Annotated in this window: 57 protein-coding genes (2 of these 57 cut by a window edge); 20 read left to right on the forward strand and 37 right to left on the reverse strand. The window is 41.0% G+C overall.

Annotated elements, in window-relative coordinates:
- Positions 1-799, reverse strand: partial view of a transglycosylase domain-containing protein gene (locus CCS02_RS13935; RefSeq protein ID WP_232617055.1) — the 5' end (the start) only. 1,379 nt of this gene lie to the left of the window's left edge; only the first 799 of its 2,178 coding nucleotides appear in the window; it begins with the start codon at positions 797-799; its stop codon lies off the left edge, out of view.
- Positions 800-1,208: 409 nt separating this feature from the next.
- On the opposite strand from CCS02_RS13935, the gene CCS02_RS13940 reads away from it, so the two are divergent.
- Positions 1,209-1,538, forward strand: a complete 330-nt coding sequence (locus CCS02_RS13940) for a Rieske (2Fe-2S) protein (RefSeq protein WP_072839604.1) — start codon at positions 1,209-1,211, stop codon at positions 1,536-1,538.
- Between the two features lie 111 nt (positions 1,539-1,649).
- Here the strand turns inward: CCS02_RS13940 and CCS02_RS13945 are convergent, their stop codons facing one another.
- Positions 1,650-2,099 carry a DUF2798 domain-containing protein gene (locus CCS02_RS13945; RefSeq protein ID WP_100636889.1) on the reverse strand — a complete coding sequence of 150 codons (450 nt, stop codon included), beginning with the start codon at positions 2,097-2,099 and terminating at the stop codon, positions 1,650-1,652.
- 102 nt (positions 2,100-2,201) lie between these two features.
- Between CCS02_RS13945 and CCS02_RS13950 the strand changes: the two genes are divergently transcribed.
- Complete coding sequence (locus CCS02_RS13950) at positions 2,202-2,648, forward strand: MarR family winged helix-turn-helix transcriptional regulator (protein WP_072839602.1); 447 nt, start codon at positions 2,202-2,204, stop codon at positions 2,646-2,648.
- Between the two features lie 12 nt (positions 2,649-2,660).
- Here CCS02_RS13950 and CCS02_RS13955 read toward each other — a convergent pair whose 3' ends face one another.
- Together CCS02_RS13955 and CCS02_RS13960 are read right to left on the reverse strand one after the other, a co-directional pair.
- Complete coding sequence (locus tag CCS02_RS13955) at positions 2,661-3,299, reverse strand: HD domain-containing protein (RefSeq protein WP_100185991.1); 639 nt, start codon at positions 3,297-3,299, stop codon at positions 2,661-2,663.
- 128 nt (positions 3,300-3,427) lie between these two features.
- A complete protein-coding gene (locus tag CCS02_RS13960) occupies positions 3,428-4,039 on the reverse strand; it encodes an OmpW family outer membrane protein (protein WP_100185990.1) in 612 nt (203 codons plus the stop codon).
- 315 nt (positions 4,040-4,354) lie between these two features.
- Between CCS02_RS13960 and CCS02_RS13965 the strand changes: the two genes are divergently transcribed.
- Positions 4,355-5,230 (forward strand): carboxylate/amino acid/amine transporter, encoded by an 876-nt coding sequence (locus CCS02_RS13965; RefSeq protein WP_100185989.1) that lies wholly within the window; start codon positions 4,355-4,357, stop codon positions 5,228-5,230.
- Between the two features lie 72 nt (positions 5,231-5,302).
- Here the strand turns inward: CCS02_RS13965 and CCS02_RS13970 are convergent, their stop codons facing one another.
- A complete protein-coding gene (locus CCS02_RS13970; RefSeq protein ID WP_100636890.1) occupies positions 5,303-6,043 on the reverse strand; it encodes a YccT family protein in 741 nt (246 codons plus the stop codon).
- Between the two features lie 251 nt (positions 6,044-6,294).
- On the opposite strand from CCS02_RS13970, the gene CCS02_RS13975 reads away from it, so the two are divergent.
- Entirely contained in the window at positions 6,295-7,332 is a 1,038-nt protein-coding gene (locus tag CCS02_RS13975; protein WP_100185987.1) for a GGDEF domain-containing protein, read from the forward strand.
- Between the two features lies 1 nt (position 7,333).
- Here CCS02_RS13975 and CCS02_RS13980 read toward each other — a convergent pair whose 3' ends face one another.
- The 5 genes from CCS02_RS13980 to CCS02_RS14000 form a co-directional block, all read right to left on the reverse strand.
- A complete protein-coding gene (locus CCS02_RS13980) occupies positions 7,334-7,762 on the reverse strand; it encodes a GNAT family N-acetyltransferase (protein WP_072839596.1) in 429 nt (142 codons plus the stop codon).
- A 30-nt stretch (positions 7,763-7,792) separates the two neighbouring features.
- Positions 7,793-8,272, reverse strand: a complete 480-nt coding sequence (locus CCS02_RS13985; RefSeq protein ID WP_072839595.1) for an MgtC/SapB family protein — start codon at positions 8,270-8,272, stop codon at positions 7,793-7,795.
- 209 nt (positions 8,273-8,481) lie between these two features.
- On the reverse strand, positions 8,482-8,781 hold the full coding sequence (locus tag CCS02_RS13990) for an AtuA-related protein (protein ID WP_072839594.1): 300 nt from the start codon (positions 8,779-8,781) through the stop codon (positions 8,482-8,484).
- A gap of 3 nt (positions 8,782-8,784) precedes the next feature.
- Positions 8,785-10,122: an acyclic terpene utilization AtuA family protein gene (locus CCS02_RS13995; RefSeq protein WP_100636891.1), complete on the reverse strand. Its 1,338-nt coding sequence runs from the start codon at positions 10,120-10,122 to the stop codon at positions 8,785-8,787.
- 97 nt (positions 10,123-10,219) lie between these two features.
- Positions 10,220-11,530 (reverse strand): CitMHS family transporter, encoded by a 1,311-nt coding sequence (locus CCS02_RS14000; protein WP_072839592.1) that lies wholly within the window; start codon positions 11,528-11,530, stop codon positions 10,220-10,222.
- A 318-nt stretch (positions 11,531-11,848) separates the two neighbouring features.
- On the opposite strand from CCS02_RS14000, the gene CCS02_RS14005 reads away from it, so the two are divergent.
- Complete coding sequence (locus tag CCS02_RS14005; protein WP_100636892.1) at positions 11,849-12,769, forward strand: LysR family transcriptional regulator; 921 nt, start codon at positions 11,849-11,851, stop codon at positions 12,767-12,769.
- A 78-nt stretch (positions 12,770-12,847) separates the two neighbouring features.
- Here the strand turns inward: CCS02_RS14005 and CCS02_RS14010 are convergent, their stop codons facing one another.
- From CCS02_RS14010 to CCS02_RS14030, 5 genes are all read right to left on the reverse strand, one after another.
- Positions 12,848-14,266 (reverse strand): esterase-like activity of phytase family protein, encoded by a 1,419-nt coding sequence (locus CCS02_RS14010; RefSeq protein ID WP_100636893.1) that lies wholly within the window; start codon positions 14,264-14,266, stop codon positions 12,848-12,850.
- 163 nt (positions 14,267-14,429) lie between these two features.
- Positions 14,430-14,693 (reverse strand): hypothetical protein, encoded by a 264-nt coding sequence (locus CCS02_RS14015; protein ID WP_100636894.1) that lies wholly within the window; start codon positions 14,691-14,693, stop codon positions 14,430-14,432.
- A gap of 134 nt (positions 14,694-14,827) precedes the next feature.
- On the reverse strand, positions 14,828-16,633 hold the full coding sequence (locus CCS02_RS14020; protein WP_100636895.1) for an ATP-binding protein: 1,806 nt from the start codon (positions 16,631-16,633) through the stop codon (positions 14,828-14,830).
- A gap of 167 nt (positions 16,634-16,800) precedes the next feature.
- Complete coding sequence (locus CCS02_RS14025) at positions 16,801-18,402, reverse strand: isocitrate lyase (RefSeq protein ID WP_072839586.1); 1,602 nt, start codon at positions 18,400-18,402, stop codon at positions 16,801-16,803.
- Positions 18,403-18,450: 48 nt separating this feature from the next.
- Complete coding sequence (locus CCS02_RS14030) at positions 18,451-20,652, reverse strand: malate synthase G (RefSeq protein ID WP_100636896.1); 2,202 nt, start codon at positions 20,650-20,652, stop codon at positions 18,451-18,453.
- A gap of 143 nt (positions 20,653-20,795) precedes the next feature.
- Here CCS02_RS14030 and CCS02_RS14035 point away from each other — a divergent pair, with 143 nt between their 5' ends.
- Positions 20,796-22,322, forward strand: a complete 1,527-nt coding sequence (locus CCS02_RS14035; RefSeq protein WP_100636897.1) for a DUF3612 domain-containing protein — start codon at positions 20,796-20,798, stop codon at positions 22,320-22,322.
- Positions 22,323-22,414: 92 nt separating this feature from the next.
- Here CCS02_RS14035 and CCS02_RS14040 read toward each other — a convergent pair whose 3' ends face one another.
- The 3 genes from CCS02_RS14040 to CCS02_RS14050 form a co-directional block, all read right to left on the reverse strand.
- Entirely contained in the window at positions 22,415-23,077 is a 663-nt protein-coding gene (locus CCS02_RS14040; RefSeq protein WP_100636898.1) for a hypothetical protein, read from the reverse strand.
- A gap of 375 nt (positions 23,078-23,452) precedes the next feature.
- Positions 23,453-23,707 (reverse strand): DeoR family transcriptional regulator, encoded by a 255-nt coding sequence (locus CCS02_RS14045; protein ID WP_100636899.1) that lies wholly within the window; start codon positions 23,705-23,707, stop codon positions 23,453-23,455.
- Between the two features lie 17 nt (positions 23,708-23,724).
- On the reverse strand, positions 23,725-24,891 hold the full coding sequence (locus CCS02_RS14050; protein ID WP_100636900.1) for an MFS transporter: 1,167 nt from the start codon (positions 24,889-24,891) through the stop codon (positions 23,725-23,727).
- A 133-nt stretch (positions 24,892-25,024) separates the two neighbouring features.
- Between CCS02_RS14050 and CCS02_RS14055 the strand changes: the two genes are divergently transcribed.
- Entirely contained in the window at positions 25,025-25,975 is a 951-nt protein-coding gene (locus tag CCS02_RS14055; protein WP_100636901.1) for an AraC family transcriptional regulator, read from the forward strand.
- A gap of 91 nt (positions 25,976-26,066) precedes the next feature.
- On the opposite strand, the gene CCS02_RS14060 is transcribed toward CCS02_RS14055, so the two are convergent.
- Positions 26,067-27,413, reverse strand: a complete 1,347-nt coding sequence (locus CCS02_RS14060; RefSeq protein ID WP_157808002.1) for an alpha/beta hydrolase family protein — start codon at positions 27,411-27,413, stop codon at positions 26,067-26,069.
- 238 nt (positions 27,414-27,651) lie between these two features.
- Here CCS02_RS14060 and CCS02_RS14065 point away from each other — a divergent pair, with 238 nt between their 5' ends.
- The gene (locus CCS02_RS14065; protein WP_100636902.1) at positions 27,652-28,713 is read left to right on the forward strand and encodes a LacI family DNA-binding transcriptional regulator; all 1,062 of its coding nucleotides are present in this window, start codon (positions 27,652-27,654) and stop codon (positions 28,711-28,713) included.
- A 63-nt stretch (positions 28,714-28,776) separates the two neighbouring features.
- On the opposite strand, the gene nudK is transcribed toward CCS02_RS14065, so the two are convergent.
- A complete protein-coding gene (nudK, locus tag CCS02_RS14070) occupies positions 28,777-29,358 on the reverse strand; it encodes a GDP-mannose pyrophosphatase NudK (protein ID WP_100185970.1) in 582 nt (193 codons plus the stop codon).
- 260 nt (positions 29,359-29,618) lie between these two features.
- Between nudK and CCS02_RS14075 the strand changes: the two genes are divergently transcribed.
- Positions 29,619-30,830 (forward strand): phosphoribosyltransferase family protein, encoded by a 1,212-nt coding sequence (locus CCS02_RS14075; protein ID WP_072839572.1) that lies wholly within the window; start codon positions 29,619-29,621, stop codon positions 30,828-30,830.
- An 87-nt stretch (positions 30,831-30,917) separates the two neighbouring features.
- Here CCS02_RS14075 and CCS02_RS14080 read toward each other — a convergent pair whose 3' ends face one another.
- The 4 genes from CCS02_RS14080 to CCS02_RS14095 form a co-directional block, all read right to left on the reverse strand.
- On the reverse strand, positions 30,918-31,502 hold the full coding sequence (locus CCS02_RS14080; RefSeq protein WP_100636903.1) for a hypothetical protein: 585 nt from the start codon (positions 31,500-31,502) through the stop codon (positions 30,918-30,920).
- A 187-nt stretch (positions 31,503-31,689) separates the two neighbouring features.
- The gene (locus CCS02_RS14085) at positions 31,690-31,953 is read right to left on the reverse strand and encodes a DksA/TraR family C4-type zinc finger protein (protein ID WP_100636904.1); all 264 of its coding nucleotides are present in this window, start codon (positions 31,951-31,953) and stop codon (positions 31,690-31,692) included.
- Positions 31,954-31,981: 28 nt separating this feature from the next.
- The gene (locus CCS02_RS14090) at positions 31,982-32,617 is read right to left on the reverse strand and encodes a LysE family translocator (protein ID WP_100636905.1); all 636 of its coding nucleotides are present in this window, start codon (positions 32,615-32,617) and stop codon (positions 31,982-31,984) included.
- A gap of 34 nt (positions 32,618-32,651) precedes the next feature.
- Positions 32,652-32,981 (reverse strand): DUF2834 domain-containing protein, encoded by a 330-nt coding sequence (locus CCS02_RS14095; RefSeq protein ID WP_100636906.1) that lies wholly within the window; start codon positions 32,979-32,981, stop codon positions 32,652-32,654.
- Positions 32,982-33,250: 269 nt separating this feature from the next.
- On the opposite strand from CCS02_RS14095, the gene CCS02_RS14100 reads away from it, so the two are divergent.
- Entirely contained in the window at positions 33,251-33,832 is a 582-nt protein-coding gene (locus CCS02_RS14100; RefSeq protein WP_100636907.1) for a HupE/UreJ family protein, read from the forward strand.
- 213 nt (positions 33,833-34,045) lie between these two features.
- A complete protein-coding gene (locus CCS02_RS14105) occupies positions 34,046-36,241 on the forward strand; it encodes a bifunctional diguanylate cyclase/phosphodiesterase (RefSeq protein ID WP_100636908.1) in 2,196 nt (731 codons plus the stop codon).
- A gap of 107 nt (positions 36,242-36,348) precedes the next feature.
- Here CCS02_RS14105 and CCS02_RS14110 read toward each other — a convergent pair whose 3' ends face one another.
- The 5 genes from CCS02_RS14110 to ectA form a co-directional block, all read right to left on the reverse strand.
- Positions 36,349-37,791: an aspartate kinase gene (locus CCS02_RS14110; RefSeq protein ID WP_072839565.1), complete on the reverse strand. Its 1,443-nt coding sequence runs from the start codon at positions 37,789-37,791 to the stop codon at positions 36,349-36,351.
- Positions 37,792-37,884: 93 nt separating this feature from the next.
- Complete coding sequence (thpD, locus tag CCS02_RS14115; protein ID WP_269800431.1) at positions 37,885-38,907, reverse strand: ectoine hydroxylase; 1,023 nt, start codon at positions 38,905-38,907, stop codon at positions 37,885-37,887.
- 63 nt (positions 38,908-38,970) lie between these two features.
- The gene (locus CCS02_RS14120; protein ID WP_012068875.1) at positions 38,971-39,360 is read right to left on the reverse strand and encodes an ectoine synthase; all 390 of its coding nucleotides are present in this window, start codon (positions 39,358-39,360) and stop codon (positions 38,971-38,973) included.
- A gap of 148 nt (positions 39,361-39,508) precedes the next feature.
- On the reverse strand, positions 39,509-40,822 hold the full coding sequence (gene ectB, locus CCS02_RS14125) for a diaminobutyrate--2-oxoglutarate transaminase (protein ID WP_100185963.1): 1,314 nt from the start codon (positions 40,820-40,822) through the stop codon (positions 39,509-39,511).
- Positions 40,823-40,974: 152 nt separating this feature from the next.
- Complete coding sequence (ectA, locus tag CCS02_RS14130) at positions 40,975-41,502, reverse strand: diaminobutyrate acetyltransferase (protein ID WP_232728885.1); 528 nt, start codon at positions 41,500-41,502, stop codon at positions 40,975-40,977.
- A 446-nt stretch (positions 41,503-41,948) separates the two neighbouring features.
- Between ectA and CCS02_RS14135 the strand changes: the two genes are divergently transcribed.
- Positions 41,949-43,307: a sodium-dependent transporter gene (locus CCS02_RS14135; RefSeq protein WP_100636910.1), complete on the forward strand. Its 1,359-nt coding sequence runs from the start codon at positions 41,949-41,951 to the stop codon at positions 43,305-43,307.
- 117 nt (positions 43,308-43,424) lie between these two features.
- Here CCS02_RS14135 and CCS02_RS14140 read toward each other — a convergent pair whose 3' ends face one another.
- Together CCS02_RS14140 and CCS02_RS14145 are read right to left on the reverse strand one after the other, a co-directional pair.
- Positions 43,425-43,664 (reverse strand): DUF2061 domain-containing protein, encoded by a 240-nt coding sequence (locus CCS02_RS14140; RefSeq protein ID WP_100636911.1) that lies wholly within the window; start codon positions 43,662-43,664, stop codon positions 43,425-43,427.
- Between the two features lie 95 nt (positions 43,665-43,759).
- Positions 43,760-44,686 carry a MerR family transcriptional regulator gene (locus tag CCS02_RS14145; protein ID WP_232728886.1) on the reverse strand — a complete coding sequence of 309 codons (927 nt, stop codon included), beginning with the start codon at positions 44,684-44,686 and terminating at the stop codon, positions 43,760-43,762.
- A gap of 187 nt (positions 44,687-44,873) precedes the next feature.
- Between CCS02_RS14145 and CCS02_RS14150 the strand changes: the two genes are divergently transcribed.
- The 4 genes from CCS02_RS14150 to CCS02_RS14165 all read left to right on the forward strand — a co-directional run bounded on the left by CCS02_RS14150 (position 44,874) and on the right by CCS02_RS14165 (position 48,968).
- Entirely contained in the window at positions 44,874-45,887 is a 1,014-nt protein-coding gene (locus tag CCS02_RS14150; protein ID WP_100636913.1) for an NAD(P)/FAD-dependent oxidoreductase, read from the forward strand.
- A 32-nt stretch (positions 45,888-45,919) separates the two neighbouring features.
- Positions 45,920-46,900, forward strand: a complete 981-nt coding sequence (locus CCS02_RS14155; protein ID WP_100636914.1) for a YbgA family protein — start codon at positions 45,920-45,922, stop codon at positions 46,898-46,900.
- Between the two features lie 14 nt (positions 46,901-46,914).
- On the forward strand, positions 46,915-48,327 hold the full coding sequence (phrB, locus tag CCS02_RS14160) for a deoxyribodipyrimidine photo-lyase (RefSeq protein ID WP_100636915.1): 1,413 nt from the start codon (positions 46,915-46,917) through the stop codon (positions 48,325-48,327).
- Positions 48,328-48,479: 152 nt separating this feature from the next.
- A complete protein-coding gene (locus CCS02_RS14165) occupies positions 48,480-48,968 on the forward strand; it encodes a MarR family winged helix-turn-helix transcriptional regulator (protein ID WP_072839556.1) in 489 nt (162 codons plus the stop codon).
- Positions 48,969-49,039: 71 nt separating this feature from the next.
- On the opposite strand, the gene dapB is transcribed toward CCS02_RS14165, so the two are convergent.
- The 3 genes from dapB to pomA form a co-directional block, all read right to left on the reverse strand.
- The gene (gene dapB / locus CCS02_RS14170) at positions 49,040-49,840 is read right to left on the reverse strand and encodes a 4-hydroxy-tetrahydrodipicolinate reductase (RefSeq protein ID WP_100185957.1); all 801 of its coding nucleotides are present in this window, start codon (positions 49,838-49,840) and stop codon (positions 49,040-49,042) included.
- A 137-nt stretch (positions 49,841-49,977) separates the two neighbouring features.
- Positions 49,978-50,970, reverse strand: coding sequence for a flagellar motor protein MotB (locus CCS02_RS14175; RefSeq protein ID WP_100185956.1), 993 nt, complete (start codon positions 50,968-50,970; stop codon positions 49,978-49,980).
- 26 nt (positions 50,971-50,996) lie between these two features.
- Positions 50,997-51,752 (reverse strand): flagellar motor protein PomA, encoded by a 756-nt coding sequence (gene pomA / locus CCS02_RS14180; RefSeq protein WP_072839553.1) that lies wholly within the window; start codon positions 51,750-51,752, stop codon positions 50,997-50,999.
- Between the two features lie 174 nt (positions 51,753-51,926).
- Between pomA and CCS02_RS14185 the strand changes: the two genes are divergently transcribed.
- Genes CCS02_RS14185 through dxs form a run of 3 tightly spaced genes read left to right on the forward strand, consistent with a single transcriptional unit; the run spans position 51,927 to position 54,967 of the window.
- Positions 51,927-52,169, forward strand: a complete 243-nt coding sequence (locus CCS02_RS14185) for an exodeoxyribonuclease VII small subunit (RefSeq protein ID WP_072839552.1) — start codon at positions 51,927-51,929, stop codon at positions 52,167-52,169.
- The gene (ispA, locus tag CCS02_RS14190) at positions 52,166-53,047 is read left to right on the forward strand and encodes a (2E,6E)-farnesyl diphosphate synthase (RefSeq protein ID WP_100636916.1); all 882 of its coding nucleotides are present in this window, start codon (positions 52,166-52,168) and stop codon (positions 53,045-53,047) included. Before CCS02_RS14185 ends, ispA begins: the two co-directional genes overlap by 4 nt.
- Positions 53,048-53,098: 51 nt before the next feature.
- Positions 53,099-54,967: a 1-deoxy-D-xylulose-5-phosphate synthase gene (gene dxs / locus CCS02_RS14195; protein WP_100636958.1), complete on the forward strand. Its 1,869-nt coding sequence runs from the start codon at positions 53,099-53,101 to the stop codon at positions 54,965-54,967.
- A 64-nt stretch (positions 54,968-55,031) separates the two neighbouring features.
- Here the strand turns inward: dxs and CCS02_RS14200 are convergent, their stop codons facing one another.
- A complete protein-coding gene (locus tag CCS02_RS14200; RefSeq protein ID WP_100636917.1) occupies positions 55,032-55,904 on the reverse strand; it encodes a LysR family transcriptional regulator in 873 nt (290 codons plus the stop codon).
- A 93-nt stretch (positions 55,905-55,997) separates the two neighbouring features.
- Here CCS02_RS14200 and CCS02_RS14205 point away from each other — a divergent pair, with 93 nt between their 5' ends.
- The gene (locus CCS02_RS14205; RefSeq protein ID WP_100636918.1) at positions 55,998-56,498 is read left to right on the forward strand and encodes a lactoylglutathione lyase family protein; all 501 of its coding nucleotides are present in this window, start codon (positions 55,998-56,000) and stop codon (positions 56,496-56,498) included.
- 84 nt (positions 56,499-56,582) lie between these two features.
- Here the strand turns inward: CCS02_RS14205 and CCS02_RS14210 are convergent, their stop codons facing one another.
- Positions 56,583-57,476 (reverse strand): aspartoacylase, encoded by an 894-nt coding sequence (locus CCS02_RS14210; RefSeq protein WP_100636919.1) that lies wholly within the window; start codon positions 57,474-57,476, stop codon positions 56,583-56,585.
- Positions 57,477-57,539: 63 nt separating this feature from the next.
- A protein-coding gene (locus tag CCS02_RS14215; protein WP_198515384.1) for a YfcC family protein crosses the window boundary here: on the reverse strand, positions 57,540-57,671 show its 3' portion. It continues 1,323 nt past the right edge of the window; only the last 132 of its 1,455 coding nucleotides appear in the window; its start codon lies beyond the right edge, outside the window — the gene reads right to left on this strand; its stop codon occupies positions 57,540-57,542.

The raw sequence follows: 57,671 nt of genomic DNA on the forward strand, positions 1-57,671 counted from the left end.
GTTCATTCAACGGGCGACCAAAAAAATGCTGGCTAGCCGCAGCAAAACCATGCAAGGCACTGCTGCCCAACTGAGCTAAATACACTTCGTTCATGTAAGCCGTGATAATGGCCTCTTTCGAATAATGGTACTCAAGCAGTAAGCTCATCACCACTTCAGTCAGCTTTCGCGTGTAAGTTCGCTCAGAACTCAAATACATATTCTTCACAAGCTGCTGAGTTAAGGTAGAGCCACCTTGGCGTCGTGAGCCATGAGTTAAGTTAACTAGCGCAGCTCGCGCAATACCAGTCGGAGAAATTCCCCAATGCTGATAAAAATCCTGATCCTCTACCGCAATCAAAATATCAATCAGGGGCTTAGGAATATCATCATATGTTAAAATTTGACGGCTTTCTGTATTACCGCCATACAAGAAGCCAATACGCTGAGGCTCTATCCTTGCCTCGTCTATTTCATCACCATTCAATGCTTGAATAACTAAGCGACCATCTTGGAACGAAAAAATACGCCTTTCACTTTCATGAAATCCCAAATGATCAACATAGGAACGCAAATGTGCACTGACTTTCGTTTGACTACGAGCAGCCCAGCCAACGTTTTGACTATTTCGACCAAATCGGTAACCAGTTTCTTCCAATAAACTTTCGAGGTCTTGCTTTTTCCAAGGTGCTCCACTTGATAATATAACAGGTGCACTGTAGACCTCTGAAGGCACTTGCCATTTCTGCCCTTCAAAACGGCTAACAACTTGCCCATTTAGCCACCATACCCAACCAGCGAAAGGAATACTTCCTATCAAAGCAATAATTACCCCCCATTTAAAAAGGGCACAGAACAGCCTCTTCAAAAAGGAAGATTGTGATGTTTTTTTCTTTTGAGTCGGGGACTTACGTGAAGATTTTGCCGGAGTTTTTTTAGTCATAGCGGGTAAGTATAGGGAGCTTGCCGAAAGCAAGCAACGACCTAAAATCAACTAACTCAATTCTTGCATATTGACTCATCGCTCATAGCGCTTTAGAGTCTTTGCTCACGGAAAGTTTATTTAACTGACATTTTGCTGAACTTTATTCACTTAGTCAGCGGTAGAATTGAAAGAAAACACCACTAAAATGTGAGGATTTTTGTTCTCACTCTAGTTCGCATGATTATGGAAAGCGTCAATTCTACTGAAGTAAACAACATTCATTATAAAAAAGTGCGGTAATCACGTGTTTAATAAATACCTTATCCCTGATGCGCAAAACCTTCCTGAAGGCAAAGCATTAAACATAACAGTAGAAAAATATAACTTTTTAGTAACTAAGCAACAAGGTCAAATTCTTGCTTATGAAAACTTATGCCCTCATCAAAAAAAGCAACTTAATTGGTCTTCTGATCCTGCGTTAGATGAGGAAGGTGATTATTTAAAATGTCATCATCATGGCGCTCTTTTCTCTCCACTAGACGGTACATGTATTACCGGCCCATGCCAGGGAAGCCACCTCAAAAAAGCGACAGTCGGTATAGAACAGGGCAACTGCTATCTGCTTTTTGCTTAATCAGCCACTGAGTATTATTGACGTCATGAAAATCATAACGGACGATGGCTATGATGAGATGAACTCTTAGCTAAGCTTCTGTTTCTAATGGTTTTCATATCAAGAAGCCATTCAAGCTTTAGCCCAAAACACAGCCAGCTTTGGCTTAATAACAAGCGACATTAAAATAGAAATAACCAGACCTGCAGGTAACGCAGAAATAAAAGTCGCCCCCCACAGATCAATAAACTTATCTAGAACAAGAAAACCATGCAAATTTATTGTCGTTACAATAGCCATAATGGATTCCATTATCACCGCCATGACAAATCCGAAAACAATATTTTTTTGTGTCATAGACAAAGTATAAAACACTTTATTGACAAGACTATTCGTCACAACAGAAATCACACCACCGATTGGTGCAATACACAAAACACACAATGCAAAAGAGGAAAGCCAAGCCCCCATAAAGCCATCAGTAAAACCAATATTCTTCCAAGTCATTAGTAGGGTTAAAGAACCTCCTATAGCAATAACAAAACTAACGATAATAGCAATTTTTTGAACTTTCTTTGACATAGATCTGCTCGCAGTGAATGATAAGGTTAATACGGTAAATTAAATTGACAAAGTCAACTATATTAAATTATGTTGACATAGTCAACTACATTGGAATTTTCTATGCAGCATTACGAGTCAGAACTACAAACTCTTCTCATAAATACAATCGGTGGATTAAAAGCTTCAATGAAAAACATCATGAAAGAAAAAGGATTACCACTCTCTCCTTTATATTTTATGATTCTGAAACATATCCATGAGACAGAGAACTGCACGGCAAATTATCTTGCAGATATAACCGAAAGAGACAAAGGCCAAGTCACTCGATTGGTTCAAGAAGTAGTGAACCAAGAGCTTGTTATTAAGACCCAGAATCCACATGATAAACGTAGTCAGTTTCTTCTATTAACCGAGAAAGGCTTAGGATTTTATCAACAATTAGCAAAAGCAGACAAAGCGGTTCTAAAAGAAATGAGAGCAGATGTTAGTGATGAAGAACTGAAGAAATTCTTAGAAATTGGCGCAAAAATGCTAACAAATTTGCACGCTATTAATGACAAAGTGTAGAAGAGGTTTAAATTAAACCTCTAATGCTAGATCACCTAAAAATATACGCATTACTCTTTCTCGTCTTTTGCCCTCCAACCGCGCTGAAGGCGTATTCAAGCTATCTGCAATATGAAACAACTTGTTATAAAAATGGTCTATAGAATAAAACGTATCATCAGGCTCTCGTATTTCGCAAAACGGGTCATTAAGGGAATATAAAGGACGATTTAGTGCTCCACTTACTTGCATACATCGAGCAATACCGATTGCACCCAATGCATCTAACCGATCAGCATCTTGTACTATTTTAGCTTCAGGAGTTTCTGGCGAGATATTGGCACTAAAACTATGAGCGCGAATAGCATGATGTATCGCACCATAATATTCGCTTGGATAATGAATTGAGGCCAAGAAGTTAATAGCTCTATCTCCTGCCAATGTAGAGGCTAAATGACGCTCTGGATGGTTTTTAGGCAAAGAAACGCAATCATGCAGCCAAGCAGCAGGAACCACAACAGCCAAGTCTGCTCCCTCTTCAATCGCAAGTTGTTTTGCTACTTTTACCACTCGGGAAATATGGTTCAAATCATGAGCAGAATCCGCATGCCCTTGAGCTTGCAAAAATACACTGCAACGGTGTTCAAGTTCGGATAAAAAATCTAATAACATCGTTTTTCCAAGAGAGACAAAATAGCTATGTAAAAATGAAAAGCCTACCCCAGTCCTATAAAACAACACAACGAAAAAAGGCTTTGATTCAAAAAATCAAAGCCTTTGCTTTTCTTAAATACTCGTTATTAGAAAGTATAACCAACACTTGCCATGAAGGTAATAGGATCAATATCAGCGTTAAAGGTTCCTACTGTTGTATGCACATCAGTATTAATATCCATGTACCAGAGAGACGCGTTAGCAAACCAGTTTTCAGCAAAATTGACATCAACACCTACTTGAGCAGCTAGACCAAAAGAGTTATCAAGACTCACATCAGTACCAGCCAATGCACCTTTACCTTTTTCATCAAAGAAAATAGTATAATTCAAGCCAGCGCCAATATAAGGACGGATTTTGCTATTTGCCTGACCAAAATAATATTGCGCCATTAAAGAAGGTGGTAAATGCGATACTTCAGCCACTTCACCTAAACCTTTAGTCGATACCTTATGAGTAAAAGGCGAAGCAGCTAGCAACTCAACACCAAACTGATCTGTCAGCATGTAGGTAAGAGTAACGCCAACTTGAGTATCGCTATCAAGCTCCAATTCACCTTTATTCAATACATCATCACTGCTTTCGTTTGGCATCACTACTGCAAGGCCTGCACGAGCAAAAACATCCCCTGCATTATGAGCCAATGCAACTGATGAGCAAAGCGCAGAAACAAGAGCGACAGGAAGTAGAGCTTTCATAATAAGATTCCTTTTTTGATCAATAAAATGTCTGTGACAAAAAAGGTAACAGGATGAAAAATAAAATTATTAATCTAGATCAAGGTTTTGCGGTAACTCAAAGGACAATGTCGACAATACCCTAGGTAGGTCAACAAAAGATCAACTACCTAAATCAAATCACTTTTCACTCAATCTTGCAGATAAAAAGACCCGTCCGATAAAAGATCAGACTGCACACACTAGTAAACCAAAGAAAATAATAAAGTAAACTATTTTACCATTCACCTATAAATCGGTAAACTTTGCGAAAATTTTCATCTGGAATAAACCAATATGCCAATACTAATTGCAGTGACCTTACTTTGGGCTTTTTCGTTTAGCTTGATTGGGGTGTATCTTGCCGGTCAGGTCGACGCCTGGTTCTCTGTTTTAATGCGTGTAACACTTGCAACTGTGGTTTTTTTGCCCTTCTTAAAACTACGTCAGATTGAAGCAAAAATCGCTTTTAAATTAATGGTATGCGGCGCTCTACAGCTTGGCATTATGTATGGGTTTTATTATCAATCCTTCCTATATTTATCCGTTCCTGAGGTTTTACTATTTACAGTTATGACACCACTATATGTCACTCTAATTAATGACATGCTAGATCGCCGTCTTAATATAGGCTTTGCCATTAGTGCAATCTTAGCCATTCTTGGAGCTGTTGCCATTCGCTACCAAGGAGTAGACGAAGGGTTTATTAAAGGATTGTTAATCGTTCAAGGTGCTAACATTTGCTTTGCTTCAGGACAAGTTGGTTATAAACGTATTATTGCAAAGGAACGCCCAGATCTATCACAACGTACGGTATTTGGCTGGTTTTTCCTTGGAGCCTTGGCCGTTGTTATTCCTTGTTTCTTAGCATTAGGAAATCCAGATAAACTACCAACAACAACGCTTCAATGGTCAATTTTGACTTATCTTGGCATAGTTGCTTCTGGCTTAGGTTATTTTGCTTGGAATAAGGGCGCTACAATGGTGGATATTGGCACTCTTGCTGTTGCTAATAACCTTTTAATACCTGCTGGAATTGTCGTCAATGTGATTTTTTGGAACAGAGATGCCGATATTTTACGTCTAGCCATTGGTGGCGGGGTTATATTATTGGCACTTTGGGTAAACGATAAATTCAACCAAAAGTACGCCAAAGCACAAACCGACACTTAACTAAAATACGATAGATCAAAAAAACGCCCAGATTTTCATTGGGCGCTTTTTTAATTTATTAAAGTACATGTGCTATTCAACAAGCCAAACCTGTAAGGCTTTTTTCGCTTCTTTGTCTGCTTTATTGAACCAAAATTGAAACATTTCCAGCTGGATATTAGCAACTGTTGGCTTATACATATCATCTGCTATCCAGATACGCGCATCTTTACGAGTCACTTCGTCGGATTGATTATACCAAAATTGCATCATTTCTAACGCAACGTCTTCTGTCATAATAACAGGAGCAGGTACTGGACCAGAACCAGAACCAGAACCAGAGTTAGTATTGCTCGGTGAATTTTTGGCGGTTAGTCGCTCAATTTCTGTAACAAAATCACGGGTGTTCTGAAGTCCAGATTTAGTTTTCAAGCTTTGTTGTTTGTAGTCAACATCTTGACCATTTACGTTATCATAAATCGTAAATTGTGGGTCTTTGGCATTGGCCTCGGCCTGCTTTTGAGTCGATATATAAGGTGCTTTCAGCGTAAAATAGGTATTCTTTTCAAACTGTAAATCCAAAACAATTGGTTCAGATTGATATTTTTGTGTATCACCACCGCTTCGCAACAACTTGTTAAAACGCACAACTATCTGATGCTGACCTTCATCAATATCTACTTTAAAATCATTACCAAAATGACCTGCGCTTTCAAGATCGACATACATGATCTCAAAAGACCGTGGCACTTCAAATGTGGCAGCCATAGCTGGTAAAGTAACAAAACCACACCACAAAGCACCAAACGCAATAAAACGATTTCTTACTTTCATTTAACACTCCTTACAACACATAACAACATAGAGAACAAATCTAGCATATAGTTGTCTTTTATTTGCTTGGTTTACTTTACTTAGAAATCACTTGCTAGATTTTGTCTTTTTTCATCACAAAAAAGAGACAAGACGAAGGCTAAAATTGAAAAATCGAACAAGCATATCGCTATAAAATACAACTAGCGATTGATTAGTATGAATCTTTAATACTCATTATTTGTATCTAAAAAGGACAATGGCACAAGATTATGCCAAATAACACTCAAGTAGACCTAAATCATAAGCTCACTTTAAGAATAATTGAGCTGTCTATTATTACCATTTTTTTTGCTCTGATATTTCGACCTTTAATTGTTGATCTGCCAATTCAATTTACAGTAATCATTTTACTAGACTTAGTAATAGTCACAGCGCTATATGTAATTGTTCGCTTCTATATTCTACCCAAACTAGAGATTATTCTTTCTCTATGTACCGCCGTTATCATCCTTCTTCCCACATTAGCACTCTCGGGAGGAGTCAATAGTCAGGCAGCCTGTATTTTACCCTTATGCCCTATTTTTGCAGCTCTAATTGGGGGTTACCGCGAATCATTAATTATTACGATCATACTTGCCCTAGGCGTCATATTAGCGACCATTTTTAGTCAGCACATTACCGATTTAACAGGGGAGATTCACTCTCAACAAAAATCAATCGATCGAGGTTTTTGGTTAACAATTTCCATTATTTTTAGTGGCGTCTTTGGCCGCTTCTTTTTAAAAAGGTACGCTGAACTTACACAACAGCTGAAAAATGAAAATATCCAAGACCCCTTAACAGGATTATTCAATAGAAGAGGCTTAAACCTTCATTTTAGTACAGAGTTAGACAATGCAAACACGGCTAATTTGCCTTTAAGCCTTATTCTCATTGATATTGACTACTTTAAAAAAATAAACGACATGTATGGTCATGATATTGGTGATGTATGTCTAATAGAAATAGCTAACACCCTCTCACAAGCAATAAGAAAAAACGACATTATTGCCCGATTTGGAGGAGAAGAGTTCATCATTATCTTACCAAACACAGCAAAACATGATGCAGCCGTCATAGCGGATAAATTGAAAACGACAATAGAAAAACAAAAATTCAGTAAATTTAGCCTTGCACTCACGATCACACAAGGACTAACTGAGCGCCATCAAGATAATGATAACGCTCTAAAAATGATAAAACGCGCAGACAAAGCACTCTACAGAGGTAAAGATAAAGGACGTAATTGTGTAGAACTATCTGAGTAAACTATCCCTTATAAATGTCAGGCTGCCATTTTTGCATAAAGGTTGATGGTGAACTTAATGGTGTATAGCCAAACTGTTGATACAAGCTATGCGCATCTCGGGTTGCCAACAAGATTCTTCGTAATCCCTGTAGCGATGGGTGGTCATGGACTTCTTGCATGAGCCATTTTGACAACCCTTTACCACGATGAGCTTCATCAATAAAAACATCGGCCAAGTACGCAAAAGTTGCCTGATCCGTTATCATTCGAGCAAAACCAACTTGCTTACCTTCAGACGAAAACACACCAAAGCACAACGAATTATCTAAGGCCTTTTTAAACGTTTCTTTAGGGATGCCTTCCGCCCAATAAGTGCTTGATATATAAGTATGAATGGCATCAAAATCCATTTCTTCACGATGACTACTAACTCGATAACCTGAAACCATCTCCACCTCCAATATTGTCTTAAGTATTATTTAATCTCTCTTGCGCCACCGACTGTATTTAGAATGTACCCCCCGCGTAAAAGCCGACGAATATTCTTCAAGAATATCGACACCATATAATATAGCGACTACGATAAAAGACAGCTTTATCGCCACATAAGAGCCAATAATAGCAATGCACACACCGATTGCGGCCAGAGTCCAAATCGTCGCAGCCGAGGTAACACCAATAACCGCACCATCTTTAGACAACATAACTCCAGCCCCCAGAAAGCCAATCCCCGTAATCACCTGACCTATGATTCGCGATGGATCTGTAGTCTCAGCAGCAACAAACATCGACGATGCAATAAACACATAAGTCCCCAATACGATTAACGCTGAGGTTCTGATTCCTACGGGCTTACCTCTCAGTTGTCGCTCTAAGCCAACAATAACGCCACAAAAAATAGCAGTAGCAATCGAGCTCCAATTATAGGGAGCAACGGAAAATAACGATTCTAAATTCATATAATCTTTCTTAGGACAAACGCCATAACTAGAAGAATACAAGGAACGATAGCTCTCTTATAATGTACTGAATTTTTGACGTTAATACAGTTATTAATCAGGCATCAGATTAAAAATAAATAGAAAGGAGAAATATCAAGACTGGTACAAGAAGAGAGTATAAAGATAAAAAGCCTGTCATCAATTTTTGTGGCAGGCTTAAAAAACAGCTAAATATCAAAATCTAACAAAGCTGAGCTGAGACCCTTACCATGTATATCGAGAGCCAAAGAGCGAGTAACACCACCACCTAACGCTTCATACATAACAAAATTTAATGCACCGATAGCCGGTAGTTCGTAGCGCACAACTTCACCAGAGACAATATCACCAAACCAATTTTGTACTTTCTCTGCCGTCACAGCGTCTTTAATCAGCACATAATCATTAATGTCATAAACAATAAGAGAGATGTTTGAGATATTGCCCTTATCACCTGTACGGGAATGAGCGATGTCACGTAATTTCATTGCTTAACCCTCTAAAATTGTAATCATAGCGTGAACCTGAGATCGGGGAATCAAACTAGAATCCATAGCTAGTACTTCTTTCGCAGACTTCATAACACCACCGCCACCCGCAGGTCCATTGGTGTATAAAGTTTCAACTTCATTACCTACCGATATAGCTTCTTCTAATGTTGAGCAACGAACCGCTACACGAGCACGAATTTCATAAGGTTCATTTTGAGCTGATCTTGTTTCACCATGTAATGCATTCACGCCAACTAAATCATAGCGTGCTTCTAATGGTATAAATCCACACACCGAAAAACGCGCCTTCACGATATCTAAAGCCAACCGCCCCCGTGCAACAGCATTTGGTCCTGCATACGAAATTTCACCTTCGCCAATAAAGCCATCGTTATACCCTACAGACACCTTCAATGTATCTGTTCTAGGCAAACCACTTGCGCCTTTTACAGCAACACGATTCTCAGCTTCTTGTTGAAAAGTGACATTTGAGAAATCTGCAACAACATCAGGAGTAAAATACTGATCTGGTCGGTGGATTTCATACAACAGCTGCTCTTTGCAAGTGGCTTCACAAACCACACCACCAGAACCTTCGACTTTGGTGATAATCGCATCACCAGACTCATCGACCTCAGCAAGAGGAAAACCAAGACGAGCCAAATTCATCACATCCTTAACACCAGGATCAGCAAAATACCCGCCAGTTATTTGGCCTGCACACTCAAGCAAATGACCTATGCACGTACCTTTTCCCAATTTCCTCCAATCATCTCGGGACCAACCAAACTCATGCACCATAGGAGCAAGAAACAAAGAAGGGTCAGCAACTCGACCTGCAATCACCATATTGGCTCCGCTTTCCAATGCTTCAACTAAGCCTTCAATCCCCATATAAGCATTAGCCGATAAGATATCTTTGCCACTTTGAGATAAAGCGACATTCGCCTCGATCAGCTTTAAATCCAATCTCTGCAGTTCAGGCAACACATCGTCACCAGTGACCACCGCCACTTTAAATGACTTTAAGCCCAACTCCTTAGCAACACTCATTACCACATGTCCAGCTGCAATAGGATTAGCAGCACCCATATTAGTAATAATCCGCACCTTGTTCTTATAACAGCTTAGCAGTACGGCTCTCATTCGAGCTTCTAACAATTCGTTGTAACCTTTGCTCGAGTTCTGCTTTTTTTGCTTTTGACCTATGGCGATGGTTCGCTCAGCAAGACATTCAAATACTAAATAATCTAATTGACCTTTTTGAGCCAACTCTACCGCTGGCTCTATTCGATCACCTGCGTAACCTGCGCCAGAACCAATTCTGATTTTTTTCATGCTCTTATTTGATCCAATAAATTATTAGAAAAGCGCCAGTATAAGTGCACTACAGAAGGGAAATATCACCAAATAATAATGATAAATCCCCTTCGGCTTAAATACTTAATGCACCCGTAATCACAGCAACTAAAGTCATCACCATAGTCACTAAAAACGCTAATGGAATGGTCTTCTTTTGGTGATCAGCAAGATCAACACCCGCTAACCCAACCAATAAGAAAGTTGATGCAGTCAAAGGACTCACTGGAAAACCCGTTGTCATTTGACCGAGTAAAGCACCGCGAGCTACTTCAATACCACTTGCTCCTAAAGCTTCAGCCGCATGCGCTAAAACAGGCAACACTCCGAAGTAATATGAATCAGGGTCAAACAACAGACTTGCAGGCATAGATGTAATAGCAGTCAAAAGAGGAAAATGTGCACCTAGACTTTCTGGAACAATACCCACCAATGAAGTTGCCAATGCTTTAATCATGCCTGATCCCTTGAGGATGCCAGTAAACACGCCCGCGGCAAAAATAATTGAAATCATCAAAATAGCTGCGTGACCATGGGCCGTAATACGAGCTTGTTGTAACTTTACATTCGGGTAATTCACCAACAAGGCAATAGGTAAAGCAATAACAAATACAGCCGGTAAAGGCACACTTTTCGTAACCAGTGCCGTCAAAGCACCTACTGTAAGTAATAAATTAAACAGAAATAACTTAGGACGTTTTAGGTTAGCTTTGTCCTCATCTTCGCTATCATCAATACCAACAAACGATGAACCACTCCCCAACGTGCCGGCATTTGTCAAACGCACTTTTTCTTTTTTACCCAACCAAAAAGACACAGCAAGAACAGTTAATACCCCTGCTCCAAGCGCAGGTATAATTGGGTTGAATAGCTCAGAGATATCGATACCTAATGAGGAAGAAGCTCGTAATGTTGGGCCACCCCAAGGCACAATATTCATCGTGCCAGCCCCTAATGCAGCAATACAGGCAAGCACTTTACGATCCATTCCTAATCGATCATAAATAGGTATCATGGCAGGAATACAAACTAAAAAAGTAGATGCACCAGAACCATCCAAATGCGCTAACATGGCAATCAGCGCAGTACCAACCGCGATTTTGATTGGATCTTGTCCGCCAAATTTAATGATCCCTTTAATCATTGGATCAAACATCCCAGCATCATTCATCACAGAAAAATACAAAATAGCGAATGTCAGCATAATTCCGGTAGGTGCCACGCTTTTCAGCCCGTCTAAAATATAACCACCTAATTCAGAACTTAAACCCGCCAATAATCCAAACACGATAGGAACCAAAACTAAGGCCACAACGACCGACATACGTTTGGTCATGATAAGCGTCAATAACACCGCTATGGTGCAGAAACCCCAGAATGCCAACATTGAGCAACTCCTTATTATTATATTTGAAGCAATGTGACTGCTTTCAAAGATGAAAGCGAACATAATCAGGCTTTATTTCTACCATTAAACAAGTAAAAAACTCCAATCGAAAAAACAAATGAGCTTAATGGATATTCAAATTAAAAAAACAAAAACATATTTAAAAATCAAATAGGTATATATTAAATTCAAATAAAATTAAAAAATATTACACCGTCACATCGCCATAATTTGACGCTTACAACTTAGATGGTTAGTATCGTTTTGAATAAAAATGATTTAATGAGAATCAACCTAAACGCATAAAAAAGAAAAATAATGAATTTATCTATAAAACAGTTACGTGCATTTTTAGCGCTAAGTGACCATGATAGCTTTACTCAAGCGGCCAAGCGCTTTAATCTTTCACAGCCAGCTTTTAGTACCTTAATTGCCAGTCTTGAAGATGAAATCGGTTACCGTTTATTTGATAGAGATACACGTAAGGTAGAGTTAAACGCTAATGGTATTCATTTTATCGAAATCGCACGCCGCCTCATCCTAGATTACGATGAAGCCATCAATGAAATTGAAGCTCGAGCTTCAGGAAAAGATGGCACACTAACATTGAGCGTACTACCATCGCTCGCGGTAGAATGGCTACCTGAAATACTAGCCCAATACAGCACGATGCACCCACAGACCCAAATAAAATTAAATGATACTCAATGGAATCAATGCCTCAAATCCATTGTAAATAGCCAAGCAGATTTGGCGCTCACTGCCAGCCAACCCGCGACTAATATTTTTGATTCCCATTACTTATTTTCAGATAAATTTTATTTGCTCTGTCACGTCAATCACCCGCTAGCACAAAATAAAAAAGTAAAACTCAGCGATCTTTACAAATATCCATTTATTGGCTTTAGTCAACGTACAAGCATCCGCCAATACACAGACAAGCTATTTGAAAGCCAAGGAAAACAAATTAAGTACTCTTTAGAAGTGCAACAACTCACGACCATGATGGGGCTTATTTCTGCTAACTATGGTATTGGCATTACCAGCGGTTTAACGTTATTTCAATTTAAGCATCAAAATATTGCTATTGTGCCTTTTGAAGATGTCGATTTAGAAAGGGAGATTTATTTAGTGAGCTTGAAAAACAGAGCCCAACCTAGTCATGTAAAACTGTTTTCAGATTTTATTATAAATGAGGCCAAAAAATTCAACTCAAAAATAAAAACCATACAAGAATAGTTGTTTACGAAATATCAATAAAAAAGGAATACCTTTTGGCATTCCTTTTTTAAAAGAATATTTAAATGGGAAAAGTAGTTACTTACCCATTAAATCCGCTTTAATAATATAGAGTCGATTCGAATCAATAGTGTTTTTATCAAGGTGCTTTTGTTCTAGTTTGCCTTTGGTCGACCAAGTAGCAAAATCATCATCGTTCAGCACACCAAGATGATGTCCATCAATCACCCACAAACCTTCCATTTTATCGTGCGGATAAGCAACGGCTTTCACCATATCTACCACTAATGTTTTGTTAACTGGTTTAATTCCCTTTTCTGCTAACGCTTCCCAGCCATTTTTAATAGTGAACTGCTCTAACGTTAAGCCATCAATCATTAACCCATGGCTCTCATCACGAGTAATAGAAGAGGACAAAGCGACATTAGAAAGCGACGTTCCTGTGCTTAAGTCAATACGATAAACATGCTTTTGAGCATTCGGCTTAGCTTTCGGTTCACCATCTGGACCTCCGAAAAGAAAAGCACCATCTCGCTCGATAACCAAAAACTTATTAGCTGTTAAAGTAGATATTTCAGAATTAGAGTTTTCATTTTGTTCTTGGCGATACAAATACTGTTCAGTTTTACCTGTGATTAAATTCACTGTCACAATACGAGTCAAATCCGATTTTTGTGCAGCTTTATCAGGGTTCTGCAGCGTCGATTGCATCATACCTACTAAGCTAGTTTCATCTGGTGTGATGGCTAAACCTTCCATACCTCGGTTAGCACGACGATGCTGAAATACGGCAGGCAGGTGATAAATATCACGGCTGTCATCTTTAAAGGCATTAATACGACCAATCTCAACACCATTACTGTCAAAGTGGACAATATGTGGACCATATTCATCACTCACCCAAAAAGTTCCGTCTTTAAGAGCGACTAAACCTTCACCATCTAAACCGTAATCGTCTAATTTAATTGCGTTGGTTGCTTTGTCATAAGGCTTATTATCATTCATTAAAACAGGTTGACCATTTGAATGATAAGGCGTTTCCCCTGTACCACCTAACGCCGACGTATTCGGCAAACCGGAAATCAAACTACCTTCTGGGCGTTTCAGTAAAATACTTTTTACCATCGAAACCTTGCCATCAGCAGAAACTTCAAACAAACCGATACGTGGAGTATAAGACGCCACAGGGAAGCTCTTACCTTTACCATATTCACCACTGTAATCAGCATTCGGCCCACGGTCAGTTAGAGCATAAAACTGGTTAGCTTGATTAGGGTTCGCTGTCATGGCAGAACCAAAACCACCATTTCGAATTTCAAATGGCTGATTCGTTTTACTATCAATCAGATCATCACGCAATACGGAATACGGTAACTCACTACCTTGCTTTGGGAAGTTATCTACAAAACTAGACGTCGGTGCCGTTACTAAATTATTCGCGCAACCCGATAAAACACCAACAGAAACCAAACTTGCCAACCAGACCTTACTTGTCATTTTTTTACCCCTTTAGTGAAATTACACATCAGTGCATTTTATGATTCTGACTTAAAGATAAAGACTTGCCATGACGGTTTGATGAATAGGCATAAAAAAGCCCGAGCATTGGCTATCAATGACTCGGGCTGAGGTTACTATTTTTGATATAGCTTAATACGGCTTATTGACTCAATGCTCCTGTCGGACCACCACCACGATGATCTCCTCCAGTGTAGATTTCATCGTCTTCGTTGACTGCATTTTTACCAGCCCCCCCCTTTTCAACTTTAGCGGCACTGGCAGATCCAGTCAGTGGCCCTGTAGGACCACCACCACGATGATCACCACCGTGATAACCATTATTCGAAAATAACGAGCATGCTGTTAAATTCATCAAAACTATGGCAATGACCAACAGTTTTATTCTTTGATTTACTACTTTCACACAGATACTCCGTTAAATATCACTGGCTCATGCTAAATCGCTTACCAACGAACAGTAAGGCGAGCGTTTTAAGAATAAAACACTCAATAAAAAGCAAACAGTTAACCTTTACTATCAGCCTTTAAGATCGGTAGTTATTTTATCGTTCCCATCCGTACTTTGTTAACTATGGACTCTAAGTCTTCAAACAAAAAAGGTTTACTTAAAAAAGTGTTCATTCCTGATTCAAGACATTTCCGTTTTACACTCTCCTCTACATGAGCAGTCAGAGCAATTATCGGTGTTTGATTAAAGCCTTTATCTTTCTCAATCTGTCTAATAGCAACTGTGGCTAAAAAACCATCCATTTCAGGCATATTACAATCCATAAAAATAATATCGTAACGCTGGGAGCTATTAAATTTCTCCAGCGCCATTACACCTGTTTCAGCCAAATCTACAGAACATCCCAACTTTAAGAAAAATTGCTCGCAGATCATTTGATTTACTTTATTATCTTCGGCCAACAAAATATGCAGTGGCCGTTGCACATCACTTATTTCGAATTTATCTGTAGACTCTAATAAAGGTTGATTCAATACATCTTCACTAGGAAGTATGAATGGCAGAGTTACGGTGAACACACTTCCTGTACCAACGATGCTCTCAACCGACATAGTCCCACCCATGAGGTCCACTAAACGTTTAGTAATGCTTAACCCCAACCCAGTACCTCGGATATTGGGATTAAAATGACTAACCTGATAAAACTGTTCAAAAATTTTCTGCTGGTTTTCAGGAGATATACCAATGCCTGAGTCTCTAATGGCAAAAGATAAAATGACAGTGTTTTTTTCATCACTTTCCTTACAAGAAACCTCAATAGATATTTCACCTGCATCAGTAAATTTAAACGCATTCCCAACAAGGTTATAGAGGATTTGATGAAGCCGATAAGGGTCACCTCGTACTAATTCTGGAATATCATCGATAGCACAAGTTAGCTTTATTGGCTTTTTATCAAACTGAGGAGAAAGCAATAACATCACTTCATTGATGATATTGCGTGAACTAAATGGAATTTTCTCTAATTCCAACTGTTCTGCATTAATCTTGGAGTAATCTAGAATATTATTAATAATGTGCATCAATGTTCGGCCAGCATTATTGATTACTGTAACTTGCTGTTGTTGCAGTTCATTAAGGTCACCCATAGATAGCAATTGGGCCATCCCCAATACCCCATTCATTGGTGTACGTATTTCATGTGTCATTGCCGCTAAAAAATCGGCTTTTGCTTGCCCTGCACGCTCGGCTTCAACTTTCGCCTTTTCTAGCTCTTCCGCCTGTTCTGAAAGTTTTAAATTATCATTAAGTGCCTGCCAGTAAACACGATTTTGCTGTTTTCCAGTAATAAAAATAAACAGGCCATAACCAACAATTAAAGCCGCAACAATCAAGTTACCTGGCTCGTTTAGCAGCAACCCAGCCGCTAAAGCAAAAGGAAAACAAATTAATACGAAATAACTGCGCATTATTTTATACGAAGGCGCTAATACAGTGACACCTCCTATACTAATACCAGCTGCGGCCATAACATTTACTGTCACGGCTAAATCGATAGTCGGGTTAACGTAAAAAAGCCAAGCAGAACCACTTACCCACACAATAGCGGATGAATTGTAGATAAAAGCATAACGAGGAAAGCACGTGGAGATATCAATATCATTAGATGAAGAGACTTTTAAAAATAACACTAAACGATAAATCTGCAACAGTAAAAAACAGCCTGAAAAAACACCAATAATGTCTATGTGTTCACGAGCTGTTGTAGAGCTAAAAGCAGCAGCCCAGAATGCTAATAAATAAAATACTCCGCCATATCTAGAGCGTCTAGCTAAATCCTTTAAGCTAATATCATTGAGTTGTTGATCACCCAACGTATAGCGTGAATTATTCAATAGCGTTCTCAGATTAAATGCCCATTAATAGTTTAAGGTGCATCAGCTTCCATTGACTGATTTATCCATAATAGTGCATTTAAGTACTATTGAAAACCAAACAAAAAAAGGCCAGCAGGGGGAAGACTGCTGACCTTATCAATACAACCGGATTGTTATTTAGCTAATCAAACCGCGAATTGATTCATGGTGTTATCTTTACCTGACGCTTTCAGTGCCTGCTCACCTGAGAAGTACTCTTTGTGATCATCACCAATATTAGAACCAGACATATCTTGGTGTTTCACGCAGGCTAAACCTTGGCGAATTTCTTTACGCTGTACTTCTCTCACGTAGCCCAACATGCCAAGTTCACCGAAGTAGTCTTTCGCTAAATTGTCCGTAGACAAGGCAGCTGTATGGTACGTCGGCAAGGTAATCAGATGGTGAAAAATCCCAGCTTGTGCCGCTGCATCTTTTTGGAAGCAACGAATACGTTCATCCGCTTCGTCTGCCAACACACTACCATCGTAATCTTGTGACATCAGTTTCTCACGTTGGTATTGGCTCACATCTTTACCTTCAGCCAACCAAGCATCAAACACTTGCTGACGGAAGTTCAACGTCCAGTTAAAAGATGGACTGTTGTTGTAAACCAATTTCGCGTTTGGCATAACGTCACGAATACGATTCACAATGGCAGCAATTTGACCGATGTGTGGTTTTTCGGTTTCGATCCACAATAGATCCGCGCCATTTTGCAAAGACGTAATACAATCCAGCACCACACGATCTTCACCTGTATTCGGCTTAAAGCGCACCAAACCATTGGCTAAACGAGTTGGCTTAATCAAACGCTCACCCAGTTTGATCGCCATATCACCAGACTTCATTTGCTCCAGTGACGTCACTTCTTCGCCATCAATAAAGGCATTGTATTGTTCCGCCAAGTCGCCAGCCGTTTGTGATACTGGGATCTTTTGCGTTAAACCCGCACCCAAAGAATCTGTACGCGCTACGATCACACCATCATCTACACCCAATTCTAAAAAGGCGTAACGTACAGCATTAATTTTCGCTAGGAAGTCTTCATGCGGCACGGTTACCTTGCCATCTTGGTGACCACATTGCTTAGCATCAGACACTTGGTTTTCAATCTGGATACAGCAAGCGCCCGCTTCGATCATTTTCTTCGCTAGCAAATAGGTCGCTTCTTCGTTACCAAAGCCAGCATCAATATCAGCAATAATTGGCACAATATGAGTTTCAAAATTATCGATTTTTTGCTGTGTCGCTTGCTCGCGAACTTGATCGCCCGCTTCTCTCGCTTCGTCCATCTCTTTGAATAAATGCTGTAACTCACGGGCATCTGCTTGTTTCAAAAAGGTGTATAGCTCTTCGATCAAAGCTGGCACCGAAGTTTTTTCATGCATAGATTGATCTGGCAATGGACCAAATTCAGAACGCATCGCCGCGACCATCCAGCCTGACAAGTATAAGTAACGGCTACGGGTCGTGCCAAAATGCTTCTTAATAGAAATCATTTTTTGTTGGCCGATAAAACCGTGCCAGCAACCTAAAGACTGAGTGTAATTTGCTGGGTCTTTGTCGTAGCTCGCCATGTCTTCACGCATAATTTTAGCTGTGTATTTCGCGATATCTAACCCCGTATTGAAACGGTTTTGCAATTGCATTCTAACCACAGATTCTGGATTCATCGCCGCCCAAGTTGGGCCTTGTGAGTGAATCGTTTGGCTAGCTTGTTGCGTTTTATTCTTGTAAGTATGCATAGTATTTCTCGCTCTTTAGGTTGTTTAAGATAAATTCATTAATAAAAATCAATTCTCAGCTTTCGCTTTAACTCGGTATGCATGTAGCAAAGGTTCGGTATAACCATTTGCCTGAATCACGCCTTTGAAAATCAAATCCTGCGCCGCTTTATAGGCGTAACTGGTTAATAAGTTTGACGACATAGGTTGGTAACCTTCTGTGGTTTTATTCTGTTCATCTACCACCAGCGCCATACGCTGCATCACGTCATCAATCTGTTCTTTATCGCAAAGTCCATGCAGTAACCAGTTAGCCAAATGCTGGCTGGAAATCCGCAAGGTGGCACGATCTTCCATCAAGCCCACATTGTTAATATCAGGCACTTTCGAACAACCAACGCCCGCTTCAACCCAGCGCACTACATAACCCAGCAAACCCTGAACATTGTTTTCGATTTCTCGCTCAATCACTTGGTCCGACAAGGTCAAATTGCTTGGAATTGTCGGGATGGTAAGTAAATCCGTTAGGCTCGCTTGCGGACGGCGTTTAATACGTTCTTGTACTTCAAACACATTCACTTGGTGATAATGCAAAGCATGCAATGTCGCCGCCGTTGGCGAAGGCACCCAAGCCGTATTTGCGCCGGCTTTTGGATGCGCAATTTTGGCTGTCATCATCGCCGCCATTTCATCCGGCATCGCCCACATTCCCTTGCCAATTTGTGCTTTGCCCTGTAAACCACATTGCAAACCTATGTTTACGTTGCGGTTTTCGTAGGCTTGAATCCAAGGCTGAGTTTTAATCTGATCTTTTGGCAAAAATGGCCCTGCTTGCATACTGGTGTGAATCTCATCGCCAGTACGATCTAGAAAGCCAGTATTGATAAAGAACACTCGTGATTTCGCCTGACGAATGCACTCTTTCAGGTTCAAGGTAGTACGACGTTCTTCGTCCATAATGCCAATCTTGATGGTGTTTTCTGGCAAACCAAGCATCTGTTCTACTCGACTAAATAACTCACAGCTAAACGCCACTTCTTCTGGTCCGTGCATCTTTGGCTTGACGATATAAATGCTGCCAGTGCGACTATTACGCATTCGGTTTCGAGTCATACCTTCTGAGCGTTGCAAATCCAGCGCGCCAATCAAGGTTGTCACTACCGCATCCATGATGCCTTCCGGTACAAAGTTACCTAGCTCGTCTTGCATCAAGTCACATTCCATCAAGTGACCCACGTTGCGTACCAACAATAAAGAACGACCATGTAGACGGTATTCCTGATTGTCCAAATCCGTAAAAATACGGTCAGGGTTCATGCGACGCGTTTGCGTTTGCCCATCTTTGCTAAAGCTGGCTTCTAGCGTGCCTTGCATCAGTCCTAACCAATTGCGATACACTTCAATTTTGTCTTCCGCATCAACGGCTGCCACAGAGTCTTCGCAATCAATAATGGTGCTCAATGCCGATTCAATAAGAATGTCGTTGATATTGGCTGGGTCTTTCGCACCGTTTTTACCGTTACGATCAAATTGGATCTCTACGTGCAAGCCATTGTTTTTTAGCAAAATGGCCTCTGGTTCACTGCGCTGACCGTTTACTGCCACCAGCTGACAAGGCTGCTGTAAACCGGTTTGACTGCCATCTTGGAAAAAAGCCAATAAATGGTGGTAATAAACCACGTAGCTGATCACATCTTTATGAGAACCAGACTCCAGCGGAAACACGTCATCCAAAAATTCTTTAGCTTTGGCAATCACCGCTTCGCCACGAGCTGGGTTGTAGCCTTTATTGTGTAAAACAGCTGTTTCTAGTCCTGCTGTTTTCGCAATGACATCTGTACCGTAAAAAGCGTCGTACAAACTGCCCCAACGTGCATTGGCGGCATTCAATGCAAAGCGAGCGTTCTTTACTGGCACAACTAATTGAGGTCCTGCCAAGTGAGCGATTTCCTCATCGACATTCGTCGTGGTGATGGTGAAATCTTCGCCTTCTGTGACCAAATAACCAATCTCACGCAAGAAGGCTTCATAAGCCTTTATGTCCATGGCTTGGCCTTTTCGAGCGAGATGCCATTGATCAATCTGTTGTTGCATCGCATCGCGAGTGGCCAATAGTTGGCGATTAATCGGTGACAAGTCAGCAACTAACTGTTCAAGGTCGCGCCAAAATGTTGTCGGTTCGATAGCGTGAAGTGGCAGCACTTCTTCATTGATGAAGTTGCAAAACCCTGGATGAATCACACTGTTATTTTTAGCTTGGGGCATATTCATCTCGCTTTCCTTCTTTCTTATATCTATCTGATTCTTAGGGTTAGCAATTCGTTTGATCTCTCTTACGATTGCTTGATTTATAGTCTATGCCCTACTAAGATAAAATTTCACAATAAGAATTACACAGTGTAAATTTTACAAAAATGAAAAATAAAAATAGCCTCAATCGCAAAGCCCATTTTTTGGGTACTAAGATCCGCAACCTGCGTAAACGCAACCGTTTGACGATGGAAGACCTGTCGGCGCGATGCATAAAAGTAGACGCAGAATCTGCCCCATCAGTGTCTTATTTATCCATGATAGAAAGGGGGAAACGCATCCCCAGTGAAGACGTATTGGAAGTCATCGCCAGCGTTTTTCAAAAAGATGTCGAATGGTTTTTAGATGATATTCCGGAAGAAGAAGCCATTACTCCAACAAAAGGGTCTGGCGGTGGCATTAATGGTATGGCGTTAGAGCCAAACTTTTTGTTCTCGAAAGAAATACTACAAATCGCCATTCCTGAGATGCTTTCCCAAACTGGCACCAGCGGTCGTCAATTTGCTCATTTGTTGATTCGCGCCCACCAAGAGCATCATCAAAATCATTTCCCAGATTTAGAGCGAGCCGCCGAAGAAGTAGGACTCAAGCGCTTACCATTAAGCCTTGATGAGATTGTCGCCATCACCAAGCAAATGGGTTTGCAGATCAAGTGGTTTAGAAAAACTCCGTTAGCGGTTTTACAAGAAATGGGCATCAGTGAAAGCCATGTGGTGACTTCTTTCTTTGATCCGCCAAGTACAATCTACATCAACCAAATCATGAAGGCCCAGCCACAACGGTTGAAATACAATCTCGCGGTGCATATTGGTCACACGGTTTTACACGACAAAGACGGCATGAAAAACGTCTTGGTCACAGGACGAAATGAGATCTCGCCCTTACAAGCGCAGAACGCGAAACTGCAATCATCGGGGATGGATGCTCAGGATATTTTGTACGCATGGCGGGACTTCGAATGTAGCTTTTTTGCGGGCGCACTGCTTTGCCCAAAAGTTCCATTTCGACAAATGCTAGATCGTAATGGCTACGAAATTAATACCGCACAACTAGCGGGTGTTTCTGAATCCGTCACCATGCGCCGTATGACGGCAGCATCGCCTTATCCGCATTGGCATTATTTTGATGCCTACGCTCCGGGCAAACTTAAAGCCGTGTATCGTGGTAATGGCATTCCACTGCCTTGGGGCAATATGAGTATGGTGGAAGATCCTTGTCAGCACTGGTCTGTGTTTCGCAAAATAAGCGAACCAAGCACGGGCACTTCTGCACAAATATCGATTCTTAATGTCGGCGACGAGCCGCGGATTTACGCTTGCGAATCGATCAAAGTACAAGATCTTGCAGGCAACAATCACGTACTTTGCTCCGGCATCGATTTGAATCCTGCCATTGATGCCCAAGGCAAAGACGCCCTATCCATTGCAGCCGATTTACGGGAAGCGTGCGTCACCAAAGGCGGTTCTTCACAGATCCCGAGAAGCATCAAAAAAGACCTAATGAGTGTGGCGAAAATTCTCAATATCAATTGGGTAGAACGCGGCATAGACAACGACGCTCGACTGATTTGCTCACGCGGCGCCGTCTGTCCGAGGAAACCGAGTTGTTATCAGCAATGTGAGGCGCATTAGTCGGCTTGTTTGAGATTGATCTTTAGCAAGATGTTTACTTTATGGCAAAGTTAATAGTGATGAACTTTTCACTATTAACTTTGAAGTAAAATTTAATTAGCAGTAGCTAAAGAATTATCACTATCTATCCATGGTGTTCCTTGAAGCTTTGGATAACCTTCAATATAATTAATTTCTGCGTTAGTTTCTTTGCGGATTTGACGAACAATATCTAAAAATGTTTTTTCAGTCCATTCCTCTGGTGTTCCAACCATTGCACTAGACATTTTGCGGCTCAATTCCATAATGCCACCCTCTTTTTTACTAAAAGTGGCATATAAATCTAAATGATACCCCTCTTTGTATTGAAATAAGCAGGCTGTAAGATTAAGTTCTGATTGACCTGTAATAGATCGATTAGCCTTTGCAGTCCAAGCAGCACCATCACATGTAGCTACTTTCATACTAAGCTGACCACTAGCAGCAGCTAACGCAGCAAAGCTAGAACCTTTAAAAGGTTCAACTAGAGTGAAACGACCAGCTTTTTCAGGTAATTCTGTAGATGTTGGAATTGGGGTTGCCTCTTGTGCATCATTAACATTACGCCCCAACCCGTCACTAGCTGCTTCTGCAACAACAAAACGATCTACATCAGTTTTAATATCAAAAATTCGATAGTATTCAATTGACTTTGTCTTCTCAACCAATGCGTTATTTATTGTTCCACATCCAGCTAATAGACTAGTTACAGTAGCTAAAACCATACACTTCTTCATTATTTACTCCATATATTATAATGACTAATCAAAACCAAAATTACATAAGATAGAGTTTATCGAAAAAATAGAAGAAGTTTATTCATAACAACTAATAAGCTATTTTAAATAACTAAAACTTGTGCACGGGATAAAATCAAAAACACGTAAATAGAATGAGGAGTTTTATGCCTTCCCTAGCATATAAATTTTTCTGTAATAAACACTGAAAAATGTAATCAAAGTTCAAACAGCATAATAATTATCTTTCAGTTTTTTGTAAAGGATTGGTCATGAAGTCTATTTTTTGAATAGATACCATACCTCTATCTTGTAGCCAAAGTGATCGATTAATGTTTTATTTTCTGATCGCTCGACGACTTTCTTCAAAATTTTTTAACAAAGCACAAAGCCCCCATCATTAACAACTATTTTTTCTGTCTCCGAATACTCTTCTACAACAATTGCCCCAGCTTCAATACGTTTTAACAAGCCTGCTTTTTCTAGATAAATCATGTCGTTGAAAATGATGTTATCCGACACATTAAATCGATGCTTTAGCGTTTCAGAGAATACTTTTCCATCCAATGCTAACAACAGCAGTATTGTCTGTTGTCGCTGAATGCTTTGCCTACTCTCGGTGCTCATCATGATCTCTCTCTTAGTTGTTAACGTAAGGAGGTGTTGCTATAACGCCTTAATCGTTCGGTGGTCAGTAATATGATGGCAGCCAGTAACAGCAATATCATGGGGAACGAAGCAAAAGTGAATACCTTTGCTGTGGCGCCAAGTATTGGCGGTACGACCATGATGCCGATATAAGCCGTCGCCATGGATAAACCAATAATGGCTTGCGATGCCGATGAGCCAAAACGTTTCGGAGTCATTTGAATGGTGTTCGGAAAGATTGGCGCACAACCTAACCCAATGAATATCAAGCCTATTTTTGCCAACTCATCTGAAAATGGTAGAGCAAGCAAGATGCAGCCGAACAAAATAATGACAACGCCTGAGCGGATAAGGGTTTCTTCTGCCACTTTTTCTGCGATCACTCCACAGGCAAAGCGCCCTGCTGTAATACCTAAATAGTACATTGCTACCCAAAAAGCGGCATCAACTGGCAAAATATTTCGCTCTGTCGTTAGGTAACTCGCAGCCCACAATCCAGTGCTCGTTTCTATGGAACAATAACTAAAGAACATGGCTAATTGCAGCGATACTCCTTTTATTTTTAGTGCGGAAGTATTTGTCACTAACGGAGTACTTGTCTCATCCCTTTTTACCGAGCGAGTAACAAACTGCCTCCACAGTGGAAGGGAAGCAAATAATAAAATGACCAGTAATAATTGCACGACCGCAATGGTCATGTAGCCATCACGCCAACCTTCTTTGAGGGCCAAATAATTCGCCATTAGAAGTGGACCAGCGGTCGCACCAACACCCCAGAATGAATGCAGATAATTCATATGCTTGGCTTTATAATGTAATGCAACAAAGTTGTTCAATGCAGCATCCACAGCGCCCGCCCCAACACCTAATGGAATAGCCAAGAACACAAGCGCCCATGCCATGTTGGACATACTAAAGCCAAGTAGTGCCACCGCTGTCAGTAAGACACTTAACGCAACAACTTTTCCTATTCCAAAATAATGAATTGCTTTCGTCACAAAAAGGCTAGAGATCACAGTACCAGCACTGATAATGAGAGAAATAACACCGGCAAATTCCAGTGAGGCATTTAAGTCGTTTTTCATAACTGGCCACGATGAGCCAAGTACCGCATCAGGTAGACCCAAACTAATAAAAGCGATGTAGATAATGAAAAGCAATAGCATGACAGTGTTTACCCGTTTGATTTTTTTTAAAACAATACCGTCTACATGGGTTTATATATAGGTATATACTCTCTTAAAATATAACGATTCTATCAACATCAATTTTACCAAGGCGAGTTCAATAAGTGGTGCTATGCAAATTTATAAGATTGAAACAGAAGAAAATGGCAGAGAGCTGACTATTCACGGTAGTCATGACTTTCCTTGTGGATCTTATGACGAACGTTTTTCACATTTTGTTGGTGGCGAAGTACCGTGGCATTGGCATGATGAAATAGAAGTTGTGTTGGTTATAGAAGGCGCCACCAAAGTCGAATGTATTAATTCCAGTGATATCGTGAAAACTGGAGAAATGGTCTTTATCAATGCCAATACCTTACACAAGCTAACGAACTATGGCACTGAAGACTGTCGAATACTGAACGTGGTGTTCAGTCCAAAAATGCTTGGTGGTGTGGGCTTTGGACTAATTTATAAAAAGCATGTGCTTCCTGTTATCAATAACAAAGAGCTGCTGTTTTATAAATTCTCCGGCGCTAAAGCTTGGCACGAGCAAGTGATCAATGAGCTGGCGACAGCCTTTGCAGTATGGAAAGAGCAAGGTTCTGACCGCGAGTTTTATATGAACATTGCACTAATGAAATTCTGGCATATTTTCTGTACCAATCAGCAAGACATCACCGCGACTCACAACGCGGCAAAGACCAATGAAAAGCGAGTACAATCCTTGCTAAATTTCATCCACAGCAATTATGAAGAACGCATTTCCATTGCCGATATAAGTGAGGCTGCAAACATCAGTGAAAGTGAATGTTATCGTATATTTCGCAACGCTCTGAGTTGCTCACCAAACAGCTATTTATTGAATTATCGGCTGCGGAAATCGGTTCAACTGCTGACCGAAAGTAATAAACAAATCGCAGACATTGCCTACGAAAGTGGTTTCAACTGCTCAGCCTACTTTGCTAAAAAATTTAAACTTGCCTTTAATGTAACCCCAATGCAATTCCGGAAAAATTACAGCGTAACCTTAGATCATCCTTTAGCTAACAACTTTCCCATAACACAAACCAAATCAAGCTAATTTCGCAATAGAAGGCAAGACCCAAAAGCCTGATTAACTACTTTTGGATCTTGCCTAGTAGGTTATCAATTCGTGACGCTTTTAGCTGTTTTTAAGAGCCTGCCTTTAAGGTTTCAAATCTCAATCCACTTGCGCTTCTATTAGGGAAACCTTTCCAGTAAGTATTGTCTGAGTTATCCATACCATTTTTTGCCTTACTCCATTTACCATCATTCGAAAGAGGTACTAAATCAAAGTAGCTCGACATAGCAGAATCATGTTTCAAATATTTACCTAGCCATGCCGTAATAAAGTGCGTTGAAATATTGTTCATGCGTACGTTATCCCAAACTGAATCAAGATAATGCATGGTTAAATTAAAGCCTAAATCAGCGTCCACCTTGTTGGCTTCTTCTGGTGGCGCCATTGGTGCGCCTGCATTGTGATTTGCATAGTCGAATGTCAACAATGAACGATCAACACTGGATGCAGACTTCCATAAAGAACGCACTCCGTCTTCATAGCCAACAACGTCGTCCACTGAACCCGCTATAAATAACATGGGAACTCGAATTCCCTTTGTCGTTTCTGAATCCATGAAGTGTCTTTTCATACCTGCAGGAGCAAAGGTGACAGCTGTTTTTATTCGACTATCCGCTAAGGCGAGATACTCTTTGCTTCCACTCAGATACTGGTCTAGCGTGCCTTTAGGTGTCGAAAAAAGACCTTCTCGTTGATCCAAGGCATATTGTGTCAAACCACCTCCTACTGTCACTACCGTGCCATATCCGCCCATTGAATAACCAATAATTCCGGTATTATTCACATCCACCAAGTTATACAAAAAGGAGGCTTTGTCCTTTGCTAACTGGCTAATTTGATCCAAGATAAACAGTTGATCTTTGGTTCTATTGACCAAGCTTGAGCTGATCTTGGATAAAGTACTATAAGTCGAATCTGTATGATCAATAGACACCACTACGTAGCCTTTTGAAGCAATATTCTCTGCTATGGGCGCCATTAAAAACCGGTTTCCAGGATAACCGTGGGAAATAATCACCAATGGAAACGCTTTTTCAGTTTTAGCTGGTTTGGCTTCTACAATCGCCTGACCATGTAAGTCGACTTTGGTTTTGCCATCTCTGATGAAAGCTTTTATTACTCTAGAACCTTTGGCGTTGGCTAATGCTGGATACCAAACTTCAACCGTTAATGGACGATCATAATACGGAAAAGCATCTCCATCTTTTCTGTCATTATCCGTGTTTAAAACGTCGATCTGTTTTTTATGAATAAAATCAATTTGTCTGACACCTACTGTTTGCTCTCCATAAGCTGCAAGCTCAGGGGCATCGGCTCGAATGATATCAATTCTATTTTCTGCTCTTACGGCAGAAAATGGGATACAAGAAGCAACCAACAACGTTAAGGTACATCGGGTCATTAGTTTATTTATCATTACAACTTTCCTTATTATCTTTATTGTTTTTAACATTTAAAAAGCTCACCTAAAAGCGATTATTGTATCTTTAAGCAATGTTTAGGTAATCGATTAACCAATGAAGTATAAACAGGTCAATCCATCATTCTCAAGTACTAAAACTTACTTATACTGACAAAACCTTTTCCTCGCTTGTTGCTCCCACCAAACGAAGATAAAATCTTAACTCTTCAATACCTCCTAGTAAGGAAACTGCATGCCACCAAGCCAGCGCCGAAAACAAAAGCACACCACCAACAGCAAGGTGTCTTTAGCTATGGTGGCGGCTAATGCCAAGGTATCGACAGCAACAGCTTCTCGTATCATCAATGGAATTACGAACAAGGCGTCAGAGCAAACTATTCTGCAAGTCAAAAAAGCGGTTGAGGAACTCGGCTACAGACCAGCAAGTATTGGCAGAGCATTAAGATGCCAGGAAAGTCGTATGGTTGGTGTATTAGCCGCTAGTTTGGCCAACCCTACGATGTCGGCAATTGCTTCATCAATAGAGTGGGCGTTAAGGGACGAAGGCTATATTATGTCCTTGTGTGATACTCATGAAGAGGCAAAGATACAAGACGAATACTTACGCGAGATGCAGTCTCAACTGGCTCGTGCAGTTGTCATCATTGGCGCGGTGCAAAGTGAGCTTTTAACTGATTACCGTAACAGTGATACGACATTGCTCTTTATTAATCGCCCCGCTCCAGACCAAAAGAATAGCTACTATGTTGGCATCAATAATTACCAAGCCGGTGTTGATGTCGCAAATTTACTTCTACAGCATGGAAAGAAAAACATTGGGATCATTCATGCATCACTGAGTTTTACTGCCGCGGCGGAACGACGCAGAGGTCTGCTAGATAGGTTGTCAGAAGCAGGCATTTATCCCTATGATGTCCCTCATGCTCACATAGAAGGGCTTAATCATCTTGAGGTCGGGTATAAAAGTATGCAAACCTTTTTAGACATGCCCAAAAGACCGAATGTCATTGTCTGTCTAAGTGATATGCTAGCCTATGGAGCATATCGTCTCACTCAGGAAGCGGGGTTAGATCCTCTGGAAGACATCACTTTTTTTGGCTTTGATGACAACCCGCTGAACCCTTGGATTGCTAGTTGGCTAAACTCGGTTGGCGTTCCTGCAAGCTTATATGGACCTGCCACAATGGCCACCTTGAAAGCCATTTGGAACCATTCACCACCAACCGAGCCGGTTTATCTTCCTCATCAATTTCGTTTGAATAAAGAGTTTTCTCTTCTACCACCGAAGAAATAAGCTGTTTAATGGCTAACATGATGCTTCTATACCCTCAGGTAAGCAGCAAATTTTGCTTTTACATTAGAGCAAGCCGTTTAACTTAACGTATTGCAGCAACATGATGGTTTTTCCATCTTTAATCTCACCAGAATCGACCATAGAGCAGGCTAGCTGAAAGTCTAATTCAAGCACTTCTATATTTTCTTGTTCATGCTCAAGGCCACCACCATCAGATATCTTCATGTTGTCTGAATATTCAGCCACAAAAAAGTACAGCATTTCCGTGACAGAACCTGGCGACATATAAGCTTCAAAGACTTTTGTGACGTGTTCAACTTTAAAGCCTGTTTCCTCTTCCGTTTCTCGTTTTATGCAATCTTCGGGATTATCTTGATCTAATAGACCTGCACAAGACTCAATCAGCATCCCATCATGATTACCATTTACGTAAGTGGGCATTCTGAATTGTCGAGTCAACACTACGGTCTTTTTTTCAATGTTATAGAGCAGAATCGTTGCGCCATTACCTCTATCGTACGCCTCACGCTCTTGATATTGCCACTGACCATTCTGGCCTTTCAACTCAAAAGAAAATTTATTCAAGGTATACCAGTTATCAGATAATAGCGTTTTTTCTATGTTACGAATATCCGTCGTACTCATGCTTGCTTCCTTATAAAGTTTATAGCTATTAACAAAAATGATTAAAATCAAAATATAGCAGCACTGGAGCTCCCTGATCTATTCATCCTAATAAAGGGCTTTAAGAAAACGTAGAATGACATCGGTTTACACCTGTCACAAATATCATGTAACACCTAATCGACATAAAAATGCCATTTATCCTCAATCAGCCCTATCGAAAAAAGCCTACAAGTATTAAAATCAGCGCAAATTCCCCTACCCTTAGTTAAGGATCTCTCATGACTTTGTCGACCGGTCAGGCTACTAATGTCGTCGTTGTTAGTAACTCTTCCGATAATCCGTTTGCTATTGATGTCGCTTATGCAATGGGTCAACACGAAGACATCGCTGATTTGATCAGTATGAAACAGTTCATGAACTCCGAATTCTGCCCACGTTTTATTTCTGACGAAGCAGATTTCGATAACATTGGCCGCAAACTCAAGGGTAAGGCTGTCATCATAGTTAGTACTGGCAGTCATGTAAAAAGTCGCCAAGAACTAGCGATGTCTAACCTGATTATCGCTCGTGCTGCAAAAGAAAATGGTGCCGACCGCGTTATTTTGGTTGAGCCAGACTTATTCTACAGCGCACAAGATCGTGGCCCTCATCAGAGCTTAGGCGAAACCAGTTTTGAACGTGATATCCAAGACGTTAAAAAATTCGATGGTCAGCCTTTCACTGCTAAGCTTTATGCTCAGCTATTAAAGCTGTCTGGTGTGGATACTGTGATGACGATTCACAACCATTCCGATTCTGTGCAAAAGATGTTTACTGAAGTGTTTGAAGGCGACTTCCATAACTTAATCCCTTATGAGATTTACGCCCATTACTTGTTGAATTCAAACATCCTGAACTACGGCGAAGACGGCGAAGGGCTTGTTCTTTGCGCACCAGACAAAGGCGCACGCGATTTCGTTAAAGAAATGTTCAAAACTCTAGGTCTCAGCAAAGCTAAATTCATCATGCTTGATAAAGACCGTACCGCTGAACGCAAAGTAGAAATCACTCTGCATAAAGAAAGCGAACACACTTTTGACGGCTTAGACGGCGCAAGCATTGTGTTGTTCGATGACATGGTTCGTACCGGTTCTACCGTAGTGAAATCTTGCCAATTCTTACAACAAATCAATCCTGAACGTATGGTGTTTGCAGTATCGCATTTTTATGCCAGCGATGAAGGTCGTGAGCGTATGGCGCATCCAGCGATTGGCGAGATTTTAACACTAAATACCTTACCAACGATTTTGAATCGTGATGAACAAGGTCGTTTACGTAAGAAAATGGTCGTATTAAAAGTGGAAAAATGGCTTGCTCAAGAGCTTTGCAACATTCTGGATTTGCCACAAACTCACGAGCCAAACCCTTACAAAATCGATATGTCGTCTAAAAACCCACGTTTTAAACGCAAAATTTGGTTCAGTGAAGAACTGTCTGAATTGAAGGGCTAGAATTAAACACTGTTCAAGTAAGTATTCAAGAATACAAAAATGCCGCGATCACGCGGCATTTTTATTTCTTTTGCTCAATTTTATTGATTAAGCACGAAAAGCTAATAAAAGAATGTCTTTGATTTTACGATCTATTTCTACTTGTGCCGATTCAAAATCCGCTCGCTCTACCTTGTATAAGAAAGGCTGAACACCACGTAATTTCTTGATCGCTTGTGGGTCTTCAGCTAACAAGACCGCAACATAAGAGAACGCGTCGTAATAAGGAAAAGCTTGCTCACGCAATGCGTTCAAGTACGAGTCAACCGACTCTTCTCCGAACACTTGCTTGATAGCAGTAATCGCACCAAAAACAGCGACTCCTTCACACAATGCTGGCGTTTTAGTGCCTTCAAAACCAACAGGATATTGACCACGTACCATTTCTTGAATTACATCCGCCAATAACATGACATCGTTACTGAATACTCGAGCTGGCATCTGAATCTTATAACGATATGGTTCATCAGCGTGCTCAAATACGGCACTTGGTTTAGCAATGTCATCACTGGCTTCAAAGCCATCAAATTTGGCTTCAACAACGGCTTCGCCAAAAAGAAACTCTACTGCAGGCAACCAAGCCGCACGCAACTTTTCTAATTTATTTACTTCTGTTGAGTAAGTGTCTGCCACAACCTCATCCTTATTTATTCTGAAAGAAACAGAGCATCAGACTCATAGCCAAAACACTCTTTTAGATAGGCGAAACCTTACCATAATGGAGAAGATCAAGCAGGCAAAATTCGACGATAAATACGTAGATTCAGTGAATAACAGTGGTATTTAGATCAATGAAACAGAAGAAAATAACTTACGGATCTTATCTTAGTTGGCTATCTTTACTGCCTGCACGATTATACAAAGCAGAGCGGCCTTTCTTCTCTTGCTCGAACTGGCATTGAATGCACAAACGCACTCCTTGAATGGCTTTGCGCCGAGGTTCAGGAATCAAAGCATCGCACTCTTCACAATGGGTCAGGCTCTCCCCTTTTGGCATGCTATTTTTTGCACGCTCCACTTCAGAGTCAACCGTTGCGTCTATTTGATCTTGCACCGCACCATCTTGCGCCCAACCACTAGCCATAAAGCGAGCCCTCTTCTTTATATTTGCCTTATCGATTACTCAACAATATTCCACCACCCATGGTGATAAACAAGCCGCCTGTTATTTTGGTGATTTTTGCTTCCATGTTTTTTAATGAAAAGCGTTTTCCTAGGCGAGCGATGCCAAAAGCATAGCCGATATGCACGCTAGTAACGATAGCGCAGATAGTAATAAACATGACCGAAAACTGTTGATACGCTGGCGATTCTAGGGTTAAAAACTGGGGTAAGAAGGCCGACAAAAATATCAATGTTTTAGGGTTACTTGCTGAGACTAAGAACGCCTCACCAAACAATGCACGTCCGGTTTTAGTCGACTTAGTGACAACTGTATTATCTATAGCATCAAAAGTAGATTTCTTTTTGGATCGTAGCGCTTTAATCCCAAGGTAAATCAAATAGCTTCCGCCTAATATTTTCATCACCAGAAACCAAACTGGCAATGTTTGTAAGAGTGCACCAACGCCCAAGGCAACCAAACAAACAATCAAAAATTGGCAGGTCAAATTACCAAAAATCGTAATAAAGGCAGATTTCCAACCAAATTGAATACTATTTTTAAGCACTAATAATACGTTCGGCCCTGGCGACAGTGTGGTCACCAAGTAAGCTAAGAAAAACAAAGTCCATAGATGGAAAGTCATAGTTTGCCCTTAAGTTTGTTGTTAAATAATACTCTTATTTGCTTCTACTTGGTTCTGCACAACGTTGCCTTTCCCGTAAATAGAGGTACAAAGGTAATCCGCAGGACACTCCAACACTTAACGTTCCAACTATTGCTATAAATCGCCACTTAACTTGGTTCTTTTGGCCATCATGAACAATAAAACCCAATAGTGTGATCGCTGCCACAATTACATCTAGCCATGCAAAAATACTGATAGGATTAGCCATTGCTTCAATGTAGAACTGTGGTAGATCTAAACCATTTTGCAGCAGCCAAGGAACAAAAGCCGCATAAGGAATAAGTGTCCCAATAATTGCTAAACCTAAATAAAACATTAGCATTGCTATACCTCCGTGTATCTCTTATTAATTTTTAATCGCTGGCAATGGGTGTTTAAACACAGATTTAAAATAATATAACAAAGAGAAGTCCCTTTTATCTCAACTTTTCTTATGTAAACAGAATATTTCGTTACCTATTGGCAACATCATTCAATTTACCCTAACTGTGGGTATGTTAGAATTCTCGCTTCCAGCCGCAAGAGCGGTGGTTTAGAGAAGACTATTTTGTAAGGTCTTTCATACTCATATACTTTTTTGGAGACAACACCATGCGTTCATCGCTTAAAATGGGATTAGCCGCACTTGTTGCCGCAATACCAGCTCTTGCATCTGCTCACCCAGGACACGAACACTCAACCAGTTTCATGACAGGCTTCATGCACCCTATGGGTGGCTTGGATCATTTATTGGCTATGCTAGCCATTGGCCTTTGGGCTGCTAGCCTTGGCGGTCGTGCTTTGTGGGCTGTGCCTGCGGCTTTTGTTGGTACTATGTTGGTTGGTGGCGGTTTAGCTGTTGCTGGCGTTCAAGTTCCTTTCATCGAGCAAGGTATTGTCTTGTCTGTGATTCTAATGGGGGCTTTGTTAGTTGGTGCTGCACGTTTCCCTGTTACCGTTTGTGCTGGTATTGCTGGCTTATTCGCTCTTTTTCACGGCGCTGCACACGGTTTAGAAATGCCATTAGATGCTAATGGCGCAGAATACGCACTGGGGTTTGCTGCAGCAACAGCACTATTGCATGTTGCTGGTATCGGTTTTGGTATGGCTGTTGCCCGCTTCCAAGCACCTATTGTGACTCGCGTAACAGGTAGTCTAATTGCTATCGCTGGATTATTTTTAGCGCTAGCATAAGCTTAGCGACCACTGCTTTGTCTACAAAAAAAACAGTGGTCGCTTCCTTCTACAGGAAATATTTTCCTACTAAGCCTCTCAACCAGTCATCACTCAAGCTCCAATGCTTTTACTCTAATACCGATTATTCAGGCTTACAAAAAAACTAAATACTAATAAAGAATTTATCTGTATTATTTTCGGTATATTTTTTATCAAGTGAAGGATCGTTAGTTGAAGAAAGCAGAGTTTAAGCAGCCTTCCGCCTTATTTTTTTCATTCGTTGCTTTCTTCATTATTGCTTTTTGTGGGGGCTATTGGACTCAGTCAACAAACAAATCCATAGTGAATCAGCAACAGTCTCTTTTAAGTGGCATATCTAGAACACAAGCATCCGTTCTAGAAAGACGACTTTCGTCTGCCTTCACCTCAGCACAAATTCTAGCTTATGAAGTAGAACAAAATGGCGGTAGCGGTGAGTGGTTTCCTAATTATGCAAACAAGCTAATCGAGTCAATCGGTGGTATTGAAAACCTTCAGCTTGCGCCCGATGGTGTTATTTCTGATATCTATCCTCTGAAAGGAAACGAAAACGCCATAGGGTTTAACGTCATATCAACACCTGGCTTTAAAGAAGAGGCTATGCTGTCTGTTAAAAATCATCAGATGTTTGTCATAGGTCCGGTCGCATTAGTTCAAGGTGGCGTTGCCGTCATCAGTCGAGCCCCTATTTTCTTGCATAAAGGAACACAAAGAGAGCTATTCTGGGGCTTTGCTTCAGCAGTTATTTATTTAGACAATTTATTAGAAGCAACACAATTAAAACAACTAGAAAGTGAGGGTTATCAGTATAGCCTGTCAAGAAAGCATGCTGCGACAAAGGAAATCATCGTTTTATCAGACTCAGTTACACCACTTTCTGATATTCAAGCTTCGACAAATCTAATTCTGCCAGTGGGCACTTGGACTCTGCGAATAAGCCGAGCATTAGACACACAGTTAAAACAGCGAAAGATAACTGGCTATGCCATCAGCTTTGCGGTGGCATTTTTACTCTCTCTTGCTTTATATGCCATCCTAATCCAGCCATTAAAACTCAGAAAATTAGTCAAAGAAAAAACCGCAGAACTTCAAGAGCTCGCCTATAAAGACCCGTTAACTGGCTTGCCAAATCGACGTTTTTTACAAGATAGCTTACCCAAGACCCTGCATAACAACCAGAGGCGTAAACGGATATCTGCTTTTATCTATTTCGATCTAGATAACTTTAAACGCATTAATGACACCATCGGACACGATGTTGGGGACCAAGTACTTGTTATTGTTGGAGACAGATTAAACAAACTAAAAGCCATGTCTGATCTTGTTGTACGCTTGGGTGGTGATGAATTTGGGATCCTACTGGGGGACATTGGCGATGAAAAACAAGCTAGTGAACAAGCGAATCGAATACTAGAGAGCATTCGAACTCCCATTAAAATGGATTCACGAGAGTATATTTTAAGCACGTCATTGGGTATCGCGATGATTCCAGAGCATGGTTATGATCTAGTCACCATCATGCAAAATGCCGACATGGCACTGTATCAAGCTAAGCTAAAGGGTAAAAATCAGTATGCTTTTTATACTGAAAAAATGAAGATCAGCACGCATAACTTAATTAAAGCGGAAGAAGATTTAACGCTTGCGTTACAAAGAAATGAATTTGAAATGTATTACCAGCCACAATTTAATATTCGCACCAATCGTGTCTTTGGTGCTGAAGCACTAATTCGCTGGAACCACCCAGAAAAAGGTGTAATTTTCCCTAATGACTTCATTCCTCTCGCGGAAAGCACAGGAAAAATTGTTGAATTGGGCTATTGGGTTCTGGAAAGTAGTATCGCTTACCTAGCAAAGCGAAAACAGGAAGGTAGACCTGATATTCTATTACATATCAATCTTGCGTCAGAACAATTATCAGATCCTCACTTTGTAGCTTTAGTCCAAGAGCTGCTTGGAAAATATCAAGTGCCGGCTCATTTAATTGGTTTTGAAATCACTGAAACCTCTATTCTTGAAGACATACATCTCGCTAGATATTTGTTACAAACACTAAAAGACATGGGTATTTGTATCGCTATTGATGATTTTGGCACTGGGTATTCATCGCTATCTCAACTTAAAAACCTTCCTGTAGATTTGCTAAAAATTGATCGTAGTTTTGTGATGGATTTAGAGAATGATCCAGATGATCGCAAAATCGTCGAAGCGATCATTGCCATGGCTCATAAACTCAATATCAAAGTATTAGCGGAAGGTGTAGAAACTAGAGAACAATGGAAAATGCTGGCGGCGTTCCAATGTGATTTTGGCCAAGGCTATTATGTTAGCAAGGCGGTAACAGCCGATGAGTTTAACAAAGGCTCTCCGATTGTTCATAAGGATTAGCATGTTTTCTTGCTAATGCTCGCAAAATCCCCAAACTTTAAACGACCACAAAAAAGCCCCAATTATCATCATAGATACTTGGGGCTTTAAATAACCATACAGCTTAATTAAGAAGCTAAGCAGATCGCTCGACCATGGTTATGAACCTCAACCAATTCTTTATGAAGGCTGCAGATTGCTTTTTCGTAATCTTCTTCATCAACAACAAACTGCATATCTACCTGGCGCATAGATTGGTGCATAGCCAATACGTTGACGTTTTGCTCTGCAATAGCTTTTACCGCCTTCGCTAGCATACCTGTGGTTTTCATATCGCTACCAATGGCAGAAACAATTGCTACTTTACGTTGTGTAATTTCAGCATCCGCAAAGCGCTCATGCAATACTCTCATGACACGCTTCAAGGTTTTCAGGTTGATCGCCAAATAGTGTGTAATGGTGTTCGCATTAATATCTTTAGCGATAATATGAGCGTGAAATTGTCTTAATACTTTAAGAATATCCACATCAAATTTATCAATATCACCGGCCATGTCTTGATCGAATAGTTCTACGGCAAATACACCACGACAACCCGCAATGATCTCAACACATGGCGCATCACTTACGTAATCACCGGTGATAAGCGTACCTGTATGTTCTGGCTCAAAAGTATTTTTCACACGCAATGAGATACCACTTTGACGCAAACCTTTTGCTGCTTTGGGATGGATAGCTTCCATACCAAGATTAGCAAGCTGATCGGCTACATCGTAGTTGGTTCGACCAATTGGCACGGCCTTGCTTTCACCAACTAAACGAGGATCAGCACTGCTTAGGTGGAACTCTTTATGAATCACAGCTTCATGAGCTTCAGTCAAAACCGCAATTCGGCTGAACGTCATTTCACTATAGCCACGATCAAAAGTAGACATTAGACCTGTTTCGCTGTGAGCATAACCTGTAGCGATCGGAAGTTCTTTGCTCAAATCAACGTCTTTAAATGCATCTAAGATACGCTCATCAAGCGACATGTGGCTTGGGCTATTCCAACCAGTCAAGTCAACGAACACAGCATTCACGCCATCGCGTTGTAACAAGTGTGCTGTATTCCAAGCACTGTGCGCTTCACCAAGACTAGCAAGCATTTCTCGTACAGTAGCAAGATGCTCGCTAATCGAAAAATGACCGTGCTGACAAAGGCGATGTAGGTCTTCAAGACACTCTTGTGCTTCTTGCAAACGGCTATTTAAAAATGCGTCTGCTTTATGGCGCAATTCACCCGCTTCGAACAAGCTATGGTTAATTTCTAACATAGCCGTGCGAACATCTTGTAATGCTGGGAACCAGTTGTTTTGCTTACGCTCTTGAGCGAATAAAGCAAATACACCAGCATCACCCGTTTTCTTGTGCTCTAACAGCTTATCGGTCATACCAGCATAAGCAGAAACAACAAAAACACGTTGGTACATGTTGTTCACTAAAGTGGGTTTGAAAATTATATTATCTCTAACTGAACGGTAGTCACTCATAGACGTACCGCCAATTTTTTCAACTGTATGTTGTCCCATCATTTTTCCAATATGTTAAGGGGCTAAAAGCCAACTTATGCCGAAATCCAAAACTGCCGCTATATTGTCATAAGGTTGCGGAAAATTTAAGCATTAATCGCTTTTTTTAAGCGCTTTAATCGACTTCCTAGCCGCGATGTATTCAGGCCTTGGAGTCGTGTTACCAAATGGCGAAGCTACACGATTCGACAAAGCGTTGTAGACAAAAAATAAATTCGAACGAGGCGATGATGTAATATTACCGTTTGAACCATGCAACACATTGCAATCAAACAAAATAATTCTGCCTGGTTGACCAACTGCAGCTTCAATGCCATTTTTTTCAATTAATGACCGTAAGGAAGCATCATCTGGAACGCCTACCTCTTGCGTTTTAAGAGAAGAAAGATAGTTGTTTTCCGGTGTTTCTCCGACACAGGATATATAAGTAAGATGTGAGCCGGGAATCAACAGTAAGGGGCCGTTGTGGTAATCGTTAGGGGTCAATGTAATTGACATACTCAAGGCTCTCATACGTGGCATACCATCTTCCACATGCCATGTTTCAAAATCTGAATGCCAATAAAACTCCTTACCGCGAAAACCCGGCTTGTAGTTCAATCGCGTCTGATGAAGATAAACTTCATCACCTAAAAGATACTCTGCGATTCGAACTAATCTTGGATCTTCAGCCACACCTTGAATAAAAGCATCTAGTTTATGTACATCAAATACTGAGCGAATATCTCCACTACTGGATTCTGTAACGCTTTCTTCGCGTTGCTTGATCTCGCCATCATCACGTAAATACTGCATATGTTTCTGCATATTAATGACTTCTTCGTCACTAAAAATATCATCCAAAAACAAAAAACCTTTCTTTTCGTATTGATCTAAAAGCGCCTCTTCAAGAGGCGCTTTTTGTCGATAATTAGAGTAGATAATAGGATCTTGGCGCTTGATATGCATAGGTTCTGAATAGATTCTGGATGGATATTGATCTTGCTTAATCTCATCAGAACTCAGTGAATCTACACTATTTTTATCAGAAAATTTTGAACTGAAAAGCTTCTGCTTAGCAACTTTCTGATTAGTAAAGTCATCATATAAATATTCAGATGCTAGAACCGATGACATAATCGCGACTCCTTATTATCTCCTTACCGTTAACGACATGATCTGATAAATAGCTTTCTAGGCTTACTCTAGAATTTCGTAAGCACCTTCTGAGTTGTGTACTTCTTTACCCGTAATTGGCGGATTAAAGACACAAGCCAGTTTCAATTCTTTAAAAGCTCGCAAGGTATGTGCATCATGTTTATCAAGCACATATACAACACCCGGTTTAATATGGTGTTTTTGACCTGTTTCACGGCTTTCTACTTCGCCTTCACCAGAAATGCAGTACACAGATTCAAGGTGATTTTGATAATGCATATCAAAATCTTTGCCTTCATAAATAGTGGTTATGTGGAAAGAAAACCCCATATTGTCTTCTTTTAACAAAAGACGTGTGCTTTCCCAATTACCATCTGGGGACACAACACGGCGTTCGGTTTTTTCACATTCTGCTAAATCACGTGCAAACATTCTTTTCTCCTTATGATCCGAAGATCGCTTAAATGCCGATAAAGAGTTACCGGAAGAAACTTGAGGTTTTTGACTTACTATTTGCTTCACTCAAGCATGTGACAAAAGCCACCCTCAAAATAAGAAGGCGGCTTTTATAGAAGAGGAACTAGACAGCGATGTCGTAGTTCTCATCAAAGTAGCTTTTTGCTTCTGGCATATCATCTTCTTTGGCGCATACGTCACGAATGGCACGTTCTAGAATATCAATACCTTGTTTTAGATCTTCGTCACTAATAATAAGAGGACAAAGGAATTTCACTACTTGATCATCTGCACCAGAGGTTTCGATCATCAAACCATTTTGGAAACATTTTTTGGTAATCTTGCCAGCTAATTCACCGCTTACACAGTTGATGCCACGCATCATGCCTCGACCTTGAAGTGTGAAGTTACCTTCACCAAATTCATTGACGATGGCTTGTGTACGCTCATGAATATACTCACCTTTACGTTTAATCTCTTTTTCAAACGCATCATCTTTCCAGTAAGTTTCAATAGCTACTTTTGCAGTAACGAATGCAAGGTTATTACCACGGAAAGTACCGTTATGCTCGCCTGGTTTCCACTCATCCAATTCAGGACGCATTAGAACGACAGCAAATGGCAAACCGTAACCGCTCAATGATTTTGACATGGTAACAATGTCAGGTTTAATACCAGCGTCTTCAAAGCTGAAGAAAGTACCAGTACGACCACAACCTGCTTGAATATCATCGACGATCAATAGAACACCGTGTTTTTTGCAAACTGCCTCTAAGTTCTGTAACCAACCAAAGCTTGCAGCATTAATACCACCCTCACCTTGAACCGTTTCAACAATTACAGCTGCAGGTGTATCAACACCACTACTAGAGTCTGACAATACTTTGTCTAGGTATTCAGTTGTTTCAATGCCTTCACCCAAATAGCCATCAAACGGTACGGTAGAAACACCAGCACCAAGGCTAGTACCCGCTGCGCCACGATGATGTGAGTTACCCGTTACCGATAATGCACCCAAGCTACAACCATGGAAACCATTAGTAAAACTAATAATATTTTCACGACCAGTTACGTTACGAGCTAGCTTAAGCGCTGCTTCAACCGCATTCGTACCAGTAGGTCCAGTAAACTGCACCATGTACTCTAGATCACGAGGTTCAAGAATATGCTTTTTGAATACTTCAAGAAATTCGCCCTTGGCTTTGGTGTGCATATCTAGACCATGTGTAATGCCGTCGTCTAGTATGTATTCCACTAATTTTTCTTTAAAGATAGGGTTATTGTGACCATAGTTCAATGTACCTGCACCCGCCAAGAAATCTAGATATTTGTTACCTTCTTGATCGAATAAATACGCGCCTTGTGCACGGTGAAAAACACGTGGAAAAGAGCGTGCGTAAGATTGTACTTCTGATTCGATTTCGTCAAAAATTTTCATATTGTTATCATCCTTTAAGTTCATAGATAGTAATTTCAGTACGAGGATAGAAAGCAAAAACTGAGTGTGAAAATATGATTTTCTGACTCATCGCATTCCTAACTCGCTGCATATAAATTCGTTGAGCTTGTGAATTCATATGGCTTTTTGATTTATAGGCTTCTTAATTTATGGGCTTTTTTATTTACGGGAAATGGACCAATCCTGACTAGGTACTCGGTATCATGCTGTCCTTTGAAGTGATCCTGCTTATCAAACATCACAGATTCTTCTAAAGGAGCCTCTAGCTGGTCAGCAAGACGACGAAACAAAGCCCAAGAACCTTCATTTGATGCCGTAATGCTTGTTTCTATGTAACGCACACCTGAACAGCTGGATCGTTCAAGCAATGATGAAACCATTTTTTTCGCCAAGCCTTGGCCGCGAGCTTTTTCACTAACAGCAACTTGCCAAACAAACAGTGTATCTATTTGGTTAGGAATAATATAACCAGAGACAAACCCCAACATTTCACCGCCTTCAAGGCTAGCCGCGACCGACGTTTCTCTAAAATGGCTAGCTTGCAGCAAATTACAATATACCGAATTGGTGTCTAATGGCGGACAAGATGCCACCAACTGATTTACTGCCATTCCATCTATCGCACTAGGTTTAGTAAACACAATTTTTTCTGAATTCATAATCACATCCATTAGAAAACAAAGCATTATTAACCAGCTAATTTTACAAATCATGTAACTATAAATAACTATAATGACTGATTTATATGAAGTTAATGTTACTTAACTGATTTTTAAAATCAAATTGATTTGATGTCTAATCATTCTACCTGAAAGTAATATCAAGTCCAGACTTTTATTTAGAGGACTAACCATTACAACCATAACATTTCCCTTAAAGCTAGACAGGCTATAGGATGAAAAGCACACACTAAATAGCGAAAAACATCATAAAAGAACATTTTTAGTTGCATATCCGCATCGAAATTCGGAAAATCCCGCCCCTATTCGGAGTTTTGCTTATCAGCATTCATTCATGCTGGTGAAGTGGGAAGCATTGGTATGGGTAAAAAAACCAGCTCCGATCGCTGTTTATATATTTTGCTTTCAATTATTTAGAGATAACTATGACAAATAAAACATCTATCCAAGGCTCGTGGGCGAGTCGATGGATATTCATTTTAGCGGCAACAGGTTCCGCTGTAGGCTTAGGCAACATCTGGAAATTCCCTTACATCACTGGAGAAAACGGTGGTGGGGCATTTGTTCTTGTTTATTTGGTTTGCATCTTGCTGGTCGGCATTCCAATCATGATGGCTGAAGTGTTTATTGGTCGTCGTGCGCGCAAAAACCCTATAGACGCTTTAAGTGACGTCGCTGAAGAATCTGGAAGCTCCAAATCTTGGGGGTTAATCGGTTTAATGGGAATGCTGTCTGGCGTTCTTATCTTTTCATTTTATTCTGTTGTTGGTGGCTGGGTACTTTATTACATTAAAGTCATGCTAACAGGTGAAATGAATGGCATTTCCTCTGATGATGCTGGTGCAGCCTTCGGCGCGCTCCTTGCTGACCCTGCAACACTTTTAGCTTGGCATACACTGTTCAGCATTATGACGGTAGTTGTGGTTGCTGCGGGCATCAATAAAGGCATTGAAACTGCGACTCGCATTATGATGCCAGCCTTGTTTGTACTGCTAATTATCCTACTTGGCTATGCGATGACCACTGGCGGTTTTGCGCAAGGTTGGAATTTCATGTTCGAGTTTGACTTCAGCAAGTTAACCTGGAACGCAGCTTTGATTGCATTAGGCCATTCGTTCTTCACCCTATCTTTGGGTATGGGCACCATCATGGCTTATGGCTCTTACATGACCAAAGATGCGTCCATCGGTAAGACTGTATTGGCTATCGGTGCACTGGATACGCTGGTCGCTTTGGTTGCTGGCTTAGCCATCTTCCCAATTATCTTCTCTAACGGTATGGATCCTGCGGCAGGTCCGGGCTTGATGTTTATTTCTTTGCCAGTTGCCTTTGGTCAAATGCCTTTCGGTCAGTTGTTTGGTGTTTTATTCTTTGTCTTAGTCGGCGTAGCTGCATGGACCTCTGCGATTTCCTTGCTAGAACCTACGGTTGCCTTCTTGGTTGAGCGCTTCAAAATGAAGCGTATCACAGCGTCTATTGGCTTAGGCATCGTGGTGTGGGGATTAGGCATTGCATGTCTAGGTTCATTCAGCTTTATGTCTGATGTAACCCTCTTCGGCAAAAATACTTTCGATTTCTTAGACTACATTACAGCAAACATCATGCTGCCATTAGGCGGAATTTTGATTGCACTGTTTGCAGGATGGATCGTTAAGAACAAGTTTGCAAAAGACGAACTAAACTTGTCAGACACTGTATTTAAACTATGGAATTTTTCGATGAAGTTCACCGCGCCAATCGCGGTTGCTGTTGTGCTGTACTTCTTGATAAATCCTATGAAATAACACTTAAATAATTTAAGTGTTATTAATCTAGCTTTAATACAGATACCGAACCCCACTAGCGTACTGTGCCGGTGGGGTTTCTTTTTATAGAGACTGAAAACCTGTAGAGACTGAAAATCACATCGATCTTAACGCGTAATTTTCCCCTGCTGCTTGAATTGTCTTACTCAATTCAGACGCAACGTCAGCTTGTTGAACTTTATTCCAAACAATCTCATGAAAATAAAATGCTACGGTATTAATCGAAGGCTCTACGATTGCCACTAAACCACCTACTAACAAACTCCCCGTAATGAGATACGCAACAGAGAATGCTATTGAAAAGTGCATAATTGCAAAAGTCATTGTTTTAGCCATGTTGAATCCCCTTCTTTCTTTAGTTTGATTAAAAGAAGAGTAAGTCAGACCAATCTATAAGAAAAATATATTATAGATATACATCTAATAGTTTTCTACTTTGAAATCTTCTCCATGAAATCGATCACACCTTCCAACGCCTCAGAGTAGACTTTAACCTTTCCAAGATCCGTTACATCAGAGTTATGAGCAGCCAACCAAAAACTCGCACCAATCACTGCAACTGGCAGCTGCCATTGCTGCATTTGATTAATCAACTCCTCCGCTTTATTGACCAATTCATTTTCACAAAAAACCAATACAGATTGGGCCTGAACACCTTCAACCAAGCTAGACCAATCGTTACTATGCTGTGTATTTGGAACGACACAACAAGACAAACCTTTGTCTAATAAAATAGCTGCTGCCATGAAGCACCAAAGGCTGCGCTGGGAAACTAATCCGGTAATCAACACCTTAGGCGCATTCTTCTGCTGCGTTTTAAAATTACTTACACGAGCGATTAAACACGACAGCACCACTGACTCACAAAATGCCAAGGCAGCACCTTTCCCCAACTGTTCGAAGCTTGGTAACAACCAATCTCGTATAGCGATTTCAGCAGGATATTGAGAAAAAATTTGCTGGTACATCTGCTCAATTTTATCTTCTTGAAAAGCCCTTGCCACTTTTACCAAGGACTCTTGCCATTCCAACCATTCGTTTGACGGAACAACGCCATCGAACGTCGCGCCTTTCTCCAGCAAAGCTCGCACCTTACTGACAGCCACACCCTGTTGAATCCAGCGTAATATAGCTTCTACGCGCTGCACATCGCCTTGATCATATAATCGATGACCCTTGTCAGTGCGCTTTGGCTTTAACAAGCCGTAACGTCGCTCCCAAGCTCTCAATGTGACGGAGTTCACCCCAGTTCTTAAGGATAACTCGCGAATGGGAAAATATTCAGAGCCGTCCAATAGCGCTAATTCATCTAAAGGCTCTTGGTTTTTTGCTTCCGCATTTTGATTTGACTGACTCATACATTTTTCCAATAAATCATCATTCATCTAAGGCAATAAACCCATTGTGACCTAAACTTCTATAACAACAAAAAACCAAACCATCAAAAAAAAACTATACAAATATTTTTTTGTACAAGTAGTTGCTTTTCTTATACGATTTTCTATATTGTATAAGAAAAGCAACATAAACACTGGGAAAAATAAGATGAACACATTAACTACCGGTCAAATTCACACTCCAACCTTTGACATCGCCATTGTTGGCGCAGGTCTGGCTGGCTGCTTGTGTGCGCATTTGCTCTCCCAGTCAGGCCAATCCGTTTGCGTAATAGACAAAAGCCGCGGCAGTGGTGGTCGAGCTAGCAGCAAAAAACTAGAAGGCGACATCAGTTGTGATCTCGGTACGCCTTATGTTGTTGCTAAGCACCCAGACATACTTAATCTGTTCAAACAACTTACCAAAGAACATGTGGCAGCCCCATGGAAACAGCTTAGTAAAGCGGGCTCACAAGCCTTTGTTGGTGTACCAAAAATGAGCGCCATCACTCGTCACTGGGTTCAAAATGCCAGCTTCATTACTAACACTCGTATTCACCATTTGGATCAGATAACACAACAAGGCGATGATCAGCCAAACTGGTTATTAAGAGATGATAAATATCAGCCTGTCGTGATTGCAAAAAAAATAATCATCGCAGCGCCAGCGCCACAAGCAGCTTCAATACTGTCTTCACACGAGAAACTAGCCGTGCTGCTACTGAGAGCAAATCAGGCTAGCGCGTCTTATCAATCACAGTGGGCTATGTGGTTAGAAACAGAATCTTGCGATTTAAATGCACTGATTGAACCTAAAAACTCCCCAATCAAACGCATGATAAAAGACAACTACAAGCCAATGCGCCACAGTGAAAAAGTCGACCGCTGGGTCATCCATACGGATTCTAACTGGACGAAGCAACACCTAGATTCAGATAAAGAATGGATCACTCAAACTTTGCTGCAAGCTTTTGCCGAAATAACCGAACACAGGATTTTAAAACATAGCGAGCCGCATCGTTGGTTTTTCAGCCGATTTGCCGAAAATAAAGGTAATAATCCCTTTGCTTGGTCGCCTGAGCACAATGTAGGACTAATCGGTGACTGGTTATGCCAAGGCGATGCAGAAGGCGCATTACTCAGCGCAATGTCTCTCATTAATCATATTAAAGATTCAAAATAGAACAATGACGTTGTCCATTGGAGGACTTATCTATGCCGCATTCTCAACCATCACCAGATCAGCTAACACATAAGATTCCTGTCGGAATTAGTGCCTGTTTATTAGGTGAAAACGTACGCTACAACGGTGGACACAGTCATTCCGATTATTGCGACAAAGTACTAAGCCATTATTTTGATTATCAAAAATTCTGCCCTGAAGTTGCTGCTGGATTTGGTACGCCTCGCCCAACACTTCGCTTAGAAGGCAATCCAGACGAACCAAGAATGGTCTTCAGCAAAAACTCTGAAGAAGATGTTTCTGACGTATTCATGGCTGCGTCTAACAAGTATCTGGAAAATCTATCGCATTTGGATGGCTACATCTTGATGAAAAAATCCCCAAGCTGCGGTATGGAACGTATCAAGGTTTATCAAGAAAATGGTCATCCTCACATGCAAAGAAGTGCAGGTCTTTTTACCAAAGCACTGCAACAGCGCTATCCATTATTGCCAGTGGAAGAAGATGGTCGTTTGAATGACCCAGCGTTAAGAGAGAATTTTTTATTACGCGTTTTTACCCATCACGATTTTCGTCACAGTATGGGCGAAGACGCTCGGATGAAAGACCTTATTGCTTTCCATAGCCGCTATAAATATATGGTCATGGCGCATTCTCAACCGATTTATCGCAAACTAGGACGTATGCTTTCAGGTAATGATCCAAGACCTTTTAACGAATTAAAAACAGCGTACTTTGAAACCTTGATGACAACACTCTCAAAACCAGCAGAGCGTAAAAATCATTGCAATGTACTCATGCATCTTGTGGGTTATTTAAAGCACGCTGTGGATGTGTCCGTTCGAAAAGATATTTTGGATGTGGTTGAGCAGTACCGCCGTGGCGAAGTTAATCTTGCCACACCTGTCACCTTGCTCCATCACTATCTAAAACATTACGGCAGTGAATACATCAACGAGCAAAGCTATTTCATCCCATATCCATCGCCTCTTGGCATCCGTAATACGGTTTAAGGTAACGCAGTAGAATGAAGATTACACATCTGGTTTGGTTAAGAAACGACCTTCGCTGTCTAGATAATCCAGCTCTTTATTTTGCTTCTTTAGAAGCGAATTCAGCTAAAGAAAGCATTGCCGTTATTATTACTCCCACACCTGCACAGTGGGTACAACATAACGAATCAGGCGCTAAAACAGGGCTTCGTGCTGGACTAATCAAAAACTTAGCAAAGACGCTGGCAACGCTTGGCATTCCACTGCATATCCTTGAGGCTAAAACCTTTGATCAGCTTCCGGATATAATCACAGAATATTGTCTAAGTAATAATATCAAACACCTTTGGTTTAACCGCGATCTGCCTATTCACGAGCAACAGCGCGATAAAGCAGTATGCGAGCAATTGCAACAACACCAAATTAGTGCTCATGTTCAGGCGACAGATATTATTGTTCCCCAAGATGTACTTAGCCAGCAAGGCACACCATTCAAGGTCTTCACGCCCTTCTTTAATCGATGGGTAGGCATGCTCGCTCAGCAAGATATAACGCCCCTACCAGCGCCTGAGCCACAGGCTAAAGCGTTGCCAGAACCCAATTTGGATCTGACATGGGAGAAACCATTTCGAGACGATTTATGGCCTGCCGATCACGATACAGCCAAACAAAAACTTTGGCAGTTCTGTCACCACAAAGAACACCATTACCAAGAAGGCAGAGACTATCCGATTGAACCTGCTACCAGCACTTTATCACCTTATCTTGCACTTGGAGCTTTGGGCCCAAGACAATGCTTGGAAGCGATTTTCTACATATGTAATCAAGAGGAAAGACGTTGGCAAGACAGCATTTGGTTAAAGGAACTCGCATGGCGAGATTTCTACCGTCAACTGATGTCACACTTTCCTTTTCTTTGTAAAAGCCAGCCGTTTAAAGCGGAAACAACCGCGTTGATTTGGCGACAAAACGAAGAAGAGTTTCAGGCATGGTGCGAAGGTAGAACAGGTTTTCCTATTGTTGATGCCGCTATGCGTCAGCTTAACCAAACCGGTTGGATGCACAACCGCTTAAGAATGGTGGCTGCTAGCTTCTTTACCAAACTTATGTTTGCAGACTGGCGCAGAGGCGAAGCCTATTTTATGAGCAAATTGATCGATGGTGAATTCGCTGCAAACAATGGCGGCTGGCAATGGAGCGCATCAACAGGATGTGATGCTGCGCCCTACTTCCGTGTTTTCAATCCAACCAGACAATCGCAAACCTATGATAAGAACGGTGATTTCATTCGACGTTTTGTGCCTGAACTCGCCAAGCTAGATGCAAAGTCCATTCATGATCCAAAACCGGAACAAAGAAAACAATGCCATTACCCAAAGCCAATTATCGACTATAAACCTGCAAGACTAGCGGCTATCAAGGCATTTGATGAATTAAAAGGACGTTAGGCTAGGCGTGTTTTTCTAGTAACCATTTCAAGCATGTTGGCAAAACAGAAAAATACACCTATACTTTGAGCTGTAATATTTCTCAAACTAAGCTTTTACAGATCAAAACAAAATCATACAATCCGTAAAATTTTTTGGATTAATTAATTGCTATGCCTGATTCACCACAACACTTACACGATGTTCTTGTCCACTTACGACGCATTATCCGTGCTACAGATCTACAATCTAAGCGCGTTGTAAAGGCCTGTGGATTAACAATTCCTCAAATCATGGTGCTTCGCTCTATTGAAGAACTGGGCGATGTGACTGTACGAAAAATCTCTGACAGTGTGTCCCTCAGTCAAGCGACTGTGACGACCATACTTAACCGCCTAGAAGATAGGAAATACGTGGAGCGTGTTAGAGCTCAGAAAGACAAACGTATCGTTAATGCTCGCTTAACTTCCTCAGGCATGGAAATACTAAAAACCACGCCACCGCTTCTGCATGAAAAATTCATCGATGAATTTGATTCTCTAGAAGGCTGGGAACAGACTCAAGTACTCTCTTCTTTACAGCGCATCGCCATGATGATGGACGCAGAGAATCTAGATGCTGCACCTTTACTGGATATCAATTCACCTGATGCGTTAGTTTAAAAGTGAACTCAACTAATCAAAATGGCCGCTAATTAGCGGCCATTTTGATTTAATGCAATACCATCAAACCATTATTTTAAATTCAGCACATCCTGCATATCATACATACCAGCTGACTTACCTTCCAACCAACCTGCTGCACGCACTGCACCTTTAGCAAAAGTCATACGGCTACTTGCCTTGTGAACAATCTCAATACGCTCACCTTCAGTTGCAAACCACACACTGTGCTCTCCAACCACATCGCCAGCGCGAATGGTTTCAAAGCCAATTTCTTTTTGAGTACGGGCACCAGTCTGACCTTCTCGGCCATAAACTGCACAATCTTTTAAATTGCGCCCTAACGCTTCAGCAACCACTTCACCCATACGCAGTGCCGTACCAGAAGGAGAATCTACTTTGTGACGATGATGAGCTTCGACAATTTCCACATCATATTCATCGCCCAAAATCCTTGCAGCAGTAGCAAGCAGCTTAAGGGTTAAATTCACACCAACACTCATATTAGGAGCAAAAACAACCGAAGACTGCTGAGCAGCCTCGTTTAACTTCGCTTTTTCAGCGTCATTTAGACCAGTTGTTCCAACCACGATGGCTTTTTTGTGTTTAGCACAGAAAGCAGCATTTTCTAAAGTTAACGAGGGAGTTGTGAAATCAATCAAAACATCAAAATCATTTACACAATCAGCTAATGAAGCAACGGCTGCAACACCCAACTTACCAACACCAGCAATCTCACCTGCATCTGCACCAATCAAGCTACTACCAGGCTTTAAAATAGCCGCGCCTAAGGATACACCTTCGGCATCATGAATGGCGGTGATTAGATTTTTTCCCATGCGCCCTGATGCGCCAATGACTGCTACTCGCATTTATCTACTTCCTCAATTTTGTCTGCGCAAACCATAACAAAAATTCACTTGAATCTCAGCATTAAAAATCAATAAGACCTACTGCAAAGTATAAAAAAGGAGCCGAGGCTCCTTTTTTATACTAATAGGCAAGTTGATTAAAATATTTCGTTTGGTTTCAGCTCATCAACCATATTTCGATCAAATTCAATAACACCATCTGACGGTATCTCGTCTACCGTATTACGCATTTTCGGGCGAGATGTATCATTTTGCTTAACAATAATCTCTACACGTCGGTTAGTCGCACGATTCGCAGGCGTATCATTGGGCACCAGAGGACGTGTATCAGCATAACCAGTTACAGCAAATCGACCTTGATCAAGTTGCCCGGTAGAAAACAGCTCCTCAGCCACAGAAATAGCTCGCGCCGATGACAATTGCCAATTCGAACGGAATCGACTACTTGCTATAGGAATATTATCAGTGTGTCCTTCTACCGAAATAGTACCTTGAATTCCAACAAGTACATCACGAATCAAGTCAATAACCGGAATGAAATCATAATTTAATTCAGCAGAACCCGACTTAAATGACCCCTGATCCTTTATCCGAATAGTAATAGTCTGTTCTTGTGTTTCAATTTCCACCGTACCTTTTGAAATCTCTTCTCGCATCACAGAGGCTATCATTTGAGCATCGCCTTCTGTTTCTTGAATTTTCTTCTCTTTTTCAAGATCAGCTTTAGATTTATCGACAAAGGTTACTGGTGCAGGTGAACCTGAATTACTTTGCTCTTTTAGTTCTGCATCACCAGGCTTACAAATAACTTCAAGCGTATTTTCAGGTGTACTGTCTGCTTTTTGTTTAACTTCATTAATTGGTGTCGGTTCAGGACGACCAGGGCTAAACTCCTGTGCAATCACAGAGGTTCCCATAGGAATAGATTCCGCTTCAACTTCACGCTGTACACCAAATGCCACTTTCAATGATCCTGCAAGTTGCTTAAATTTCAAAACATCCATTTCAGCGAATGACAGCAAAAGTACAAAGAAACACATCAACAAAGACATGAGATCCGCAAAAGTTCCCATGTAAGCAGGTAAACCCTCTACACATTCGGGGCAATCTGACTCTTCTTCATCACTCATTATCGAATCCGTTTACAACTAAAATATTATTCACGCTCAATTCGCTTACCTTCTGCTATGTAAGTCTTCAGTGCGCCATCCAAAATACGAGGGTTCTGACCAGACTGGATAGCAAGCAAGGCATCCAAAATCAACTTCTGACAGGTTAATTCTTCATCAGCACGAATATTCAACTTCGCCTGTATAGGTAAACACACCATGTTGGCTAGCATGGCGCCATAAAGAGTGGTCAACAAGGCAACAGCCATTGCAGGGCCGATTGCTTTTGGGTCTGACATGTTTGCCAACATCTGCACCAATCCAACCAATGTTCCTATCATCCCCATCGCAGGACCCACATCACCAAAAGCTTTAAATACTTTCGCTCCAGCACTATGCCGGTAATAAGATTGGTTCATATCTTTAGATAGTTGACTTCTCACAACATTACCGTCGTGACCATCCACCAGCATTTGAATGCCTTTTGATAAAAATGGATGACTTACTTCTTTACCTTCTAACGAAAGCAAACCACCTTTACGCGCTTCATCAGCTAAACCGTAGATTTCATCGATCAATGTGTCTAACGGAATGCTTTTAAACATAAAGGCTTTTGCCGCAATTTTGCCTGCGCTAAGAAATTGACTTAAAGGATATTGCATCAAAACAACAAAGGTAGAACCAACTAATACAATCAGCGTTGACGCAGTGTCGATGAACATCCCTGCTGACCCACCGACAAAAATAGCGGCAATAATTACTATAAAAGATCCAACAAGTCCTATTAACGTTGCGATATCCACACACGTCTCCTAACAAAAAAGCTATAATACTACCGATACATTTTAATGATTCTATACGAAACAAAGCGGAAGAATGACATCTTCTTACATGATTTTTGTAATTTTCGTTAACACGTCCTCGAACAGTAGGTCATTTTCTGTTACAAAACGTAGGTTCAAACAAGAGTAATCATCATGTCTAGAAAAACCAATGTCCGTCATTTTGAAGAAAACCTCAGCGAATTAGATACGCTAGTCACTCAGCTTGAGTCTAATCAGCTTTCTCTTGAAGAGGCACTAAAAGCCTTTGAAAAAGGTGTTAAACTTAGTCAAGAATGTCAGTCTGTTCTCACCCAAGCTGAGCAAAAAGTTCAAATACTGTTGGAAAAACAAGATGGTGAGCACCTAGAAACTTTTGACCCGGAATTAAATTCGTGACTTTAGACGATTTTTCTCAATATGCTCGCCATAGAGTTGATGACTACCTTACACACAGTTTAGGCCAATACGAACCCGCTACTCATCTACAAAGTGCCATGGCATATAGCCTATTCAATGGTGGTAAACGCGTTCGCCCTATGTTGACCTATGCTGCCGCATCCTTATTTGGCGAAGCTAACAATCTTACTGACGCCAGTGCAGCGGCGATTGAATCAATCCATGCCTATTCCTTGATTCATGATGATTTACCTGCCATGGATGACGACGATCTACGTCGCGGCAAACCCACTTGCCACATACAGTTCGATGAAGCGACAGCCATACTTGCTGGTGATGCACTGCAGACTTTTGCCTTTGAATTATTGAGTGACTCGAAACATCAAAACACTAAAGTGCAACTACAATTGATTCAAGAACTTGTTCACGCTTCTGGTCGTCATGGCATGGTTGCAGGACAAATGATTGATTTGGCCAATGTTGGCAACAACATCAATATTGATGAACTTGAGCAAATGCACCAACATAAAACGGGCGCACTTATTCGAGCTAGTATTCGTATGGGAGCTATCAGTACTGGTGCAAAAAGCGAAGCAGATTTTGCTGCTCTAGATGCTTATGCCGTAGCAATTGGCCTAGCTTTTCAAGTTCAAGACGACATCATTGATATCACCAGTGATACAACAACGCTAGGCAAAACTCAGTTCTCGGATGAAGAGGCAAACAAACCAACTTATCCTAAGCTGCTTGGTTTAGCTGGTGCTCAAGCGCTAGCTCAAAGCCTACATAGCCAAGCCATTACAGCGATTTCGCCATTTGGTGACGCCGCTCAGCCTTTAGTTGAGCTTGCGAACTATATTATTGGTCGTAACCACTGATATACTTACCCGCTTTTTTTAGATTAATTAAATGTGACCAAACCTGTGCCGATGTTCGAAGAGATACCTACTGCGCGACCTGACACGCCGCTACTTGATGAAGTCAACTCACCAGCTGACTTACGCGCCTTTAAAAAAGAGCAATTGCCAGCTCTTGTCCGCGAATTACGAGAGTTCATGCTTTACAGTGTTGGACAAACTGGCGGTCATTTTGGCGCAGGTCTTGGTGTCGTAGAACTTACAGTTGCCCTGCATTATTTATACAACACACCAGAAGATCGCATTGTTTGGGATGTAGGTCATCAAGCCTACCCCCATAAAATTTTAACAGGTCGTCGTGAGGCTTTGCTCAACATTCGTCAAGAAAACGGTATATCCGGTTTCCCAAAACGCGATGAAAGTGAATACGATACTTTTGGTGTTGGTCATTCAAGTACGTCTATTGGTGCTGCGCTGGGTATGTCTCTTGCTGCACGACAACTAAAAACTGGCCGCAAAGCTGTTGCTATCATTGGCGACGGCGCTATGTCTGCTGGCATGTCATTCGAGGCACTTAATCACGCAGGTGATGTTAAAGCTGATATGTTGGTCATTTTAAATGACAACGAAATGTCCATATCAAAACCAGTTGGCGCGCTATCCAGTTATTTTGCTCGCATTTGGGCTAGCAAGACCTACGACAATATTAGAGAAGGTGGTAGAAAAGTCTTCTCAGGCTTACCTTCTGCATTAGAGCTCGCTCGTAAAGCCGAAGAACATATGAAAGGCATGGTATCGCCAGGAATGATGTTTGAAGAGTTAGGTTTTAACTATATAGGGCCAATTGATGGTCACGATATGGATCACTTATTAACCACTATATCTAACTTAAAAGATCGAAAAGGTCCTCAATTCCTTCATGTCATCACAAAAAAAGGTAAAGGCTTTGAGCCAGCTGAAGGTGATCCAATTGGCTATCACGCTATTAATAAAATCGAACCGGATCCAAAACCTAACGTAGAAAAAAGCAAACTGCCAAAATACTGCAATGTCTTTGGTAAATGGGTATGTGATGCGGCAGAACAAGACGATAAGCTTGTCGCCATTACTCCTGCAATGAAAGAAGGCTCAGATCTAATTGATTTTGCTGATCGCTTTCCAGAAAGATACTTTGACGTTGCTATCGCAGAACAACACGCAGTGACATTAGCTGCTGGCATGGCATGCGATGGAGTTAAACCCGTTGTTGCGATTTACTCGACCTTCCTACAGCGTGCTTACGATCAGCTTATTCACGATGTGGCTCTACAAAACCTTGATGTCTTGTTTGCCATTGATCGAGCAGGTTTAGTCGGCGAAGACGGTCCAACTCATGCTGGTGTTTACGATTTAAGCTATCTTCGTTGTATTCCAAACATGGTTGTTATGGCTCCGTCAGACGAAGACGAATGCCGTAAAATGCTACAAACAGGCTATGAATACAAAGGCCCAGCTGCAGTACGTTATCCTCGAGGAACAGGCCAAGGCGTCGACATTGAATCAACATTGAGCACACTTAAAATAGGTAAGTCTCGTACGCTACGAACAGGGCAATCTGGTATAGTTATCTGTGGTTTTGGTCGCCCTACTTACGATGCGCTACAAGCAGCGGATAAGTTAGACGCAACCTTGCTCGATATGCGCTTTGTTAAACCAATTGATGAGGAAGCGCTACTGGCTCATCGTGGGGCAAAACTTATCGTGACCGTTGAAGAAAACGCCATCATGGGCGGAGCTGGATCAGCAGTTAGTGAGTTCCTACTTGCGAATAACATAAACATTCCAACGCTTCACCTTGGTCTTCCAGATCAATATGAAGAACATGCTAGCCATGCTTCCATGCTAAAACGTGTTGGATTGGATGCCGAAGGAATTTTACGTAGCATTCAAAACAAACTATAAAATCATTCTCTATTGCATCCCATATAAAAACCACGTTCATCAAAACGATGAGTGTGGTTTTTTATCACCTCAAACAGCACTTAGCTTCTTTTAATACCGTATGAACTCGATTCGGTAGCTTCTTATTTCTATGCACACCAAGATACAGAGTTTCACTGACCTGTTTCTCTAACGGATTGATATAAATGCAATCGGGCTTATTAAACGCGGCAACGGCATGACGAGGTAAAACAGTAAACCCCAGCCCCATCGCCACAGGCTCAAGAATCAGACTAATCTGATTTGAAAAACCAGAACGCTTAAATGCTTGTCCCTCCTCAAATTCTGGATAATTCGCACCTAACAACAAACCTACATGATAAGCACCATCAGGGTGGTCAATAAACCCCAGCGTTTGCAGTTGTTGCCAAGTCGGCGACTGAATTGTATAAGGTGTCACCAAAAGCAATTCCTCTTCTCCTATCAATTGAATGTGAACATCATTCGTCATAGTAGAGCTGGTCATAAAACCAATATCTACTTTATGTTCGCAAATCAAACGCTCAACCTCTCGATTTGGCGCAAATCGATAATCTATTACCAGTTTAGGGTGCTGTTTCTGAAGTAATAACAACTGATGATAAAGTTTAAGTCCAACGCTTCCAGGTGATACAACTCGAACCAATCCTTCGAATGCAGGATCATCGCCAATATTTCGTTCAAGTTCAGCAAGACTGTTTAGCAACTCACGCCCTTCTCTGTATAAACGCTCACCGGCATCCGTCAAGCTAAAGTGCTTACCTTGACGGATTAGCAAAGGCTGCTCAAGCAATGATTCAAGCTTATGGATATGTTGGCTGACGCCTGATTGCGTCATATTTAATTGCTTAGCGGTTCGAGTGAAATGCATCACCTCAACCAGAGTACAAAAGCTACGTAACCAAAGTGGATTTATCATTACAAAAAATACTCATATCAATTATTAATGATAATTTTACTTAATAGATGATGATTTGTAATCTACAGAAAAATCACAACATAGGAAAAGATCATGAATAATGTTTATCCACGTAATTTTTCACACATTGGTATTTCTGTCCCAGACCTGAATAAAGCGGTGGAATTTTACACCCAAGTAATGGGCTGGTATTTGATTATGAAGCCGACAGATATCCTAGAAGACGACAGCCCAATTGGTGAAATGTGCACCGACGTTTTTGGCGGCGGCTGGGAAAAATTCCGTATTGCCCACCTCTCAACTGGTGACCGTATTGGCGTAGAGATTTTTGAATTTAAAGGACAAGAAAATCCAGAGAATAATTTCGAATATTGGAAAACCGGAATTTTTCACTTTTGTGTACAGGATCCAAACTTAGAAGAACTAGCGGAAAAAATTGTCGCCGCCGGTGGTAAAAAACGCATGAAAGAGCCACGTTACTATTACCCTGGAAGCAAGCCTTATCGCATGATTTACATGGAAGATCCATTTGGCAATATTTTAGAAATCTATAGCCACAGTTATGAGCTAATTTACAGCGAAGGTGCTTATTAAGTACAACTAAAACCCATAATACCTAAACTGAAGCAGTGCTTGCTCATTAAGGTCAGAGTTCACTCTGACCTTAATGAGCCGCCGTTATTTATAATTGCGACAAGACATCAATACTTTACGAGACAGTGTCATAGCGCTATGACTTGTGTGATAAGCCGCTTCATTAATAAATAATGGATACGCGGTATAATCCCCCTGCCAAGTAATCTTTTCTCCAGCAAACGTTTCCATTACCACCTGACCAGGCTCTATTGGCTGAAAGTCTTTCTGATCAACCAGACTAGATACCAAACCTTCTCTTTGTCCATTTTCGTTAACTGGCAAATGTAGATTTTCAGAATATTGAAATGCATCATATTCATCTGGTATTTCTAAAGCTGTGCCGCTATTACATAGCTCAACAAAGTCCAAAATATGCTTTGTCATTTCCTCCATTAAACCTAGGGTTTCTTGTTGAAGCACTGAATTTGGTTGGGGCCCTACTTCGACAGTTACACCTTGCTGAGCCACAGTAAGTAAGAAGTTCTGCTTTTCCTCCGGCACATTATCTTGAAAATAGATATTGGCGTGTGGCATCCGATGCTTTACATAACCACCTAACAAAACAGTGAAGGAATTTTTACGTTGTAACATCAAACAAGCTCCCATATTTGATGTTGTATTATGTAAATCAATCAAAAACTCGTAGGGGGAATTACCTTTAGGACCAAACTCAATATTAATTTTTTTAGCCAATAACGCTTCGTACCCTGTCTTATCCATATCATCAAGGCCAACACCAAACTCACGATTCAGATCTGTTTCAATATAACGAACGGATTGCTCACAGGCTCTTGGATTAACAATACGAGCGGTAATATCCAATGTATCCCATTGCTTCAATGTTTGTTGAGCCAACCATTTTTTCACCAAATAAATACCGGATAATTCATTTCCATGAGTGCCACCAATTAAGGCAATACGCTGCATTTTTTTCATATTCACTTATATCTCCAAAACGCCGCACAACATCCATAGTGGCGGCGCCATTTAATTAAAACGTTATGACCAATTCGTATACTGCGCAAAAACAAGAAATATCCAACTAAGCACATAAACCATTATAATGACCGGAAAAATAGTCTTAACCCATTCAGAAAAGCCCACTCGTGCTAATGCCAGCATGGCTAAAGT

The organism is Marinomonas sp. ef1 (assembly GCF_002806845.1).
GTDB lineage: Bacteria > Pseudomonadota > Gammaproteobacteria > Pseudomonadales > Marinomonadaceae > Marinomonas > Marinomonas polaris.

Bases quoted from the DNA above. Each gene is read 5' to 3' on its own strand.
- CCS02_RS13945 (WP_100636889.1), bottom strand. From the start codon at position 2,099: ATGTCAAAGAAAGTTCAAAAAATTGCTATTATCGTTAGTTTTGTTATT.
- CCS02_RS13950 (WP_072839602.1), top strand. From the start codon at position 2,202: ATGCAGCATTACGAGTCAGAACTACAAACTCTTCTCATAAATACAATC.
- CCS02_RS13955 (WP_100185991.1), bottom strand. From the start codon at position 3,299: ATGTTATTAGATTTTTTATCCGAACTTGAACACCGTTGCAGTGTATTT.
- CCS02_RS13960 (WP_100185990.1), bottom strand. From the start codon at position 4,039: ATGAAAGCTCTACTTCCTGTCGCTCTTGTTTCTGCGCTTTGCTCATCA.
- CCS02_RS13965 (WP_100185989.1), top strand. From the start codon at position 4,355: ATGCCAATACTAATTGCAGTGACCTTACTTTGGGCTTTTTCGTTTAGC.
- CCS02_RS13970 (WP_100636890.1), bottom strand. From the start codon at position 6,043: ATGAAAGTAAGAAATCGTTTTATTGCGTTTGGTGCTTTGTGGTGTGGT.
- CCS02_RS13975 (WP_100185987.1), top strand. From the start codon at position 6,295: ATGCCAAATAACACTCAAGTAGACCTAAATCATAAGCTCACTTTAAGA.
- CCS02_RS13980 (WP_072839596.1), bottom strand. From the start codon at position 7,762: ATGGTTTCAGGTTATCGAGTTAGTAGTCATCGTGAAGAAATGGATTTT.
- CCS02_RS13985 (WP_072839595.1), bottom strand. From the start codon at position 8,272: ATGAATTTAGAATCGTTATTTTCCGTTGCTCCCTATAATTGGAGCTCG.
- CCS02_RS13990 (WP_072839594.1), bottom strand. From the start codon at position 8,781: ATGAAATTACGTGACATCGCTCATTCCCGTACAGGTGATAAGGGCAAT.
- CCS02_RS13995 (WP_100636891.1), bottom strand. From the start codon at position 10,122: ATGAAAAAAATCAGAATTGGTTCTGGCGCAGGTTACGCAGGTGATCGA.
- CCS02_RS14000 (WP_072839592.1), bottom strand. From the start codon at position 11,530: ATGTTGGCATTCTGGGGTTTCTGCACCATAGCGGTGTTATTGACGCTT.
- CCS02_RS14005 (WP_100636892.1), top strand. From the start codon at position 11,849: ATGAATTTATCTATAAAACAGTTACGTGCATTTTTAGCGCTAAGTGAC.
- CCS02_RS14010 (WP_100636893.1), bottom strand. From the start codon at position 14,266: ATGACAAGTAAGGTCTGGTTGGCAAGTTTGGTTTCTGTTGGTGTTTTA.
- CCS02_RS14025 (WP_072839586.1), bottom strand. From the start codon at position 18,402: ATGCATACTTACAAGAATAAAACGCAACAAGCTAGCCAAACGATTCAC.
- CCS02_RS14030 (WP_100636896.1), bottom strand. From the start codon at position 20,652: ATGAATATGCCCCAAGCTAAAAATAACAGTGTGATTCATCCAGGGTTT.
- CCS02_RS14035 (WP_100636897.1), top strand. From the start codon at position 20,796: ATGAAAAATAAAAATAGCCTCAATCGCAAAGCCCATTTTTTGGGTACT.
- CCS02_RS14040 (WP_100636898.1), bottom strand. From the start codon at position 23,077: ATGAAGAAGTGTATGGTTTTAGCTACTGTAACTAGTCTATTAGCTGGA.
- CCS02_RS14045 (WP_100636899.1), bottom strand. From the start codon at position 23,707: ATGATGAGCACCGAGAGTAGGCAAAGCATTCAGCGACAACAGACAATA.
- CCS02_RS14050 (WP_100636900.1), bottom strand. From the start codon at position 24,891: ATGCTATTGCTTTTCATTATCTACATCGCTTTTATTAGTTTGGGTCTA.
- CCS02_RS14055 (WP_100636901.1), top strand. From the start codon at position 25,025: ATGCAAATTTATAAGATTGAAACAGAAGAAAATGGCAGAGAGCTGACT.
- CCS02_RS14060 (WP_157808002.1), bottom strand. From the start codon at position 27,413: ATGATAAATAAACTAATGACCCGATGTACCTTAACGTTGTTGGTTGCT.
- CCS02_RS14065 (WP_100636902.1), top strand. From the start codon at position 27,652: ATGCCACCAAGCCAGCGCCGAAAACAAAAGCACACCACCAACAGCAAG.
- nudK (WP_100185970.1), bottom strand. From the start codon at position 29,358: ATGAGTACGACGGATATTCGTAACATAGAAAAAACGCTATTATCTGAT.
- CCS02_RS14075 (WP_072839572.1), top strand. From the start codon at position 29,619: ATGACTTTGTCGACCGGTCAGGCTACTAATGTCGTCGTTGTTAGTAAC.
- CCS02_RS14085 (WP_100636904.1), bottom strand. From the start codon at position 31,953: ATGGCTAGTGGTTGGGCGCAAGATGGTGCGGTGCAAGATCAAATAGAC.
- CCS02_RS14090 (WP_100636905.1), bottom strand. From the start codon at position 32,617: ATGACTTTCCATCTATGGACTTTGTTTTTCTTAGCTTACTTGGTGACC.
- CCS02_RS14095 (WP_100636906.1), bottom strand. From the start codon at position 32,981: ATGCTAATGTTTTATTTAGGTTTAGCAATTATTGGGACACTTATTCCT.
- CCS02_RS14100 (WP_100636907.1), top strand. From the start codon at position 33,251: ATGCGTTCATCGCTTAAAATGGGATTAGCCGCACTTGTTGCCGCAATA.
- CCS02_RS14110 (WP_072839565.1), bottom strand. From the start codon at position 37,791: ATGGGACAACATACAGTTGAAAAAATTGGCGGTACGTCTATGAGTGAC.
- thpD (WP_269800431.1), bottom strand. From the start codon at position 38,907: ATGTCATCGGTTCTAGCATCTGAATATTTATATGATGACTTTACTAAT.
- CCS02_RS14120 (WP_012068875.1), bottom strand. From the start codon at position 39,360: ATGTTTGCACGTGATTTAGCAGAATGTGAAAAAACCGAACGCCGTGTT.
- ectB (WP_100185963.1), bottom strand. From the start codon at position 40,822: ATGAAAATTTTTGACGAAATCGAATCAGAAGTACAATCTTACGCACGC.
- ectA (WP_232728885.1), bottom strand. From the start codon at position 41,502: ATGAATTCAGAAAAAATTGTGTTTACTAAACCTAGTGCGATAGATGGA.
- CCS02_RS14135 (WP_100636910.1), top strand. From the start codon at position 41,949: ATGACAAATAAAACATCTATCCAAGGCTCGTGGGCGAGTCGATGGATA.
- CCS02_RS14140 (WP_100636911.1), bottom strand. From the start codon at position 43,664: ATGGCTAAAACAATGACTTTTGCAATTATGCACTTTTCAATAGCATTC.
- CCS02_RS14145 (WP_232728886.1), bottom strand. From the start codon at position 44,686: ATGAGTCAGTCAAATCAAAATGCGGAAGCAAAAAACCAAGAGCCTTTA.
- CCS02_RS14150 (WP_100636913.1), top strand. From the start codon at position 44,874: ATGAACACATTAACTACCGGTCAAATTCACACTCCAACCTTTGACATC.
- CCS02_RS14155 (WP_100636914.1), top strand. From the start codon at position 45,920: ATGCCGCATTCTCAACCATCACCAGATCAGCTAACACATAAGATTCCT.
- phrB (WP_100636915.1), top strand. From the start codon at position 46,915: ATGAAGATTACACATCTGGTTTGGTTAAGAAACGACCTTCGCTGTCTA.
- CCS02_RS14165 (WP_072839556.1), top strand. From the start codon at position 48,480: ATGCCTGATTCACCACAACACTTACACGATGTTCTTGTCCACTTACGA.
- dapB (WP_100185957.1), bottom strand. From the start codon at position 49,840: ATGCGAGTAGCAGTCATTGGCGCATCAGGGCGCATGGGAAAAAATCTA.
- CCS02_RS14175 (WP_100185956.1), bottom strand. From the start codon at position 50,970: ATGAGTGATGAAGAAGAGTCAGATTGCCCCGAATGTGTAGAGGGTTTA.
- CCS02_RS14185 (WP_072839552.1), top strand. From the start codon at position 51,927: ATGTCTAGAAAAACCAATGTCCGTCATTTTGAAGAAAACCTCAGCGAA.
- dxs (WP_100636958.1), top strand. From the start codon at position 53,099: ATGTTCGAAGAGATACCTACTGCGCGACCTGACACGCCGCTACTTGAT.
- CCS02_RS14200 (WP_100636917.1), bottom strand. From the start codon at position 55,904: ATGATAAATCCACTTTGGTTACGTAGCTTTTGTACTCTGGTTGAGGTG.
- CCS02_RS14205 (WP_100636918.1), top strand. From the start codon at position 55,998: ATGAATAATGTTTATCCACGTAATTTTTCACACATTGGTATTTCTGTC.
- CCS02_RS14210 (WP_100636919.1), bottom strand. From the start codon at position 57,476: ATGAAAAAAATGCAGCGTATTGCCTTAATTGGTGGCACTCATGGAAAT.